This is a genomic window from Enterobacter sp. PL_is379 (genome assembly GCF_055817355.1).
Genome location: NZ_JBVPGT010000033.1, coordinates 518,337 through 573,170 on the forward strand (window position 1 = coordinate 518,337; position 54,834 = coordinate 573,170).

Sequence of the window (54,834 nt, forward strand, 5' to 3'; positions counted from 1 at the left end):
TGTCCGCAGGCACCGGCCAGCGCTCCCCGGTGGAGGCCAGCTTGACCGTAAAGATCTCGCCCGCGACGTCGCCTGTGGCAGGGGATGCGGGCTGAAACGCCTCGCTGTGAAGATGGGCGTCATCCCATCCCTTTGCCGTGGCGACCTCACGCACTTTTTCCATGAACCCCGCAGGTCCGCAGACCCAGGCTCGCAAACCCGCTTCAGGCATGGGGAGATGCTCTGCCAGCGCTGTGCGCGGGCTGATAGTATGAATGATGCACTCACCGCACTGCGAAAGTTCGCGCGCAAACGCCGCGCTTTCGCGCTTCCTGACGTAATAGTGCAGCGAAAACGACATGCCGGCGGCCTTCAGCTGCAGGGCCATCGCATACAGCGGCGTAATGCCAATCCCCGCCGCCAGCAATAAAACCCGTTCTGCCTGAACCAGCGGAAACAGATTGCGTGGGGCTGAAATTAGCAGCTTCTGCCCCGGACGCAGCGTCTCGTGAACGTAGCGCGATCCGCCGCGCGAGGCGGTTTCCCGCCCCACGCAGATCAGATAGCCCTCTTCCTCACAGGCCCCGGTCAGGGAATACTGGCGCACCACGCCGCAGGGCAGGTGGACATCAATGTGCGCGCCGGGCTGCCACGGCGGCAGCGCTTCGCCGTCTTCAGCCACCAGCCTGACGGCGAGGCTTTTGTCGCCCTCACGCCACAGCCCGTCAACAATTACGCTCAGCATAGCGGCCTCCGTCATACCAGGAAAAACTCGCCAAAGCCCATCTTCTTCAGTCCCCGACGGTAGGCAATCGAGCTTTTATCTGCGGGGATATGCGCTTCCAGGGTCAGGTCCAGCGGCAGGCTTTCCGGGCGCTGGGTTTCCACCATCAGACGGTCCTCTTCAAAAATCCGCAGATTGAAGGCATGCACGTCCTCCACCGGAATATGCAGGTCAAAATTGCGGGCGATAGGGGCGAACATGCGGGTCACGCGCGATGACACGGGCGACGCGGCGTTCATAATGACCAGTCTCGATTCACCCGGAAAATGAATCGTCAGGGTGGCGGTGAACGGCAGGTGCATCTCAAAATGGCGCAACCACTGGAACCCTTCCGGAGCCTGCACGGGGGAACTGGCGGGATAGTTGCTCACGGAGCTCCAGTAATCCGCCACGAAGCCAAACGGCGTCTCCTGCGGCTGATAGTGGGGCACCAGCGGGTTATTGGGGTCCGCAAAGGTATCGGTGTGGATCCAGGCGAAGTGCGCCACGTCCAGAAACCCCTCTACCTGACGTCCGGCAAAGCCGTTGACCTCAAACGCCGGGCAGTTAATCTGCTGAAATCCGGCGTCATCCCAGTGCGGCATGGTGGGCAGCGGCGCGGGGTTTTCCGGATCAAACGCCAGGCAGGTCCAGATGAGCCCGAACCGCTCCTCCACGGCGTAGTTAATCAGGTTAAGCTTCGCCGGAACGGGCTGGTCGGGGCTGGAGGGAATGCGGTTGCAGCGCCCGTCCTCCCCAAAGCGTAAGCCATGGTAGGGGCAGACGATCCCGTGCTCGTCGTGATAGCCGAGCGTCAGCGGCACGCCGCGGTGCGGACAGACGTCACGGGCGACCACGACCTGGTCGTTTATGCGGTAAATCACCAGCTGTTCATCCAGCAACGTCGCCTTGAACGGCGCCGGGCCGACGTCGCAGGCGCGCGCGACCGGATGCCAACATTTCGCCAGGCGCAGCCAGTCCTCGGGCTCAAACGTGCAGTGGGCGGGTGGAGTCGGTTCTCTTTTCATCGTTGTCCCTCTTACGTTCAGCCTAACGGGCCGCCCTGAATGGTCTCGCACAGACCGTTGATGATGCGCTCTCCGGTCTCCTCTCGAAGCTCCTGATACCAGGCCTGCGTCAACGCCATGTCTTTGCCGTGGGTGACGTCGCAGCGCTTACGCGCCTTCAGCACCAGGTCGCGCACCCGGTCGCAGCGCAGCGCCTCGTACTGCCGCAGCGCCAGCGTGATGCTGTGGTTTTCACGCAGGCATTCCCCCAGCACTACCGCATCTTCCATGGCCGCACAGCCGCCCTGGCCGATATCCGGCGTGGTGCTGTGAGCGGCATCGCCGAGCAGCGCGACGTTGCCGCGCACCAGGCTGTCGAATGGCTCGATGTCGTGGATCTCAATGCGATTGGTGGTGTCAGGATCCAGCGCCGCGATAAGCGTCTGCACAGGCGGCGCCCAGCCGCGGAAGTAGCCCGTGAGATCGGCGCGCAGGCTGGTGCGATCCTCCGCCAGGCCCGCAGGGAGCGGCACGTCAAAAAAGAAGTAAAAGCGTCCGCCGGAGACGGGCATCAGCGACACGCGCTTGCCTTCGCCAACGAAGGTGGTCCACTGGTGCGCCGGGGCGATCTCTTCGTCAATCTTCACCAGTCCGTTCCAGTTCACATAGCCCGCGTAGCGGCGCTCGGGGGTATACCCCAGCACGTACGGGCGAACCGCCGAGTGGCTGCCGTCGGCGGCAATCAGGAAATCGCCGGATGCCGTGGTGCCGTCGGTGAAGGTCACGCTTACGCCCGAGTCGTCTTCATTTACGCGTTCGACGCGCTTGCCGAACTGCACTTTGTCGCGCCCCCAGAAGTCCAGCATTTCGCGCTGAAGCTCAGCGCGCGAGACGGGGCAGGGACGCCCGCCGGTACGCTCAACCAGCGGAGCAAGGCTAAAGCGGGTCAGGGTATCGCCGCGCCGGTAATCCTTATAGGCCATAAAACGCATCGGTCCGCCGTAGGTCTCGATGATGTCGCCCATGCCGAGGTGCTGCATGCATTTCACGCCGTTAGGCCAGATGGAGATGGCCGCCCCGACGGGCCTGATCTCCTTTACGGCTTCAAACACGGTACAGTCGATGCCCGCTTTCTTCAGCGCGACGGCGGCGCTCAGGCCGCCAATACCCGCGCCAATAACGATTGCTCTCATGCTTCTCTCCTTTTGCAGGGTGTAAAGACGTTCAGCAATTTGCGTACCAGGCTGCAGAGTGGCGAAAACGGCGTTGTGAGTGAGAGGTTTGCACTGCTAAGGTGCGCAAACGCGGTGAGCGTGCCTTTTTTTGAATCAAAAATTTCCTGGTCAGCCATCCGGAATCGACTGTTTCACATCTGCCTCAAGAGTGGCGTGGTTTGTGCAATAAGCCGGAGGAGGATAATCAAGGAGAACCTATGATCGCACTGCACGACTTCAATCAGCTTCCTGAGAAAGACGCTCTTACGCTGCTTCAGCCCTGCGTGGCGATGCCCGGCTGGGCCGACGCGTTGGTTGACGGGCGGCCTTATTCGAGCCGGGAAGCCTTGTTCATTGCGGCGCAGGCCCTGACGCAACGCTGGGACGAAGCGGCATTAACGCAAGCATTGAGCGCCCATCCGCGCATCGGGGAAAAGCCCGCGGGCGCGCAGGCGGAGGCGGCGCTGTCGCGCCAGGAGCAGGGAGCGGTGAACGATCGCGATGCCGCCCTTGCGCAGGCGCTGCGTGAAGGCAATGCCCGCTACGAGGCCCGCTTTGGGCGCGTCTTTCTGATCCGCGCGAAGGGCCGCAGCGGCGAGGAGATATTACAGGCCCTGCACGCGCGGCTGGAGAACAGCGACGCGCAGGAAATCCGTGCCGCGCTGGAACAGCTGCGGGAAATTACGCTGCTACGGCTGGAAGGAGTCATTAGCGAATGAGCACACTCAGCACCCATATTCTTGATATTTCGGCGGGCAAACCCGCAGAGGGCGTAACGGTTCATCTGCAACAGGGCGGGAAGACGCTGGCCACGGGGGTGACCAACGCCCAGGGGCGCATCGCCGCGTTCGTTCCCTCTCTGCCCGCGGGCCGTTACCAACTGGTGGCGGAGATCGGCGCGTGGTTTCGCGAAACCGGTCGCGACACGCTCTACCCCTGTGCGCAAATTGATTTTGTGACGGGAGAAACGGCAGACGAGCATTTCCATCTGCCGTTTGTGATTGCGCCCGGCGGGTGGTCAACCTACCGGGGCAGTTGACCACACCCGCTCGCCGTTGACCCAGGTCTCACTGATGTTGCGCTCGTCGCCCAGGGTCATCAGCACAAAGAGCTGCTCGTAGATATCCTGGCAGCGGCGATTGCGCAGGCGCTGCAGCGGCGTTACGTCGGGGTCGATAACCACGAAATCCGCCTCTTTGCCGGGCGCGAAGTTGCCAATCTTATCGTCCAGCCGGAGGGCGTGCGCGCCGCCCAGCGTGGCGTGATAAAACGCCTCGCTGGCGCGCAGGCGGTAGCTCTGAAGCTGGCCCACCTTGTAGGCTTCCCCCAGCGTGCGCAGCATGCTGAAGGTCGTGCCCGCCCCGACGTCGGTGCCGATGCCCATCCGCACCCTGTGCTGCCAGCAGGCGGGCAGGCGAAACAGCCCGCTGCCGAGAAACAGGTTAGAGGTGGGGCAAAACGCCACCGCCGAGCCGGTGTCATACAGGCACTGCCACTCGCTGTGGTGAAGATGAATCGCGTGGGCAAACACGCTGCGCTCGCCGGTCAGGCCGTAGTGGTGATACACGTCCAGATAGCGCTCGTGCTCCGGCCAGAGGTCGCTTACCCAGGCCACTTCGTTGGGGTTTTCGCTCAGGTGGGTCTGCAGCCAGGTATCCGGAAACTCCTCTCTGAGCAGGCTGACCGCCGCAAGCAGCTCGGGGGATGAGGTCGGGGCAAAGCGCGGCGTAATGGCGTAGCCCAGGCGTCCACGGTGATGCCAGCGCTGGATCAGCGCCCGCGTCTGTCGGTAGCTCTGCTTCGCGTCTTCGCTCAGGTAGTCCGGCGTGTGTCTGTCCATCATCACCTTTCCGGCGATAAGGCGCATGTTCAGGCGCAGGGCCTCGGTAAACAGCGCCTCGACCGATTCCGGATGCAGCGTGCAAAACACCAGCGCGGTGGTGGTGCCGTTGCTCACCAGCTGCTGTATGAAAAATTCGGCGATCTCTTTCGCGTAGGCCTCATCGGAAAACTGGCTCTCCACCGGGAAGGTGTAGGTGGTCAGCCACTCCAGCAGCTGTTCGCCGAAGGCGCCGATCATCTCCGTTTGCGGGTAATGGACGTGGGTATCGACAAAACCGGGCAGCAGCAGCCTGCCGCGCAGGTCGGTATAGCCTTTGTGCGGGTCAAGATACTGCTCGCCCTCATGCCACGGCATCTGTGCCAGAATTTTTCCGTTCTGGATAAACAGCAGGCCGTCCTCAAGGTAGCGCGCGTGTTGGGCAATGGCGTCTGCGCTGTCGCAGACCCGGGCAATATCAAAAAAAGCACCGCGTATCGCAGTCTGGTATTCCATCATGGTTCCTGCCTTCGTGTTTGCGTAGCGGGGGTAAGAAGGCTCAGCAAGAACGGTGCCAGAATGAACGGGCCGCAGATACGCTGCGGCCGGAGGGAGGGGTTACTCTTTTTGCGTCGCCACGCGGGAACCGAACGACGTCGCGCCTGCCGTCTCGCGCTCTTCCCGCGCCAGCCAGCGGTAGGTCACGCCGCCGAGGAAGACGCCGATAAACCAGCTGAAGTTTGCCACCTCATGCAGGGCCGGGATAAAGCTGATGATCAGGCCCACGGCAACGGACGGGATCAGCGCCCCAATGGCTTTCGGGTTAAAGCCGTTGCGGTACCAGTATTTGCCCTTTGGCGTGTCGTCGAACAGATCGTCGACCGACACCTTGCCGCGCTTAATCAGATAGAAATCGGCGATCAGGATGCCGAACAGCGGGCCGATAAACGCCCCGAGCACGTCCAGGGTGTAGTGGATAAGCTCCGGCGAGTTGAACAGGTTCCACGGGGTGAGCAGGATCGAGCCGACGGCGGCAATCATGCCTCCGGTGCGGAAGCTGATTTTCTGCGGCGAGCAGTTAGAGAAATCAAATGCCGGCGAGACGAAGTTCGCCACGATGTTGATCCCGATGGTGGCGGTGATCATCGTCAGCAGGCCAATCGCCACGGCCAGATCGTTGCCCACGCGGCTGACGGTCTCAATCGGGTCGGTGATCATGCGGCCAAACAGCGACTGGGTGCCGGAGACAATCACCACGGTGACGATGGAGAACAGCAGGAAGTTAAACGGCAGCCCCCAGCGGTTGCCGCGGCGGATCTCACCCATGCTTTTGCCGTAGCGGGAGAAATCGCCAAAGTTGAGCAGCGGGCCGGAGAAGTAGGAGACCACCAGCGCCGTGGCGGTGATCATCTGCCAGGTCTGCTCGCCCGCGCTCAGGGATTTGCTGGCGAGGGTGAAGGAAATGCCGTCAAAGCCGGTCTTGTATACAATCCAGCCGGCGAGGGCCAGCATCACCACATAGACCGCCGGACCGGCGATATCAATAAAGCGCTTGATGGCGCTCATGCCGTGCCAGAAGACCATCGCCTGCAGGACCCACATAATGGCAAAGCAGATCCAGCCCAGATGCGACAGGCCCAGAAACGCGCCGGTAGTGAGCGAAGAGAGAGACGGCCAGAACTTCAGCGCCACCAGCATCAGCGCGTTGGCGGCGAGATAGGTCTGAATGCCGTACCACGCAAAGGCGATAAGCCCGCGGATCACCGCTGGAATATTGGCCCCGAAGACGCCAAACGCCTGACGGCTGATCACCGCATAGGGCACGCCCGCCATCTGGCTCGGTTTGGCCACCAGGTTGGCGCACAGCTGCACGATGCAAATCCCCACCAGCAGGCAGAGCAGCACCTGCCAGCTTGCCAGCCCGAGCGTAAAGAAGCTCGCGGCGACAACATAACCCCCCATGCTGTGAACGTCCGACATCCAGAACGAAAAGATGTTGTACCAGCTCCAGTTCTGGTCACGCGTCGGTGCCAGATCCTCATTGCAAAGACGTGGGCTGTAAACCGCACCGGAATCAGCGGCCGTACCCTGCTGCGCGTTTTGACTGTTTGGCATGAAACCTGCTCCTGTGAATGAAAACCCGTTGAGTGGGAGTGCAAACGGTGTTGCAGGATTCAGGCCAAAATAATAAATCTTGTATGCAAAATTTTATTTTTATGTATACGATTCGATAACGGAAAGTAAAATTCGGAGTGGTAAATGAACAACATAAACGCCCTGCAGACCGCGCCAGACCTGCATGACAAAGACGAATCCATCTTTCAGGCGCTGATGACCGCAATTGTCGAACATCAACTGCTGCCGGGGAGCAAACTGCCGGAAGAGGCGCTGGCCGAGGTCTTTGGCGTGAGCCGCACGGGCATACGCAAGGTGCTTCAACGACTCGCCGCTGTGCAAATGGTCACCCTGACGCCCAAGCGTGGTGCACACGTTGCCAGCCCGACGGTGGAAGAGGCGAGGCACATCTTCCGCACCCGCGCCCTGCTGGAGGTCGCCAACCTGCCGGACGTGCTGGCGCACTGCCAGCCGCCGCATCTTGTCGCGCTGGAGACCATTATTCGCCAGGAGCAGCAGGCGCACGAGGCCTATGACGGCCCGGCGGCGATTCGCCACTCCGCCAATTTCCACATTCAGCTGCAGGCCATCTCCGGCAACCAGGTGCTCACTGAGATGGTTACCGGCCTGAGCCAGCGCTCGTCGCTGGTGATTGCCACCTGGGGAGCGCCGTGGCGTCAGGGCTGCCGCTGCAACGATCACGAGCAGCTGGTGGATCTGCTGCGCCAGAAGGCGCTTGAGCCGCTCAGCGATGCCTTAATGCACCATTTTGAACATATCGTCGCCAGCCTCTGCTTCGAGCGGGCGGGCGAGTGCCTGCCTGATTTTGCCCGGCTGTTTGCCGGCCACAAGGAGTCGTAATGTCTGTCTGTATACAAGTGATCAACCCCAACACCAGCCTCGCCATGACGGAAACCATCGGCGCGGCGGCCCGCGCGGTGGCGGCACCCGGGACGGAGATCCTCGCGGTCTGCCCGAGCGCGGGCGTGCCGTCTATAGAAGGCCACTTTGATGAGGCCATCGCCGCCGTCGGTGTCCTGGAGCAGATCAAAAAAGGCAGGGAGCAGGGCGTGGACGGTCACGTGATCGCCTGCTTTGGCGATCCGGGCCTGCTGGCGGCGCGCGAGCTGGCGCAGGGGCCGGTTATCGGCATCGCCGAAGCCGCTATGCATATGGCGACGCTGGTCGCGACGCGCTTTTCGGTGGTCACCACGCTGCCGCGCACGCTGATTATTGCCCGTCATCTGCTGCACCAGTATGGCTTTCAGGATCATTGCGCGGCGCTGCACGCCATCGACCTTCCGGTGCTGGCGCTGGAAGACGGCAGCGGTCTGGCGCAGGAAAAAGTGCGCGCGCGCTGTATACAGACGCTGAAAGAGGACGGCTGCGGCGCCATCGTGCTGGGCTGCGGCGGCATGGCGACGCTGGCGCAGGAGCTGACCCGCGAGCTGCGCGTGCCGGTGATCGACGGCGTCAGCGCGGCGGTGAAGATGGTGGAATCGCTGGTGGCGCTGGGGCTGTCGACCAGCAAGCACGGGGATCTGGCGTTCCCGGAGAACAAAGCGTTAAGCGGGCATTTTCAGGCACTGAATCCATTTTAATTTTTGGGGGTGGCAATGGGGCTTTTCGAACAGGATTATCCGCGGGATCTGCGCGGCTACGCGGGCAACCCGCCGCACGCGCGGTGGCCGAATCAGGCGCGCATCGCCGTGCAGTTTGTGCTCAATTACGAAGAAGGGGCGGAAAACCACGTTCTGCACGGCGATGCCGGTTCCGAGCAGTTCCTGTCGGACATCATCGGCGCGGCCAGCTACCCGGACAGACACATGTCGATGGACTCCCTCTACGAATACGGCAGCCGCGCCGGGTTCTGGCGGATCCACAATGAATTTCAGAAACGCGGCCTGCCGCTGACGGTCTTCGGCGTGGCGATGGCGCTGGCGCGTCACCCGGAGATCGTCGAGGCAATCAAGGCGGCGGATTACGACGTGGTCAGCCACGGCTGGCGCTGGATCCACTATCAGCACATGGATATCCAACAGGAGCGCGAACACCTGCACAAAGCGGTGCAGGTGCTGACCGACCTGTTCGGCAAGCCGCCGACGGGCTGGTACACCGGGCGCGACAGTCCCAACACCCGCCAGCTGGTGGTGGAGCACGGCGGCTTCGACTACGACAGCGACTACTACGGCGACGATTTGCCCTTCTGGACGGAAGTGGCCTGCGGCGACGGCGCCCGCAAACCGCACCTGATTGTGCCCTATACGCTGGATGCGAACGACATGCGCTTCGCCACCGCGCAGGGGTTTAACACCGCCGAGCAGTTTTATACGTATCTGAAGGACAGTTTTGACGTGCTGTACGAAGAGGGGGAAAGCGCGCCGAAGATGATGTCCATCGGCATGCACTGCCGCCTGCTGGGGCGACCGGGGCGTTTTCGCGCGCTGCAGCGGTTCCTGGATTATGTGCAGCAGCACGAGCGGGTGTGGGTCTGTACCCGCCAGCAGATTGCCGACCACTGGCGGGAGGTGCATCCGTTTCAGAAGTAAGTGTGCGATGTTTTGCCGGGTGGCGGCTGCGCCTTACCCGGCCTACGACATCAAACTCACCTGCGCCGCCACGATGCGCCATCCGTAGGCAAACCGTACCCACGTCTGCTGCTGGCGGCCAATGCGTTCCGTGCTCTCCCGTGTAAACTCGGTGCTGCACACGGCATAATCCTCTCCGAAGGTGGTGATGACGGTGTGGCGCAGCGTCCGCTGCAGCCCGGCGGCGGGGCGCGCCGCACGAAAGGCGCGGATTTCATCAATCCCGTACAGGTTTTCACCCGCCCCCAGCCGCACCGTGTTTTTGTCGTGCCAGAACAGCTCGTCCAGCACCGCAACGTTGTTGCTCACCAGCGCGTCCTCATAGCGGTAAAACGCGGCCGTCACCTCGGCAACCACCCACGGGAGGTTAATATCATCGTGATTCATCATGCTGCTATCTCCGCCGGACGGGCATCGGTGATGCCGCTCTCCTCCAGAACCCGCGCGACGCGCAGGCAGGCCTGCTCGTTAAACGGCGCGGCAATCAGCTGCAGGCCGATAGGCGCACCCTGCGCGGTACGCAGCGGAACGGTGGTCACGGGCAGGCCCAAAAATGATATCGGCTGAGTCAGCATCCCCATGCTGGCGCGAATGGGAAGTGGCTGACCGTTAATCTCCATGGTCTGCTCGCCCGCCAGCGTGGCGCTGCGCGGGGTGGCCGGGGCGATCAGCACGTCGGCCTGCGCGAACAGGGTTTTAAACGCCTGCCGGGCGTGCGCGCGGAACCGCTGGGCCTGAATATACCAGGCGGAGGGGATCATCGCCCCGGCCAGCAGGCGTTCGCGGGAGTGCGGCTCAAAGCGCTCGGGCTCGCGGCGAAGCGCGGGCAGGTACTGGTTTCCCCCTTCCGAGGCGCTGATGATAAACGCCGCAGAGCGCGCCAGCTCGGCGTCCGGGAACTGCAGCTCCTCCTGCACATCGAGCGCCTTCGCCACCCGCGCCACGGCGTCTCTGGCGTCCGTGTCGCACCAGGTGGTGAAGTAGCCGCCGAGCACCGCGCAGCGCAGGCCGTCAAGCCCGCGATCGAGCAGGGGGCGCGTCTGCTCGCGGGAGCTCTCTGCCTGAGAACCGTCGCTGCTGTCCCGCCCCTGCAGCGCGTCGTACACGGACGCCAGGTCGCACACGCGGCGGGCAAAGGGGCCGATATGATCCAGGCTTGCGACGAACGGATGGCTGCCGGATCGCGACAGGCGGCCAAAGGTGGGCTTCAGGCCATAGATGCCGCACAGGGAGGCCGGAACGCGAATTGAGCCGTTGGTGTCGGTGCCGAGCGAGAAGTGCACCAGCCCGGCGGCCACGGCGGCGGCTGAGCCGCCGGACGAACCGCCCGCAATCCGCGCCAGGTCGTGCGGGTTACGCGTCGTGCCGTAGTGGCTGTTTTCGGTGGTAAAGCCGTAGGCGTAGGCGTCCATATTGACCATCCCGGTCAGCAGCCCGCCCGCGCTGCGCAGCTGGCGCACCGCGAAGCTGTCAGCGGCGGCGGCAGGACGCTGGCTGAACAGCTCGGCCCCGGCGAGGGTGGTATGGCCGGCAACGTCGAACAGGTTTTTCACCGCATAAGGCACGCCCGCCAGCGGCGGCAGGGGACGCTTTTCCCGTCGCAGGGTATCTATATTGTTGGCTTCGGCGAGCATGCGTGCTTCCGTCACGGCGGTCCAGGCATTGATCTGTGGGTTCACGCGCGCAATCGCCTCCAGCGTCTGGCGGGCAATCTCACGAGCGCTCAGCTCTCCCGCGTTCAGCGCATGCTGGATCGCGCCGATACTCATCTCGTGTAGCCTCATGCTTTATACACTCCTGCGATCTCCAGACGGTCGTCGAGCGGCAGCGCCATCAGCGGAGCGGCCATGCTGGCAATGCGGCTGAACTGCAGCTGCAGCTCGGCGCGGCGGGCGTCGTCCAGCTCAACGCCGAGCACGGTTTCCATTTGCGCCAGATAGGCCTGCCAGTCGGGTTGGTGTGTCGTCATTTTTTTCTCCTCAGAATCCGGCTGTCGCGCCGTTGCTGCGCGGGTCAAATGCCCCTTCGAACAGCCCGTTGGGGTGGCGAACAATGGCGCCCGCGTGGCCCATGGCTTCACTAAAGTCAGGAAAAAGCTCCACCTCGTGACCGAGGGCCTGCAGGCGCGCGACCGTCTCGGGTGAAAAACGCCCTTCAAGCTTTAAGGTATCCGAGGTTTGTCCCCAGGTACGTCCCAGCAGCCAGCGCGGGCGGGTGATGCTCTCCTGCAGGGGGACGCCCTGAACAACGTAGCGGGTAAAGAGCGCGGCCTGGGTTTGCGGCTGCCCGTCGCCGCCCATCGATCCGTAGACCATCACGCGACCGTCCTTCAGACGCGCCGCCGCCGGGTTCAGGGTGTGGAACGGCTGTTTGCCCGGCGCGAGGGCCAGAAGATGAGCCGGATCGAGGCTGAACGATGCGCCCCGGTTCTGCCAGACGATGCCTGTATCGGGCAGCACCACGCCGCTGCCGAACTCGTGATAGATACTCTGGATAAACGACACGGCGAGCCCGCTTTTATCCATTACCCCCATCCACACCGTATCGCCGGGGCCTTTGCCGGCTCCCCACGGCGCGGCGCGGCCGTCGTCAACCCTGTCGGCAAGCGCCTGCAGAGCGGCGGGATCCAGCAGACCCTGAATATCGGTTTTCAGCGCGCGCGGGTCGGTGATGTGGGCATCGCGCAGGCCAAAGGCCAGCTTGGTGGCTTCAACGATGCGGTGAAGGGTTTCGGCGTCGTCGGCTTCCGCCATGTTCAGGCGGTCGGTAATGCCGAGTATCGCCAGCGAGACCAGCCCCTGCGTCGGCGGGGCGTGGTTAAAGATCTCCCCCTGCTGATGCTGCAGCTTCAGCGGCGCGGTGCGTCGGGCGGCGTGAGCGTTGAGATCGGCCAGCGTCACGGGGAGATCCAGCGTCTCCATGCCGTGCGCCAGGACTTCCGCCAGCGGGCCACGATAAAAGCTGTCCAGACCGTCTTCCGCCAGGCGCGTCAGGGTCGTGGCCATGGCGGGCTGATAAAAACGGCTCCCGACCTGCGGCGGCTTGCCGTCCACCAGCCAGGTTTCCGCGAAGCCGGGAACGTCCTTCAGCTCGTCGAATTTACTGGCCGTGGCATGGGCCTGAGAGGCTGTGACCGGCGTGCCGTTTTGCGCATAGTCAATGGCGTCGGCCAGCAGGCGAGCCAGCGGCAGCGCCCTGTCGGTCATCTCGCGTGAGACCTTCAGCGCCTCGTCCCAGCCGCTCACCGTGCCAGCGACGGTTAGCGCCGCACGGGGGCCGCGATGGGGGATCTGCGTGAGCCCGTCGTAGGCGGCCAGCGTCGCGCGCGATCCCGCCGCGCCGCTGGCATCGATGGCGACAGGTTCGCCTTCCGGGGGCACAATAAGCCAGAAGCCATCGCCGCCCAGCCCGTTCATGTGCGGATAAACCACGGCAATGGTGGCCGCCGCGGCGACCATTGCCTCTATCGCGCTGCCGCCTTCGCGCAGCACGGCCAGCGCGCTCTGGCTGGCGAGGTGGTGGGGCGCAACCGCCATACCGTGTGTGGAGACATTACTTTGCATGAGGAGTCCTCGTAACCCTGAAGGTCACAAGGTGCTGCAAAAGCTGTTCCAGTTCTGAAAGAAAAGTTTCAGTAAACTGGCACGTATAATGAAAGGTAGAATGAAAGGCAAAATGTGATGAAACAAAAGTTACAGAGGCGCTATGGAACAACTGGATGAACGTCTGAAAGCACAGTACCCGTCGCTGTCGCCGCAGGAGCAGCGGGTGGCGGACTTTATTTTCGACCATTTTGACGATCTCATTAGCTACAACAGCGCCGAGCTGGCGCAGCTGAGCGGGGTGTCGAAAGCCACGGTGAGCCGTCTGTTTAAGCGTCTGGGCTATGAGAAATATAAGGATATGCGCGACGAGCTGCGCACCCTGCGCCAGAGCGGGATGCCGCTCACCGATAACCGCGATGCGGTGCAGGGCAATACGCTGCTGGCCCGTCACTATAAGCAGGAGATGGCGAACCTGACCCAGTGGGTCAATGCCCTCGACGCGCAGCAGTTTGCCGACGCCATGGCCTGCATGGTTAAGGCGCGGCGCATCGTCATTATCGGCATGCGTAACGCCTATCCGGCGGCGCTGCACCTGCGCCAGCAGCTGCTGCAGGCGCGCGGTCAGGTGCTGGTCCTGCCGCAGCCGGGGCAGAGCCTGGGCGAGGAGCTGGTGGATTTAACGCCGGACGATCTGGTGGTGGTGATGGCCTTCCGCCGTCGCCCGCGCATTATCCGCCCGCTGATGCAGCAGCTTCAGAGTAGCGGTATTCCGGTGCTGCTGATGTGCGAGCCGCAGGCGCACAGCCTGTTCCCGCTGGCGAGCTGGCAGCTCTGCGCCCCGCTGGACAGCGTCTCGGCCTATGACAGCTATTCCTCGGTCAACAGCCTGATCAACCTGCTGGCGAATGCCTTCCTGCATGAAATTCTCGATAAAGGCCGTCCGCGCATTCACGAAATTGCCTCCCTCTACCAGCAGCTGGACGAACTCGAACAGCGATAATGGGGCATCAGGCTGGTGCTTTGCATTGAAATGGTGCAGGTGACGGGGCGGAGAAACGCACGTTTTTTCGACCCGCCCGCGTTTTATCAGGCTTCTCAACAATATTCCCCGCTTCGCCTTATCTGGCACATTAGTTGCAAAATCACACTCAAAGAATCTTTTGTTTCATGTTAACGTTACGGGGAAGCACCATGAAAAAATTGTTGATTGCACTGGCCGGGGCCGCATGCCTCTTCACACAGCTGCCGGCAAAGGCTGACCAGCTTCAGGATATCGAGAAGCGCGGCACCATTCGCATTGCCGTGCCGCAGGACTTCCCGCCGTTTGGCTCGGTGGGGACCGATCTGCAGCCGCAGGGCTACGACATCGACATGGCGCGCTACCTGGCTAAACAGATGAAGCTCAAGCTGCAGCTGGTGCCGGTGACCAGCGCCAACCGCGTGCCGTACCTGCAAACCGACAAGGTGGACCTGGTCATTTCCAGCCTCGGTAAAAACCCGGAGCGCGAGAAGGTAATCGACTTCAGCCGCGCCTATGCCCCGTTCTTCCTCGGCGTGTTTGGTCCGAAAGGGGCTGAACTGAAGGATGCCGCCGCGCTCAGCGGAAAAACCATCGGCGTGACGCGCGGGGCGGTGGAGGACATGGTGCTGACCGGCCTGGCGCCGAAAGACGCGGACGTGAAGCGCTACGAAGACAACAACACCACGCTCTCCGCCTACCTCTCCGGACAGGTGCAGTACGTGGCAACCGGCAACCTCGTGGTGGCGGCCATTTCGCGCCAGAACGCGGCGAAAGCCCCGGTGCCGAGCTTTATGCTGAAAGACTCGCCGTGCTTTATTGGCCTGAAGAAGAACGAACCGGCCCTGAAGGCAAAAGTGGATGCGCTGATTGAGCAGGGCATCAAGGACGGCACGCTGAACGGCCTGTCTGAGCAATGGCTGAAGGCTCCGCTGCCGGCAAACCTTGGCGCCTGAGCCGATGACTGAGCAACTTGATTTTTCAGCCCTCTGGCCGCACTGGCCGGAGCTGCTGGCCGGGCTGTGGGTCACCGTTCAACTGACGGTGATGGCCACCGTCGGCGGGCTGGCAACGGGGATTGTCGGGGCGGCGATCCGCAGCGGACGCACGACCTGGTTCAGCCGGATCTGGGGCGCGTACGTGGAAATCATCCGCAACACGCCGTTTGTGGTGCAGCTGTTTTTCATCGTCTTCGGCCTGCCGAATCTGGGGCTGAAGATGACGGCGGGGGAAGCGGCGCTGCTGGCCATGGTGGTGAACCTGGGCGCCTACAGCACCGAGATTATTCGCGCGGGCATTCAGGTCACGCCGAAAGGGCAATGGGAGGCCGGTCGCGTGCTGGGGCTGACCCGCCTGCAGACCTTTATTCGCGTGGTGCTGCCGCCCGCGCTGCAGCGCATTTACCCGGCGCTGGTGAGCCAGTGCATCATCGTGATGCTCGGCTCGTCGGTGGTATCGCAGGTCTCCTATGAAGAGCTGACCTTCGCCGCCAACCTGATCCAGTCCAGAACGTTTTTAAGCTTTGAGGTTTATCTGGTGACCACCGGGATTTACTTAGCGCTGTCGATTACCCTGCGCCAGCTGATGATGGCGGCGGGACGCAAATGGCTGGGGGTGCAGGCATGATGACCACCTTTACCGACTGGGACATTATTCGCAATCTGCTGCTGGCCGGGCGCTGGACGGTACTGCTGTCGCTGGTGGCGTTTGTCGGCGGGGCGGCGGTGACGCTGCCGCTCCTGCTGCTGCGCCTGACGGGCGGGCGCACGGTGAAGCGCATTATCCGCGGCTATATTGAGCTGTTTCAGGGCACGCCGCTGCTGATGCAGCTGTTCCTGGCCTTCTTCGGCGTGGCGCTGTTCGGCATCGACGTCTCGCCGTGGACCGCCGCGTCGCTGGCGCTGACGTTCTACACCAGCGCGTTTCTGCTCGACATCTGGTTTGGCAGTATTCGCGCCCTGCCGAAAGGGCAGTGGGAAGCGTCGCGCTGTCTGGGGCTGACCTTCGGCCAGACCCTGTTTCGCGTGGTCGCCCCGCAGGCGCTGCGCATCGGCATCGCCCCGACGGTCGGCTTTGCCGTGCAGGTGATCAAGGGCACCGCGCTGGCGTCGATTATCGGCTTTATCGAGCTGACCAAGGCCGGGACTATGCTGACCAACGTAACCTATCAGCCGTTTAAGGTCTTTGCGCTGGTGGCGCTCGGCTACTTTATTCTGTGCTATCCGCTGTCGCGCTACAGCCGCTATCTGGAGACGAAATTCAATGCCTCTCATCACCATTAATCAGGTGCAGAAGTACTACGGCGATAACCACGTGCTCAAGGGCGTCGATCTGGATATCGACATGGGCCAGGTGATTTCCATTATCGGGCGCAGCGGATCGGGCAAAAGCACGCTGCTGCGCTGCATCAACGGACTGGAAGGCTATCAGGACGGCAGCATCAAGCTGGGCGGCATGACCATTACCGATCGGGATTCCCAGGCGCGTGAAATCAGCCGCTCGGTCGGGATGGTGTTCCAGAGCTTCAACCTGTTCCCGCACATGACGGCGCTGGAGAACGTGATGCTGGCCCCACGTCGGGTGCTGAAGAAAAGCGCCGCTGAATGCCGCGAGCTGGCGCAGCGCATGCTGGAAAAAGTCGGCCTCGGCGATCGTCTGGATTACTACCCGTCGAGCCTCTCCGGCGGCCAGCAGCAGCGCGTGGCGATTGCCCGGGCGCTGGCCATGTCGCCGAAAGTTTTACTCTGTGACGAGATCACCTCCGCGCTTGACCCGGAGCTGGTGGGCGAAGTGCTCAAAGTGCTGGAGCAACTGGCGGCCGAGGGGATGACGCTGATACTTGTTACCCATGAAATGAATTTTGCCCGCGAAGTGGGCGACCGCGTGGTGTTTATGCACCAGGGGAAAGTCTGGGAGCAGGGCGACAGCAAAACGCTGTTCGCCAACCCGCAGACCACGGAACTGAAGCAGTTCATCTCCTCCGTGCGCGGCCTCAACTGATAAGGACTGAACAATGGATATCGCACGCTTTCCGCAAATCAACCCGCCCCAGCGCCTGCTGATGGGGCCGGGCCCGATCAACGCCGACCCGCGCGTGCTGCGCGCCATGTCGAGCCAGCTGATCGGCCAGTACGATCCGGCCATGACCCACTATATGAACGAGGTGATGGCGCTCTACCGCGGGGTGTTCCGCACCGAAAACCGCTGGACGATGCTGGTGGACGGCACCTCCCGCGCGGGAATTGAGGCTATTCTGGTCTCCGCCATTCGCCCGGGAGATAAGGTGCTGGTGCCGGTCTTTGGCCGCTTTGGCCACTTGCTGTGCGAAATTGCCCGCCGCTGCCGCGCGGAGGTGCATACCATCGAGGTGCCGTGGGGCGAGGTGTTTACCCCGGACCAGGTCGAGGATGCGGTTAAGCGTATTCGTCCGCGCCTGCTGCTGACCGTGCAGGGCGACACCTCCACCACCATGCTGCAACCGCTCGCGGAGCTGGGCGCGATCTGCCGCCGCTACGACGTACTGTTTTATACCGACGCCACCGCGTCGCTCGGCGGTAACGCGCTGGAGACCGACGTCTGGGGGCTGGACGCCGTCTCGGCCGGGATGCAGAAATGCCTCGGCGGCCCGTCGGGCACGTCGCCGATCACGCTGAGCGCGCGGATGGAAGAGGCGATCCGCCGCCGCAAGTGCGTGGAAGAGGGCATTCGCACCGACGCCCACCGCGACGGCGACGAGGAGATGATCTACTCCAACTACTTCGATCTCGGCATGGTGATGGACTACTGGGGGCCGGAACGCCTGAACCACCACACCGAAGCCACGACCGCGCTGTTTGGTGCCCGCGAATGCGCGCGGCTGATCCTGCAGGAAGGGCTGGATAACGGCATCGCCCGCCACAGGCTGCACGGCGATGCGCTGCTGAAGGGCATTCAGGCGATGGGGCTGGAGACCTTCGGCGACCTGAAGCACAAGATGAACAACGTGCTGGGCGTGGTCATTCCGCAGGGGATCAACGGCGACCAGGTGCGTAAGCTGATGCTGGAGGATTTTGGGATTGAAATCGGCACCTCGTTTGGCCCGCTGCACGGTAAAGTGTGGCGCATTGGCACCATGGGCTATAACGCGCGCAAGGACTGCGTGATGACCACCCTGAGCGCGCTGGAGTCGGTGCTGAACTACCTCAAATTCACCACCACGCAGGGGGCCGCCATGCAGGCCGCGTGGGACCACTATAGCCGCGAGACGCCGCAATGAGCCCGGCGGCAGAGCGGGTGATGGCGCGCGCCGACGCGCTGGCCGCCATCAGCGAAACCCCGGATGCGCTGACACGGGTCTATCTCTCCACGCAGCATCTGCAGGCCAACCAGCTGGTCGGGGAGTGGATGCGCCAGGCGGGCATGACCGTCTGGCAGGACAGCGTGGGCAACATTTGCGGACGCTATGAAGGTGCGCAGGAAGGGGCGCAGGCGGTGCTGCTCGGCTCGCATCTGGATACCGTGCGCAACGCCGGGCGCTACGACGGCATGCTCGGGGTGCTTACCGCCATCGAAGTGGTGGATAGCCTGCACCAGCAGGGTGTGCATCTGGCGCAGGCCATAGAAATTGTCGGCTTTGGCGACGAAGAGGGAACCCGTTTTGGGATCACCCTGTTAGGCAGCCGGGGTATTACGGGCTCCTGGCCGCAGGGCTGGCTGGAGACGTGCGATGCTCAGGGCATCAGCGTGGCGCAGGCGATGGTGCAGGCGGGGCTCGATCCTGCCCGCGTGGCGCTCGCGGCACGTCATCAGGCCGATTTCAGCGCCTGTCTGGAACTGCACATCGAACAGGGGCCGTGTCTGGAGCAGGAAGGGCTGGCGCTGGGCGTGGTGGAAGCCATTAACGGCGCGCGCCGCCTCAGCTGCCGCTTCACCGGCGAGGCCGGACACGCGGGTACCGTGCCGATGAGTCACCGTAAGGATGCCCTGGCCGCCGCCGCCGAATGGATGGTGCTGATCGAAAACATCACCCGACAGCAGGGCGGCAACCGGGTGGCGACGGTCGGTGAGCTGCGCTGCCTGCCCGGCGCGGTCAACGTGATCCCGGGCGAGGTTGCGCTCTCGCTGGATATTCGCGGCCCGCAGGATGCCCCGCTTGACGCGCTGCTCGCTGAACTGCTGGCGCAGGCGCAGGCGATTGCCGCGCGTCGCGGGTTGAGCTTCAGCGCCGAGGAGTTTTACCGTATCGCCGCCACGCCGTGCGATGCGCGTTTGCAGGATCTGCTGGGGCAGGCCGTTGAATCGGTGCAGGGGTGCTCGTTATCCCTGCCCAGCGGCGCCGGGCATGACACCATCGCGCTGGCGGAGCGCTGGCCGGTCGGGATGCTGTTTGTACGCTGCAGGGGGGGCGTCAGCCACCATCCGGCGGAATCGGTGATGGCTGAGGATGTTGCCCTGGCGATTGAGGCGTTTGGGCGGGCGGTGAGAAAGCTGGCTGACGGTGGCGCGCGTTAAGCCACCGAACGCACCGCATCTTCGATATCCGCGCTCACCCGGACATCCTGCTCGTCAAAGACCATGCAGTGGCGATCGTCGAAGGCCACGTCTATCTTCTGCCAGGGCGCGAACTTCACGTCGCCCGGCAGCAAGATCTTCACGTTGTCATGGCCGTAGCATTGTCCAAACAGGTAAGTATTGTTCCCCAGCCGCTCCACTACTTCACAGCTAAATTCCAGCCGCGTGCCGCGGTGAAGGTCAGTGGTTAAATGTTCCGGACGGATGCCCAGCGTAACCTGGCTGCCCGGCTGCAGCGGTGTGGTGGTTATCGCGAGCGTGAGCGACTTCTGCTGCGACAACCTGACGGTGAGCTTGCCCGGCTGCCAGGCCTCAACGGTCGCCGGCAGAAAGTTCATCTTCGGAGAGCCGATAAACCCGGCGACAAACTTATTCGCCGGTTTGTAATAGAGCTCCATCGGCGCGCCCATCTGCTCCACTTTGCCGTAGTTCATCACCACAATTTTATCGGCCAGCGTCATGGCCTCAATCTGATCGTGGGTGACATACACCATGGTGGTTTTCAGCTCCTGGTGCAGGCGAGCGAGGTGCAGGCGCATCTCCACGCGCAGTTCGGCATCCAGGTTGGAAAGCGGCTCATCGAACATAAAGACGCGCGGGTTACGCACGATAGCGCGGCCAATCGCGACGCGCTGGCGCTGGCCGCCGGAGAGCTGTTTGGGTTTGCGGTCCAGCAGGTGGGAGAGCTGCAGCGTTTTGGCGACCATCTCGACCTGATGGCGGATCTGATCTTTCGGCACTTTATTCACCTTCAGCCCGTAGCCCATGTTTTCGGCCACCGTCATGTGCGGATAGAGCGCGTAGGACTGAAAGACCATCGCCACCCCCCGGTGGGAAGGGGCGATGTCGTTCATCACCTCGTTACCGATCAGCACTTCACCCTCGCTTATCTCCTCCAGCCCGGCAATCATGCGCAGCATCGTGGATTTGCCACAGCCGGAAGGCCCGACGAATACGGCAAACTCACCGTCCTCTATATCAAGATTAACGTTGTGGAGCGTGACGGTGTCGCCAAAGCGCTTGGTGACATTCCTCAATTGTATGTTCGACATCAGTGTTCCCCAGGTAAACCGCCGGGTATGTTTTACGTATAACAATCACGTTCAACGTGGCCGGACGGTGCAATTTGTCTGCCTTGACTATAACTTCCAGCATTCATGCGCCCTATACAGATATTCCATTAATGTTATGACGATCACACAACTTGCAGTTTTATGTAGAGTTATCATGATGTGAAGGGTAGCGTATAGCCAACCAAAGGCATTTGATGTCATACGTACAGCGCCAGTTTTAACAGGATGTATAGCGGGGTTTGTAGGGCGTCAGATGCAATAACAACCATAAAATTGTTATACCTTCACATGAGGTTGATAATGAAAAAGAACATACTCGCTGCTCTGATCCTCTCTACGCTCGCGGTTCAGGCTCACGCTACCGCGCAGCTTAACGTCTGGGAAGACATCAAGAAGTCGTCCGGTATTAAAGATGCGGTCGCGGACTTTGAAAAACAGTACGACGTTAAGGTCAACGTGCAGGAAACCCCTTACGCACAGCAGCTGGAAAAACTGCGCCTGGACGGCCCGGCAGGCATTGGCCCGGACGTGCTGGTCATTCCTAACGATCAGCTGGGCGGCGCCGTCGTACAAGGGTTATTGACCCCCCTGAATCTGGACAATAAGCAGACCGAACAGTACACCCCGGCCTCGATTAACGCCTTCAAAATGGATAACGCCCTCTACGGCGTGCCGAAAGCGGTTGAGACGCTGGTGCTGATCTACAACAAAGATCTCATCGACAAGCCGCTCAACTCGCTGCAGGACTGGTATGACTTTTCTAAACAGCAGCGCGCAAAAAACCAGTACGGTCTGCTCGCCAAGTTCGATCAGATTTACTACAGCTGGGGCGCGATCTCCCCGATGGGAGGCTACATCTTCGGTCAAAACGATAAAGGCGGCTATAACGCCAGCGACGTCGGCCTGAACAAGCCGGGCGCGGTAGAAGCCGTGACGTACCTGAAAAAATTCTACGCTGACGAGATTTTCCCTGCCGGGATAGTCGGCGACAACGGCCTGAACGCAATCGACTCCCTGTTTACCGAAAAGAAAGCGGCAGCCGTCATCAACGGCCCGTGGGCGTTCCAGCCTTATGAAGCGGCAGGCATCAACTACGGCGTGGCGCCGCTGCCCACGCTGCCGGACGGCAAGCCAATGAGCTCCTTCCTCGGCGTGAAAGGCTACGTCGTTTCCACCTGGAGCAAGGACAAAGCGCTGGCGCAGAAATTTATCGAATTCATCAACAAGCCGCAGTACGTGAAAACCCGCTACGTGGCCACGCGGGAGATCCCGCCGCTGACCGCAATGATCGACGATCCGGTAATCAAGAACGACGAGAAGGCGAGCGCCGTTGCGGTGCAGGCCGCGCGAGCCACCGCCATGCCGGGTATCCCTGAAATGGGCGAAGTCTGGGGGCCGGCCAACGCCGCGCTGGAGCTGAGCCTGACCGGCAAACAGGATCCCAAAGCCGCGCTGGACGGCGCAGAGAAACAGGTCCAGATGCAAATCGAAGCCATGCAGGCCAGCAACCAGTAATTTTCTGACGTCGCAGAACGGGAGGCCACTCTCCCGTTTTATTGAAAGGAGTTGTCTGTGAGTATCATCCCGGAAAATTTTGCCAGACCGCACGGGGCCGGGCGTCACGCCTGGACCGGCCTGCTGCTGGCGGTCATCCCCGGCTTCGGCCAGTTCTATCACCGCCAGTGGCTGAAGGGCGTTATCTTCCTGGTGCTGCTGGCCAGTTTTATCGGCGTTTTTGCCGATTTCCTGCGCGAAGGGCTTTGGGGGCTGGTGACGCTGGGGGAGGAAGTGCCGCGGGATAACTCCATCTTCCTGCTGGCAGAAGGGATCATTAGCGTACTGATCGCCGCCTTTGGCGTGATGGTGTATTACCTGTCGATGCGCGATGCCTGGGTTAACGGTCGAAAACGTGATGAAGGGCTGGGGCTAAACAGCGTGCGTAAGCAGTATCAGATGCTGCTAAGCGACGGCTTTCCGTATCTGATGATCACGCCGGGCTTTATTCTGCTGGTGTTTGTGGTGGTTTTCCCGATCCTGTTCGGTTTTGCCATCGCCTTTACTAACTACAATCTTTACCACACGCCGCCGGCTAAGCTGGTGGATTGGGTTGGGTTTAAGAACTTCGTCAATATTTTCACGCTCTCCATCTGGCGCTCAACCTTCTTCGACGTCCTGCAGTGGACGGTGGTTTGGACGCTGCTCGCCACCACGCTGCAATGTACCGTGGGCGTGCTGCTGGCTATCCTGGTGAACCAGAAAGACCTGCGCTTTAAGCCGCTTATCCGCACCATTTTCATTCTGCCGTGGGCGGTGCCGGGTTTTGTCACCATTCTGGTGTTTGCCGGAATGTTCAATGACTCTTTCGGTGTGATAAACAACGCCATTCTGGCCTTCTTCGGCATTGCGCCGAAAGCCTGGATGACCGATCCGTTCTGGACCAAAACGGCGCTGATCCTGATGCAGACCTGGCTCGGCTTCCCGTTTGTTTTTGCTATGACCACCGGCGTGCTGCAGGCGATCCCTGACGATCTGTACGAAGCCGCCACCATGGACGGGGCCAGCAGTGCGACCAAGCTGCGCACCATCACGCTGCCGCTGGTGCTTTATTCCATTGCGCCAATACTGATTACCCAATACACCTTCAACTTCAATAACTTCAACATCATCTACCTGTTCAATAACGGCGGACCAGCGGTGGTGGGGTCCAATGCGGGTGGGACAGATATCCTGGTGTCGTGGATCTACAAGCTCACCATGTCGTCGTCGCAGTACGCGATTGCGGCGACCATCACTATCCTGCTGTCGATCTTTGTCGTCGGTCTGGCGCTGTGGCAGTTCCGCGCCACCAAATCTTTCAAAAACGACGACATGGCGTAAGGGACGTAACAATGGCTCAATCACAAAGTATTAAACGTGAGAAGTGGGTACGCCTCTCGCTCTCCTGGCTGGTTATCGTGCTGGTGTCGACGATTATCATCTACCCGCTGGTGTGGACGGTCGGCGCGTCGTTTAACGCGGGTAATAGCCTGCTCAGCTCCTCAATTATTCCTGAGAACTTTTCGGTGCAGCACTATGCCGACCTGTTTAACGGCCAGGTGAACTACATGACCTGGTACTGGAACTCGATGAAAATCAGCTTCCTGACCATGGTACTGACCCTCATCAGCGTCAGCTTTACCGCCTATGCCTTTTCGCGCTTTCGCTTTAAGGGACGCCAGAACGGGCTGATGCTGTTCCTGCTCCTGCAGATGATCCCCCAGTTCTCGGCGCTGATTGCCATTTTCGTGCTGTCGCAGCTTTTGGGCCTCATCAACAGCCATCTGGCGCTGGTGCTGATCTACGTGGGCGGCATGATCCCGATGAATACCTACCTGATGAAAGGTTACCTCGACGCCATCCCGAAAGATCTGGATGAATCCGCGCGCATGGACGGGGCCAGTAATTTCCGGATTTTCATCGAAATTATCATGCCGCTTTCGAAGCCGATTGTGGCGGTGGTGGCGCTGTTCTCCTTCACCGGGCCGCTGGGGGATTTCATCCTCTCCAGCACGATTCTGCGCACCCCGGACAAATACACCTTACCCATCGGGCTCTATAACCTGGTGGCGCAAAAAATGGGTGCCAGCTACACCACCTACGCGGCAGGCGCGGTGTTGATTGCGGTGCCGGTAGCGATCCTCTATCTGGCATTACAAAAATACTTCGTCTCCGGCCTGACCTCCGGGAGTACCAAAGGATAATCATGAAAAGACTCAAACCTGCTTTACTTGCCGTTTGCCTCTCCTGCGGCCTTGCCGCGAGCGCGTTTGCGGCGGACGGGGTGAAAACGCGTCCTTTTAACGCCATGCCCGCGGACTTTATCAAGGGCGCGGATATTTCGACGCTGCTGGAAGCGGAACAGCACGGCGCCAAATTTTATAACAACAGCGGCCAGCAGCAGGACGCGATTGCGATCCTGAAGGCTAACGGGGTGAACACCGTGCGCCTGCGCCTGTGGGTTGACCCGCAGGATGCCGACGGCAACACCTACGGCGGCGGCAGTAATAATCTCGAAAACACCCTCGCGCTGGCGAAGCGCGTAAAGGCGCAGGGCCTCAAGCTGCTGCTCGATTTCCACTACAGCGACTTCTGGACCGATCCGGGCAAACAGTTTAAGCCAAAAGCCTGGGAGAAGATGGGCTACCCGCAGCTGAAAACGGCAATTCATGACTACACCCGCGACACGATTGCCCGCTTTAAGAAAGAGGGCGTATTGCCGGACATGGTGCAGATAGGAAACGAAATTAACGGCGGCATGCTGTGGCCGGAAGGGAAAAGCTGGGGGCAGGGCGGCGGCGAATTCGACCGCCTGGCCGGGCTGCTCAACGCCGCGATTGGTGGACTGAAGGAGAACCTGACCGACGGCGAGCAGGTGAAAATCATGCTGCATCTGGCTGAAGGCACCAAAAATGACACCTTCCGCTGGTGGTTTGATGAAATCACGAAGCGCGGCGTGCCGTTCGATATCATCGGCCTGTCGATGTACACCTACTGGAACGGCCCGATTAGCGCGCTGAAGACCAACATGGATGACATCAGCAGGCGCTATAACAAAGACGTGATTGTGGTGGAAGCGGCCTATGGCTATACGCTGGAGAACTGCGATAACGCCGAGAACAGCTTCCAGGCTAAAGAGGAAAAGGACGGCGGCTATCCCGGCACCGTTCAGGGTCAGTACGACTATATTCACGATTTAATGCAGTCCGTGATTGATGTGCCTGACCGTCGCGGCAAGGGCATCTTTTACTGGGAACCGACCTGGATTGCCGTTCCGGGCACCACGTGGGCCACCAAAACCGGCATGAAATATATCCATGACGAGTGGAAAGAGGGTAATGCCCGTGAGAATCAGGCGTTATTTGATTGCCAGGGCAAAGTGCTGCCGTCAATCACGGTATTTAACTAGTTTTTATCTTCATTCAGGACGTTTTAAATATGAATAAATTTGCGCCTTTAAGTCCAAAGGTCGCGGCGTTATTGCATGGCGCCGACTATAACCCGGAGCAATGGGAGAATTACCCCGGTATTATTGAAAAAGATATCGCCATGATGCAGCAGGCGAAATGTAATGTCATGTCGGTGGGGATATTTAGCTGGGCGAAACTGGAGCCTCAGGAAGGGGAATATGATTTTGCCTGGCTGGACAGCATTATTGAAAAACTCTATGCGGCGGGCATTCATATATTTCTCGCTACGCCGAGCGGCGCGCGTCCGGCATGGATGTCGCAAAAATATCCTGAAGTGCTGCGCGTCGGACGCAACCGCGTCCCCGCGCTGCACGGCGGGCGTCACAACCACTGCATGTCGTCTCCGGTTTACCGCGAAAAGACGATGAAAATTAACAGCCTGCTGGCGGCGCGTTATTCGCATCATCCGGCGGTGCTGGGCTGGCATATCTCCAATGAGTACGGCGGCGAATGCCACTGTAGCCTGTGCCAGGAACGCTTCCGCGACTGGCTAAAGGCGCGCTACAAAACCCTCGACGCGCTGAACCATGCGTGGTGGAGCACCTTCTGGAGCCATACCTACACCGACTGGTCGCAAATTGAGTCCCCCGCGCCGCAGGGGGAAGTGTCGATTCACGGCCTGAATCTCGACTGGCGCCGCTTCAATACCGCGCAGGTCACCGATTTTTGCCAGCATGAAGTGGCGCCGCTGAAGGCCGCCAATGCCGACCTGCCGGTAACGACCAACTTTATGGAGTATTTCTACGATTATGACTACTGGCAGCTGGCGAAAGCGATCGACTTCATCTCCTGGGACAGCTACCCGATGTGGCACAGGGAGAAAGACGAAACGCAGCTGGCCTGCTATACCGCCATGTACCACGACATGATGCGCAGCCTGAAGGGCGGTAAACCCTTTGTGCTGATGGAGTCCACGCCGAGCACCACCAACTGGCAGCCGACCAGCAAGCTGAAAAAGCCGGGGATGCATATTCTCTCCTCTGTTCAGGCGGTGGCGCACGGGGCGGATTCGGTGCAGTACTTCCAGTGGCGTAAGAGCCGCGGGTCGGTGGAGAAATTCCACGGTGCGATTATCGATCACGTGGGGCATCTTGATACCCGCGTCGGGCGCGAAGTGACGCGTCTGGGGGAGATGCTGGCCCGTCTGCCTGAGGTGGTGGGGTGCCGCACCGACGCGCGCGTGGCCATTATCTTTGACCAGCAAAACCGCTGGGCGCTGGACGATGCCGAAGGCCCGCGCAACATGGGGCTGGAGTACGAAAAAACCGTCAACGAACACTATCGTCCGTTCTGGGAAAAGGGCATCGCGGTCGACGTCATCGACGCTGACGGCGATCTGAGCCGCTACGCGCTGGTGATTGCCCCCATGCTCTACATGGTGCGCGAAGGTTTCGCCGAGCGGGCGGAAGCCTTTGTGGCCGCGGGCGGGCATCTGGTGACGACCTACTGGAGCGGGGTAGTGGATGAGACCGATCTCTGCCACCTCGGCGGTTTCCCGGGCCCGCTGCGCAAGCTCCTCGGCATCTGGGCGGAAGAGATTGACTGCCTGGGCGAGGGGGAGCGAAACCTGGTTCAGGGGCTGGTGGGCAATGCGGCGGGCCTGCAGGGGCCGTATCAGGTCAGGCATCTGTGCGAGCTGATCCATACTGAATCCGCGCAGGCGCTGGCGACCTACCGGGATGATTTCTACGCCGGTCGCCCTGCGGTGACGGTCAACCGCTTTGGCAAAGGCAAGGCGTGGCACGTGGCGTCGCGTAACGATCTGCCGTTCCAGCGCGATTTCTTTGCCGGGATTATCGACGAGCTGGCGCTGCCGCGCGCGGTCGAGGGGGATTTCCCGCCGGGCGTGGTCACGACGGCGCGCACGGATGGCGAAACCGCCTGGGTGTTTGTGCAGAACTACACGGCCCAGCAGCAGCTCATCACGCTGCCGCAGGGGTATACCGACTGCATGACCGATGCCGCCGCTGCGGGCGATATCGTGCTGCTTCCCTGGGACTGTCGGGTGCTCAGGCGTAAAGCGTAAGAACCGCCCGGCGGCGCTGCGCTTGCACGGGCCTACAAAACCCGTAGGCCGGGTAAGCGCAGCGCCACCCGGCAACAAGGCACAAAACGCCTGCTCCCCGAGCAGGCATTTTTTTATCTGCATACAGAGAGGCGTATTATGGACAGTCAAATTACTCAGCGTTTAATTCCGGCATTTGGCGGCGACGATAATATCGAGCACGTCGAAGCCTGTATTACCCGCCTGCGCGTGACGGTAAAAGATTTAAATAAGGTCGATTCCCAGGCGATACAGAATGAGGGGGCGCTGGGGGTGATTATTATCGGCCAGCAGGTGCACGCTATATTCGGCAGGCAGTCTGATACATTACGGAAATTATTAGACGAACATTTTAATCAGTAAATATAAAAAAGGGATAGCCAAAGTAATGGCTATCCCAAAGCAGTAAAATAGACTGCAGGTTGCTGGAGATACGATAACGATTAACGCAAATTATAAATTACGACTTACCACCAGGCCTCGACCTGCACACCGAAGTTCCAGGTATTATTCGCGGTGCCATCTTCGAAGGATTGCCCTTTTTCGGAGTCATTCAGGTAAGAGGCAAAGACGCGCAGCTCAGGACGCGACATAAAATCAGGTCCGTCTGCCAGCCCCAGCGCGAGGGTGTACTTCTCGCCGCTCTGCTTGTACTTAGTGCCGTCGGTATAAGTATCTTCCTGGTAGAATCCGCCCACTTCGCCAATCAGACGCACGTACTCGGTGAACTGATACTGCGCGCGCCCCACCAGCGATACCAGGCGTGATTTGTCCGTGTACTGCGTGGTGTCGTCTGCCGAGCCCCATGTCAGAACGTGGTTAAAGGAGAACTTGTCGGTAATCGGAATTAAGCCGGTGTTAATCACGCGGTAGCCGGTGGCGTCGTTCACGTAGTTCCACATGTCGTACCAGCCCCCACCCTGTGACACCATGTTCTGGGCCAGACCTTTATTGGCGTACTGCAGCACCAGCTTGTTATAGCCGCCAAACATATCCTGGCTGATCTCACCGGTGACCATTACGCCGTTATCGGCCTCGTACAGTCCGCCGTACTCTTTCTGCTTGTTGGTCGGGTTTGGCATGGCGTAATCAATACCCACTTCCGTCCACGCGCCCGCCCACGGCTTCCAGCCCGCATAGCGAAGGTCGATGTAGTTGATGTTAACGTCGCTGTCGCCATCCACGCGGTAGTCCACGTCGTTGGCATCGCCGCGGATCCACGCAACGGAGACTGCGCCCGGGCCAAGCGTGTAGTTCTCGATACCCGCACCGGAGCCGGAAATATTCCAGTATTTGGTATCAATGATGTGCAGGTCATGGCGCTGGTAGTAGCGCTTACCGCCCCAAATCACCGCATTGGGATCCCCGGGGATCAGCCCCTTGATCTGCAGGTTAAGCTGGCGCAGGCCGAACTGGGCATCGTCATCTAAGGTGGTTTCATTGTCGTTGGAGCCGTCTGAGACCATGCTCACCATGCTGTCGAGATAGAAACTGACGTCGTTCTTTTTGTATACCTCGGAGCCCAGCTCCAGCTCGCCGTAGGTATCGGCCTCGTTCCCGAGACGGCCAATTTTGTTTTTTTGCCACTCCTCCATCCCACCATCCCGTGAGACGCCCACGCCGGAGCGAAGATATCCATGAAAATCAATCGGTACTGAAGACGCTGCAAACAGCGAAGGCGATGCCAGCGCGGCAGCCAACGCAACAGATACAGAGCGGATCGTCGTGTTCATTGTAACCCTCTTATTGTTTTGTAATACGTTCACAAATCCGCTGTCATAAAATGCCTAAACCCGTTAACTGGCAATTGCACGATCCGAAATGTGTGATTAACTGCAAATAAAATAGACAATTTTGTTACGAGTAATGAGATCGGACACAAATTATGGCATTGTGAGCGTCATACTTTTTGATGGTGTTATGCCCACAGCGAGAGGGTGGTAAGCGTTTTTTTTCAGCACCCCTGTTACAATCAGCGCATAACAACATAAGGAACCGGACCATGAAGTCGAAAAGCGCAACGTTAGAGGACGTGGCACGCCATGCGGGCGTCTCCTATCAGACCGTGTCCAGGGTACTGAATAAATCTGCCAATGTATCCGACGCCACGCGCATCAAGGTGGAGAAATCCATAGAGTTATTGCGGTATGTACCCAACCGACTGGCTCAGCAGCTGGTGGGCAAGCAGAGCCAGACCGTTGGGCTGGTGACCATTTCGCTGGCGCTGCACGCGCCTTCGCAGGTTGCGGCGGCGGTGAAACGCTATGCCAATGTGGAAGGCTACCAGGTACTGATCTCAATGATTGATGAGAACGTCAACCACAGCATCCAGGACTCCATCAACGAGCTGAAATCCCAGCTGGTGAGCAAAGTGATCATCAACGTGCCGCTGGAGGCTGAAGCGGCGCAGAAAATCGCCGCCGACAACGACGACATTGTCTGCCTGTTCCTCGACGTTGACCCGTACAGTTCCGTGTTTAACGTTTCGTTTAATCCGGCGGACGGCACCCGCGCCAGCGTCAAATATCTTTACGAGCTGGGGCATCGCGACATTGCCCTGCTGGCGGGGCCGGCGTCTTCCGTGTCGGCGCAGCTGAGGCTGAAAAGCTGGATCGAGACCCTGAAGGGCTACGGTCTGGAGCCAGCATCGGTCATTCGCGGCAACTGGGATGCGCAAAGCGGTTATTCGGGAGCGTTGCAAATGCTGCGGGAAACGGCGCAGTTTACCGCCGTGCTGGTGGCGAACGACCAGATGGCGCTCGGCGTGCTGAGCGCGTTCCATCAGCAGCAGATTTCAATTCCGGGCGAGAAGTCGGTGATTGGCTACGATGACACCTATGAAAGCTCATTCTTCTACCCGGCGCTGACGACGGTATCGCTGGATTTAGATCTGCAGGGTAAAGAGGCGGTGCGCCGCATTCTCGACAGCGGTGAAGAGAATGCCCAGCGCATGTCCTCAATTTTACCTGCCCGTCTGGTGGTGCGTCAGTCCACCGGGCCGAAAGGGGAGAAGGGAAAAAACCTCCAGGCGCTGGCCCAGCAGCTGCGCGAGATTGCGCATCAACTGGGTGATGTGTAGCACAGTGAGCACCTCAATCGCAGGAAAGAGGTGCTCGCAGGGTTACTCCAGCCCCAGCGTGTACTGGGCAATTTTGAAGTAGATAATCAGCCCGGTACCGTCGATAAGCGTCGCGATAAACGGCGCGGAGACGACCGCCGGGTCAATGCCGCAGCGCTTGAGCACCATTGGAATGACGGACGACACAATCGCACTCCAGAGCGTAATGCACACCAGCGTCAGGCTGACGATAAGCGTGATTTCCAGCCCAATCCCCATCATCCAGGCGCGGATGCATCCGGCCAGACCCAGCGTGGCGGCAATCATCAGCGAGGTGGTCATCTCTTTACGCAGCACGCGGCCAACGTCGCGCAGACGCACTTCCCCCAGCGCCATGGCGCGCACCAGGGTGGAGGTGATCTGCGTCCCGCTGTTGCCGCCCGTGCCGATCAGCAGCGGAATAAAAAACGCCAGCGCGATGGCGGACTCCAGCGCCTCTTCAAAATGCTGGATCACCGAGCTGGTGTAGGCCTCCGCGACAAACAGCAGCAGCAGCCAGACGGAGCGTTTTTTCCACAGGCTATACGGGCTGGTGTCCAGATAGGGCTTCTCCAGCGGCAGCGTCGCCCCCTGAAGCTGAGCATCTTCGGTGACGTCATCTTCCAGCAGATGGGCGATTTCGCGCTCGGTCAGACAGCCGACGAGCTTGCCGTGGGTGACCACGGGCACCACGTCCGCGCCGCCGTGCGCCAGCAGCCCGGCAACGTCGGCACGTTCATCCTCCGGTTTGACCTGCAAAAACTGCGAAATCATCAGCGATTTCACCGGCTGTACCGTATCGGCGGTCTGCAGCAATTTACGCACGGCAATCATGCCCGCCAGGCGGCCATTGTCTTCAATAAAAATATGAGACGGAATATCGTCGTCTTTTAATTTTTCGAAGAATTGCTCGCGCGCCAGCGCCACGCATAATGAAATATCGAGGACAATAAAATCGGTATTCATATATTGCGCGATCGCGCTGTCATTGAATGCCAGGTTTTGGTTGTGAATAGCGTAAGACATAGTGAATTCCCTTTGAATAATAAAATCTCTCAGGGGCGAGCAAGACAGGGCATGTCGAAGAGGAGATCCCCACGTCCTGGGTTCAGCACTGTACACCGTATCCCGTGAGGGAAGTTATACTGACAAAGCCTTGATTCGACAGTGCCTGTTTTACCCTGTGTCGATTCTCTCGAACCTACCAGAGCGATAACGTGTATTTGTACAGGAGCCTCGCCATAACGAGATCGTTGTAAAGCGAGGGAAATAATACGCTTATTTGATATTGCCGCTCGGGAAATTAAATAATGTTTAAGAACGGTTTAGGAGAATCTTATTTAATAAAGCGTTGATGGTTTATTTAAGGTCATTCATTTCTAATGGAGGATTATATAATCAACGGAGGAGAAGCAAATGGCGTGGTTTGATAATCTGCTGAATCATTTTGCGCTGTATCCGGCACATCTGTTCGCGCTGTTATTTATGATGGCGCTGGGCAAGTCGACGGTGCTGATCTCCTCCGTGCTGCCGCCCGCCTCGGTGATGCTGCTGGCGGGCATGACCGTCAGCCAGGCGAGCATGCATCCTGCGCTGGCGTGGCTGGCCGTGGTGATGGGGGCAACGGCGGGTTCGGTGCTGAACTACCATATCGGCCAGATGATGGGGCACACCCGGCTGGTCACGCGTTTTACCTCAAAGCATGCCGACAAGTTCTTGCGGGTACAGCATCAGCTGCAAAAGAACGGTGTCATCGTGCTCTTTACGTCGCGATTTCTGGCGGTGTTGCGTTACATCGTCCCGCTGGCGGCGGGGATGCTCAGGCTGAATGCAGCAAAGGTCTACGCCGTCAGCCTGATTTCCGCCTGCGTATGGGCGGCGCTGTATGTCGGCATCGTCACCGGCATCAGCGCCTTTTGAGTTACAAACTCCCCATGCCGCCGTCCACCAGCAGCTCCGTTCCTACCGTGTAGCTCGACTCGTCGGACGCCAGATAGAGCGCGGCTTTTGCCAGCTCCGTCGTCGAGCCCATTCTGCCGAGCGGCACCAGCTTGATGATCTCTGCCATCATTGCGTTAAGCGCCTCTTCGCTTAAGCCCGTTTTGGTAAAGGCCGGGGTTTCCACCGGACCGGGGCTCAGGCCGTTAACGCGGATCCCGCGCGGCAGCAGCTCCGCCGACAGCGTACGCGCCAGCGACAGCAGGGCGGCCTTGCTCGCGGCATACACGCTGCTGGTGGGCAGGCCGATGCGCGCGCTCACGGAGCCGCAGAGGATCACCGACGACGGGTTATTCAGCAGCGGCAGCAGCGCCTGAATTAAAAAGAACGGTCCCTTCAGGTTGATGTTCATCAGGCGATCCCACGCATCCTCCTGCCAGGCTTCCAGCGGCGCGTGCGTTACGTCGCCGGCGTTGAGAAACACCGCGTCGAGGCGCGGCCAGCGGGCGGCGAGGGTTTCCGCCAGCGCTTTCTGCGACGCGATATCGCCCGCATCGGTTGGGATCACCCAGGCCTTATCGCCCAGAATGCGCTCTGCTTCGGCGAGGGTGTCCGGGTTGCGTCCGGTCACGGCGACGCGCGCCCCTTCGGCGATAAACGCCTGCGCGGTGGCAAGACCGATGCCGCTGGTGCCGCCGGTAATCAACGTATACTTATCGGTTAAACGACCCATGTTCTTCTCCTGAAATGTCTCTGGAGAAAGCACTATAGAAACGTTAGTATCGAAAGGAAACCAGGTACCAAATGGATAGTAAATAGGCAAGAGGTGTGCTATGGCAGAAATGCTGGAGGAGTGCTGTGAAAAAAAATCTGAGGCGTATACCTGCCCGATGACGCAGTTTGTGAACCTGATTTCCGGCAAATGGGCGATCCCCATTCTCTATCGCCTGATTGTCTTTAATACGCCCGTACGCTTTGGCGACCTGCTGCGGGCGGCTGCCCCCATCACCCAGAAAGAGCTGACGAAGCAGCTGCGCCTGTTTGAACAGCGCGGGCTGGTGACGCGGACGGTCTACCCGGAGATCCCGCCGCGCGTGGAGTATCAGATTACCGGGCTGGGGTTAACCCTGCAGGATGCGCTCTCGCCGCTGGCCGCCTGGATGAGCGAGTACGGCGACCAGCTTCAGCGTTAGGCTACTGTTTTACGTAGCGCGGTGCCGGGATGCCGGTGCGCGCGCTGCTAAACAGCTCAAGGCGCGCCGCTTCGTAGCGCTCCCACAGGCCTGCATCATGCATCGGCGGGATGGTGATCGGTTCACCCTGATCCAGACCCGCCAGCGACGCATCCACCATATCGTCGGTGGTCATTACCGAACCTTCCGGCAGATCGTCCACCGTGACGCCTGAATGGCTCCAGATTTCCGTCGCCGTGGCGGCGGGCAGCACGGCCTGAATGCGCACGCTGCTCTCGGCAAATTCTTCCTGTAACCCACGGGTAAAGCTCAGTACCCACGCCTTAGTGGCGCTGTATAGCGCGCTTCCCGCCCGGACGTGCAGGGCCAGCACGGAGGCGATATTGATCAGCGTGCCGCGATTATTCTGCGCCAGACGGGGCAGGATGGCGTAGGTCAAACGCATCAGCGCCGTGGTGTTCAGGGTGTTAATGGCCTGATGCTGCGCTACCTCGCCCGCGAGGAACGGTGCCATCTGCGCGGTGCCCGCGTTGTTGATGAGCGTATCAATGGCGGTATTGCTGCGCAGCTCCTCTTCCACGGCGCTGATCCCGGCTTCATCGGTAAGATCGGCCACCAGAATATCGACGGCCACGCCATAGCGTGCGCGCAGGTCGGCGGCGAGGGTTTTCAGGCGATCCTCGCGGCGAGCGACCAGCACCAGGTTGGCACCGCGCGCGGCAAGACGATCGGCATAAACGGCGCCAATCCCGGAGGAGGCACCCGTGATCAGGGCGGTGGTGATTTGCGTAGTCATCGTGTGTTACCTCAAAGCAAAGTGGGTTATTTGGTTTCAAGATGAAACTGAATTAACTCTCTGCTATTTGGTTTTATAATGCAACCATATTGGCGATCATTTTGTGCTTTTGCCGTCGGGAACGGTCAGGAGGGGAGTTTAGCCACGATCTCTTCAGGCGTCAGTTCGCGCCCATCGTCGGCGATAAGCGCCAGTTTGCGCAGGGGTTTGCGCTGTTCGGAATCGACCAGCACGGTGCCGCATTCGTTTTCAGCAAACAAAAATTCATTCCCCCACTGGGACAGGGCAACCAGCACGGTTTGCAGGGCGCGCCCCTTTTCGGTCAGGACATACTCCTGCCAGGCGCTGCCGTCGGAGGCGGGCTGAAGCCGGAGAATGCCTTCGTCTAACAGCAGCTTGAGCCGCGTGGTCAGCATGTTTTTCGCAATACCGAGGCTTTTCTGAAACTCGCCGAAGCGTTTAATCCCGCGGAGCGCGTCGCGGACGATCAGCAGCGACCACCAGTCGCCGATGATATCCAGCGAACGGGCGACGGGGCAGGTGCTCTCTTCGAGGCGGGTACGTTTCACGGTCAATTCTCCGGTAGGGTGTGGTTTTATTATAAAACTAATCTGCGCGCGTCGTAAGCAGGTTAATCATCAGTTTGAGAAATGCTTCCCGGAAAATTGTCACCAATCTGTCACACTGAGCGCGACATTTTAAAACGAGTGAGGAATTAGGGATGAGAAAAGCACTACTCGCGCTGGCAGTCGCCGGTTCCATTTCAGCAACGTTTGGCGTGCAGGCGCAAGAGACGCCGGAAGGGTATCAGCTGGAGCAAGTTTTAATCATGAGTCGCCATAACCTGCGCGCGCCGCTCGCCAACAACGGCAGCGTGCTGGAGCAGTCCACGCCGAAGCAGTGGCCGGAGTGGGAGGTCCCGGGCGGTCAGCTCACCACTAAAGGCGGCGTGCTGGAAGTGTATATGGGCCATTACATGCGCGAGTGGCTGGCGCAGCAGGGGATGGTGAAGACGGGAGAATGTCCAGCGGCGGATAGCGTTTACGCTTATGCCAACAGCCTGCAGCGTACCGTCGCGACCGCACAGTTCTTTATCACCGGCGCGTTCCCGGGCTGCGACGTTCCTGTGCACCATCAGGAAAAAATGGGCACCATGGATCCGACCTTCAATCCGGTGATTACCGACAACTCACCTGAATTCCGCGAAAAAGCGCTGAAGGCGATGGAGGCCGAGCGGCAGAAAATGCAGCTCGCAGACAGCTACAAGCTGCTGGAGCAGATGACAAACTACGCCGATTCGCCGTCGTGCAAGGAGAAAAAAGTCTGCTCGCTGGCGGATGCGAAAGATACCTTCAGCGCCGACTATGAAAAAGAGCCTGGCGTATCCGGGCCGCTGAAGGTGGGTAACTCGCTGGTGGATGCGTTCACGCTGCAGTATTACGAAGGCTTCCCGGCCGACCAGGTGGCCTGGGGCGAAATCAAGACCGACCAGCAGTGGCGCGTGCTGTCGAAGCTGAAGAACGGCTATCAGGATTCGCTGTTTACCTCCACCGAGGTGGCACAAAACGTGGCGAAGCCGCTGGTGAAATATATCGATAAAACCCTGGTCACCGACCAGGCGAAAGCGCCGAAAATCACCCTGCTGGTGGGGCATGATTCGAACATTGCTTCCCTGCTCACCGCCCTGGATTTCAAACCCTATCAGCTGCACGACCAGCAGGAGCGCACCCCGATTGGCGGCAAAATTGTCTTCCAGCGCTGGCACGACAAAAATGCCAACCAGGAGCTGATGAAAATTGAGTATGTCTACCAGAGCTCAGAGCAGCTGCGTAACGCCAGCGTGCTGTCGCTGCAGTCTCCGGCGCAGCGCGTGACGCTGGAGCTGAAGGGCTGCCCGGTAGATGCGAACGGCTTCTGTCCTGTCGATAAATTCAATGCGGTGATGAATAACGCGGCGAAATAAAAGAGAACCCCCCGCGTGATGGCGGGGGGAAACGCTTAGACGTTTTTACGTTCGATGGTTTGCTCGCCCCAGAAGAGCGAGTCTTTGTCCGTTTTTTCGAAGGCGCGCACCAGCACCTCATCGTTACCTTCCTCCCAAATTTGCTCGGCCAGCTTTTCATCGTACTTCGCGACTTCAAAGATAGCTTCGGCAATCTCCGGAGAGGTGTTGCGTAAACTTGCCCATTCGCCCACGTGGTGAGCTTTGGATTCTTGAGTTGGCATGCTTGTCCTCCTGTTGGGTGTTAGCCGTTCAGTTTTTTGGCCAGACCCGCGACATATTCACCCTGATAGCGGGCAATAGACAGTTCTTCATTGCTTGGCTGACGTGAGCCATCCCCACCGGCAATGGTGGTTGCGCCGTACGGCGTACCGCCGCGCACCTGGGAAACGTCAAACAGCTCCTGTGCGCCGTAGCCAATCGGCACAATCACCATCCCGTGATGAGCAAGGGTAGTCCAGGTTGAGGTAATCGTCTGCTCCTGGCCGCCGCCGGTCCCGGTAGAGCTGAATACACTCGCGAGTTTGCCGTAAAGCGCCCCGGATGCCCAAAGTCCGCCGGTTTGATCGAGGAAGGTGCGCATCTGGCCCGACATATTGCCGAAGCGGGTCGGGGTGCCGAAGATAATGGCATCATAATCCGCCAGCTCCTGCGGGGTGGCGACCGGGGCGTTTTGTGTTTTACCCCCGGCTTTCAGGAAGGCTTCCGCCTGCATGGTTTCCGGTACGCGTTTGACCACAACCTCAACGCCATCAACCCTGTTTGCACCTTCTGCTACCGCGTGAGCCATGGTTTCAATGTGTCCATACATGGAATAATAGAGCACCAGAACTTTTGCCATTTTGCATCACTCCTCGTTGGTTTTTCTGACAGCGGATCGCTGCGTTCTTTTAAAGATATGTCATCACAGCCAGACTGCAAAAATGAACGCCATTTATTTGATTTATAACAACATGCGTAGAAAAATGACTTTGTAGCAAAATGATACAACTTTCCCGGTGCGGATTTTTAAAATGATAAGAAAGGTTTATGCATTCCCGTCGCGTCATCTCACCCGAAAGGCTGAGTTCATGTTGCAGAATATTACCTGCGGCTTGCCGGATAGCGGCATTCCACTAAGCTTAGTTTCACGCGGCACAGATAAAGGCACTGTCCTTGTGTTGCGAGGTGAAAGAATCCTCTTTTACTGAATGCAATATGATGTCTAATGTTTCACATTCTGGAGGTTAGAGATGGCAAACCATCGTGGTGGTTCAGGTAATTTCGCAGAAGACCGTGAAAGAGCATCAGAAGCAGGCCGTAAAGGTGGCCAGCATAGCGGGGGCAACTTCAAGAATGACCCGCAACGCGCATCTGAAGCTGGCAAGAAAGGGGGTAAAAACAGCCACGGCAGCAGCAGTAAGTAACACGCCGGGTTGAACCCCTGCCGCCGGGATCTCCCGGCGGTTTTTTATTTCTGCAACATTGAACTGTAACCAAAGGCAACGCACACTACAGAATTGTTCTCACTTGCTGGTGCCGCATGTCTGTCTCACGCTTTAAATTCTCCGTAAAACCGCAGGAAGCCATCCTCATTCTCATCACCATGTTCTGGGGCGGGACGTTTCTGGCCGTTCAGTACGCGGTGACCCTCAGCGATCCGTTCTTCTTCGTTGGCCTGCGCTTTGCGACGGCGGCGCTTGCCGTAGGGCTGATTTCGCTTAACACGCTGCGGGGTCTGACGCTCAAAGAGCTGAAGGCCGGCGTGGCCATTGGTGTCGCGATAGCGATGGGCTACAGCCTGCAGACGTGGGGATTGCAGACCATCTCCAGCAGCAAATCCGCGTTTATCACCGCGATGTACGTGCCGCTGGTGCCGCTATTGCAGTGGCTGTGCCTGGGGCGGCTGCCCGGTCTGATGTCCTGTATTGGCATCGTGCTGGCGTTTATCGGTCTGATTTTGCTGGCCGGGCCGGAAAACAACCTCCTGGCGCTGGGGCCGGGCGAGATCATCACCCTCGTCGGGGCGGTTGCGATTGCGGCGGAAATTATCCTGATCAGCGCCTGGGCGGGCAAGGTGGACGTCAAGCGGGTGACGGTGGTGCAGCTCGCCACGGCCTCGCTGGTGGCCTTTGCGACGATGGTTCCGGCAGGGGAGTCCGTGCCGCCGATGTCCACTGGGCTGATTGTGGTCGCACTGGGTCTGGGTATCTTCAGCGCAATTATTCAGGTCACCATGAACTGGGCGCAGCGCAGCGTATCGCCAACCCGCGCGACGGTGATTTATACCGGTGAACCTGTCTGGGCGGGCATTTTCGGGCGACTGGCCGGGGAACGTCTGCCGCTGCTGGCCCTGGTGGGCGCGGCATTTATTGTCGCCGGGGTGCTGGTGAGCGAGTTGAAGCTCAGAAAACGTCGGAGCCAGGTGAGCGATATGACAGCTGAAGAAGGTTTAGATTGAAAAAATAGACGGGTTTATCTACGATGTGTACGGATAATTACCGTACACGATGAAGTAAATCATGCCAGCACTTAAAAAACAGCGTATCGATCTTCGCTTAACGGACGAAGACAAAACAATGATTGAAGAAGCGGCGGCGATGACGAACCAAACGATCACCCAGTTTATGGTGAACAGTGCGTCAGAGCGCGCTGCGGAGGTCATCGAACAGCATCGGCGTCTCGTCTTAAACGAAGCATCATGGAATGCGGTGATGGATGCCATCGACAATCCGCCAGAGCCAAATGAACGCCTGAAGCGAGCGGCAAAACGTCTTCGAAACATGGAGTGAAGCGTCGTGGACAATCTCACGGTCGAAATGTTTTCAGAGGGAAAAGATTATGATTTCAGGGATTTCGATTGTGGTGAACCCTCGCTAAATGTCTTCCTCACAGAACATCTGGTGCGTCAGCACAATGGGCGTATTTTACGAGGCTATCTGCTTAAAGAGCGCGATCGTCCGCGAGTCCTGGGCTATTACACGTTGTCTGGGAGCTGTTTTGAAAAAGCGATGCTGCCTTCTAAGACTCAGCAGCGTCGGATCCCTTATAGCAACGTACCGAGCGTAACGCTGGGACGTCTGGCGATACATAAAGACCTGCAGGGACAGGAGTGGGGAACGACGCTCGTCACGCATGCCATGCGGGTTGTCTATCTGGCATCGCAGGCGGTGGGCGTACACGGAATATTTGTTGATGCACTCAATGACCGGGCAAAACGATTTTATCTGAAGCAGGGTTTTATTCCGCTGACGGGTGAAAACAGCCATTCTCTTTTCTTTCCTACAAAATCTATCGAACGACTGTTTGAGCAGGCGTGATTTCCTGACATTAGGGTGTTCTTACGGAACGTAAAGGTCGGGTAAGGCATAGCCTTCACCCGACATTGAGATTTCACGAATCCTGACGCACCACCTCGCCCTGCGGCGCAGCAGCCATCCGGCGGCTCAGCAGGGCGTTAAGCAGGATCGCGCCGAAGGTCGCCGTGCCAATCCCGCCGATCGTAAAGCCGCCCAGCGTCAGGGCAAAATCGCCCGCGCCCAGCACCAGCGTGACCGCCACCATAATCAGGTTGCCGTTCTGGCTGAGATCGACCCGATGCTGCACCCAGATGCGCGCGCCGGCCACGGCGATCAGCCCAAACACCACGATTGAGGCCCCGCCGATCACCGGTGACGGAATGGTGTGGATCAGCGCGCCGAACTTCGGTGAGAAGCCGAGCAGCATCGCCATCACCGCCGCCGCCACGAAGACCAGCGTCGAGTAGACTTTGGTCACCGCCATTACGCCGATGTTTTCGGCATAGGTGGTGACGCCGCTGCCGCCCACGGAACCAGAGAGCATGGTTGCCAGCCCGTCGCCGACGAACGCGCGGCCCATGTATGGATCCATGCTGCGCCCGGTCATTCCCGCGACCGCCTTCAGGTGACCCAAGTTCTCTGCCACCAGGATCACCGCCACCGGTGCGATAAGCATCATCGCTTGGGTGTTAAAGGTGGGCGAGGTCACTTTCGGCAGGCCGAACCAGGCGGCCTGATGCAGCAGGGTAAAATCCACCGGCTTGCCGAGACCAAAAACGTTCGCCAGCAGGGCATACACCAGACAGGCAACAATCAGCCCGACCAGAATCAGCAGCCGCTGGATCATGCCTCGCGTGAACACCGCCACCAGGCCGATACACAGCACGGTGATCACCGCCATCCAGCTTTCAAACGGTGAGGCGGAGACGCTCCTGACCGCAATCGGGGCGAGGTTCAGGCCAATCGCCATCACCACGGCGCCCGTTACGACCGGGGGCATCATGCGCTCGATCCAGCGCGTGCCGATCTTCATCACCACCAGACCAATCAGGGTATACACCAGACCGCAGGCGATGATGCCGCCGAGGGCCACGCTCAGGTTGGGGTTGATCCCCTGGCCGTTAAACCCGGTGGTGGCAATAACCACGCCGACAAAGGCGGCGCTGGATCCCAGATAGCTGGGCACGCGCCCGCCGGTGACAAAAAAGAACAGCAGGGTGCCGATACCCGACATCAGAATAGAGAGGTTGGGATCGAGCCCCATCAGCATCGGCATCAGCACCGTAGCGCCAAACATCGCAACCGCGTGCTGGACGCCCATCACCATCGTCTGCCCGAGCGGGAGGCGTTCATCCGGCGCGACCACGCCTGCTTCTGTGGAGGTCGATTTCAACTGCCAGTGGGGAAATCCGAACATGGTCTGTCTCCTTAAAGCGGGTTAACAGGCGGGGCGCATAAGCGCGTGGTAGCCGCGGTCAAACCACACCAGCCCTTGCGGCGCGGGGTGGCGAATAATCGAAACAATGTCGCAAAACAGAATGTCATGGGTACCGACGCTCACCACCTGGCTGATGCGGCAGTCAAACGAGGCCAGCGCATCCTCCAGGCGCGGGCAGCCGGTGTCGCCCGTCTGCCAGCGGGCGGCGGCGAAGCGTTCTTCCATCGGCGTTTTGCCGCCAAACAGGTTTGAGAGCGGCTCCTGCCCGGCGCTCAGGGTATTCACGCACAGCGTGCGGTTTTCGCTGAACGTCGGCCAGACGGACGCGCCGCGGTTCAGGCACACCAGCAGGGTGGGAGGGGAATCCGTGACGCTGCACACCGCGCTGGCGGTGAAGCCTGCCATCCCCGCGGGACCGTCGGTGGTGATGATATTCACCGCCGCGCCGACGCAGGCCATGGCGTCGCGAAAGGTTTGTTTATCCGGTGTCGTCATCATCGCTCCTTACGCCAGCCCGCAGGCATCGTCGAAGGTCAGGCGCGGCAGGCGGCCGTAAAGTTTGCCCGGGTCGCCGTAGCCAATGTTGATCAGCAGATTGCTTTTAAGCGTCGTGCCGGTGAAAAAGGCCTCGTCGACCCTTTGTCGGTCAAAGCCCGACATCGGGCCGGTATCCAGCCCCAGAGCGCGACAGGCGAAAATCAGGTAGCCGGCCTGCAGCGAGCTGTTGCGAAAAGCCGTCTCTTCCGCCAGCGCGGGGCTTGCGGTAAACCAGCTTCTGGCATCGCCGTGCGGGAACAGTTCAGGCAGGCGCTCGTAGAATTCACTGTCCCAGGCGACAATCGCCGTGATCGGAGCGGTGAGCGTTTTCTCCAGGTTGCCGCTGGAGAGCGCCGGGCGCAGCTTCTCTTTTCCCTCCGCGCTTCGCACAAACACAATGCGCGCCGGGGAGCAGTTGGCGGAGGTTGGCCCCCATTTCATCAGGTCGTAGATTTCGCGCAGCGTCTCGTCGCTGACGGCAATATCCTGCCAGCCGTTATGGGTGCGGGCGCCGGTGAACAGCGTTTCCAGCGCGGTGGGATTAATGGCTTCGCTCATTACAGCTCCTTATAAAGCGTGTTCATGACTGTGCAGCAGGCTGGCCAGCCCGTTCAGCAGCAGGGTGTTAAAGGTGTCCGGCTCGGTGACGTTGCAGGCATGTCCGCCCTGGCGCATCACCGCGCTGTGGCTGTGCGGGATCGCTGCCTGCAGCTCAGACGAGCAGACAGAGGGCACCAGCATGTCGTCGGCGGAACAGATGATCTGGACCGGGCAGCGGATGCGTGCGGCGTGGCGGCTGAAGTCGGCCTTTTTCAGGGCGCTGAGCCGGTGCAGCAGGTTGGCTTTGCCCTGGAAATGTGCCAGCGCCAGGGCCTCTTCGGCCTCCAGGCGGGGGGCGCGGGCGGCCATCCAGTCTGCCGGGTAGAGAAACAGCGGCTGCGCCTCAACCCACGCCTGCGGGCCGCCGTAATGCAGCAGGCGCTCGCGGATCTGAAAGCAGCGGCGGGTGTGGGCGTTGAGGGTCAGCCAGCCGTTGACGCACACCAGCGCGGTGAGGGCGTCGGGCCTGTCGAGGGCCAGCTGCAGGCCGACCAGCCCCCCCAGCGCGTGGCCGACGATGCTGTAGCGCGCGATCCCGGCCTCAGCCAGCGCCTGGGCCAGTTCGTCCGCCATCTGTGCCAGGCTGTACCCTTCCGGCAGGGCGTCGGGGTTATTGCCCGTTCCGCGCTGGTCATAGCACACCACCTGATACTCCGGTTCCAGCGCGGCCAGCTGGGGCAGCCAGTAGCTGCCGCTGCCGCCGAGACCGGCTATAAGGACCACCACGGGCGCACCCTCATACGGGGGCGGTGAGACGGAGAGTTTCATGGCCGCCTCACTTCACAATGTGCGCAACGGTGGCGATTTCCACCAGCGCGTCCGGCTTCACCAGCCCGCACTGAATGCAGAAACGGGCCGGCTTATCGCCGGGGAAGAACTCCGCGTAGATTTCGTTAATCGCGGCGTAGTTTTTCCAGTCGGTGATAAAGATGCTGTTGAAGGTCACATCCTCCATCGTGCCACCCGCCGTTTCGATCACGGTTTTGATCGTCTCCAGCACGTGGCGGGTTTGCGCCTTTGGGTCGTTGATAAACACCACGTTGTTGTCTTTATCAAACGGCAGCGTGCCGGAGACATACACCACGCCGTCGGCGAGGGTGCCGGGAACAAACGGGGCGATAGGCGTGCTGGTGCCCGGCGGGATAATTACGGATTTCGGCATCGTGTGTCTCCTCAGGCGATACGGGCGAGCGGAGGATTCAGGGCATCGCAAAACTCGGCGACGCTGCTGACCCAGCCAAAAAAGGTTTCGATATTGAACAGGGCCGCCTTCTGGGCAAATTCCGGCCCGGCCTGATGAGTCGCGTCTTCCAGCACCACGCCGAAATACTCGAGGAAAAAGCCGTCGCGCAGGGTCGACTCCACGCAGACGTTGGTGGCAATGCCGGTGAAGACCAGGTGGCGAATGCCCCGGCTGCGCAGCAGGCTGTCGAGCGGCGTGTTGAAAAAGCCGCTGTAGCGCGGTTTGGGCAGGACGATATCACCCGCCTGCGGGACCAGCTCATCCACCAGCTGATAATCCCAGCCGCCCTTCGCCAGCAGTTTGCCCTGCAGCTCGGGCCGTTTACGCATGGTTTTCAGGGCGTTCGACTTGTGGAAGTTGGGCGAGCCGGGGCCGCCTGCCTCAACGTACTGGTCGTCCCAGCCGTTCTGGAACCAGATAATGAGCATCCCCGCGGCGCGCGCGGCGGCGACGGCGGTTTTAATGTTCTCAATCACCGGCCGGGTGGCGGAGACGTCGAACCCCGCCAGATCCAGATAGCCGCCCTGGCTGGCGTAGGCGTTTTGCATGTCCACCACGATAAGCGCGCTCTGCTGCGGCGCAAAGGTGATGGCTTCCGGGCGTGCGTTAAGGGTCGTCATTACGCCACCTCCTTCGTGACGGCAGGGATGTGGGCGCGGCACTGCATCAGCGGCTGGATGCGCTCGCCGAAGGTTTCCACGCCGGTGAGGAAATCATCGAAGGTCAGCAGGACGCCTTCCGCACCGGGAACGGCCGCCACTTCATCGAGCATTCTGGCAACGCTGGCGTACGAGCCGACCAGGGTGCCCATGTTGATATTGACGGCGGAGGTCGGGTCGGCCATCTGACGAACGTTGGTGTCCGCGCCGGAGCGGGTATCCTTCTGGCTCTGCTCGGTGAGCCAGCTCAGGGCTTCCTCGTCGGCGCCGTCCTTATAGCGCTCCCATTTCGCGCGCGCCGCGTCGTCGGTTTCGTCGGCAATCACCATAAACAGCACGTAGGAGCCCACGTCGCGCCCGGTTTTGTCGGCGGCTTCTTTCATGCGCGCGGCGGTCGGGGCGAAGGCGGCAGGCGTGTTCACACCTTTACCGAAGCAGAAGTTAAAGTCGGCGTATTTCGCCGAGAATTCCATTCCCGCGTCGCTCTGCCCTGCGCAAATCACCTTCATCGGCACCGACGGCTGCGGGCTGACGCGGCAGTCGTTCATGGTGAAGAAGTCACCCTTGAAATCGCTTTTGCCGGTACCCCACAGATCGCGCAGGACCTGCACGTACTCGGTCAGGTAGTCGTAGCGACGCGAGAAGTAATCGTCCCCCGGCCAGAGCCCCATCTGCTCGTACTCCGGTTTTTGCCAGCCCGTGACCAGGTTGACGCCAAAGCGCCCGCCGGAGATGGAGTCGATGGTGGAGGCCATGCGCGCCACGATCGCCGGGGGCAGGGTGAGGGTGGCAGCGGTGGCGTAGATCTGGATCCGCGAGGTGACCGCGGCCAGCCCGGCCATCAGGGTGAAGGACTCCAGGTTGTGGTCCCAGAATTCGGTTTTGCCGCCGAAGCCGCGCAGCTTGATCATCGAAAGCGCAAAGTCGAAATGGTAGTGCTCCGCTTTCTGCACGATGGCTTTATTCAGCTCAAAGGTCGGCATGTATTGCGGTGCAGTGGTCGAGATAAGCCAGCCGTTGTTGCCGATGGGTACAAATACGCCAATTTTCATCACGAACCTCTCTTCATTACGTCGCAGGTGTAACGGTGTTTTTGCAAAGGCAGTGCCAGTTTTGAAAATGGCTTTGTTATTAATGTGTTAATCAGAAGTTGGTGGTTTGATTCGATTAAATGTGGACTAACTGGTCAAAAACATTGCACAGAAAACAGGCATTCATGCGCGATCGGAGTGCAGGATGTCGTGGCGAGACGGGGGTTTTGCTATGCTGAGGGCAACGCAGAATAAGGAGAGCGGGAATGACACAAGGCGCAGTGAAAACACCAGGTAAACGTTCGCAGGCGGTGAGCGCTAAGAAACAGGCGATCCTCAGCGCGGCGCTGGAGACCTTTTCGCAGTTTGGTATTCACGGCACGCGCCTGGAGCAGGTGGCGGAGCAGTCCGGGGTATCCAAAACCAATCTGCTCTACTACTACCCGTCGAAAGAGGCGCTCTATGTCGCGGTGATGCAGCAGATCCTCGATATCTGGCTGGCGCCGCTGAAAGCGTTCCGCGAAGAGCTGGCCCCGCTGGTGGCGATCAGGGAGTACATTCGCCTGAAGCTGGAGGTGTCACGCGATTACCCGCAGGCTTCACGGCTGTTTTGTCTTGAGATGCTGCAGGGGGCGCCGCTGTTGCAGGCGGAATTAACCGGAGATTTAAAACAGCTGGTGGACGATAAGTCGGCCATTATCGCCGGATGGGTGGCCAGCGGAAAACTGGCTCCGGTCGATCCGCATCATCTGATCTTTATGATTTGGGCCTCCACCCAGCATTACGCTGACTTTGCGGCCCAGGTCGAGGCGGTGACTGGAAAAACGCTCCAGGACGAAGCGTTTTTCCACAGCACCCTGGAAAACGTGCAGCGGATGATTATCGAAGGGATCCGCCTGCGTTAGTTCCCCGGTGGGAGAGGGCAGCTTAAGTCGCCCTCTTCGCACTGCATCAGCGAGGCCAGAAACGCTTCGCGCTCCACGGTTTTTTCCGCCAGGCACTGGTTAACAATCATTGGCTGGACGCTCCCGCCTTCCGTCCCCGAACCGATAAACGCACAGTCCGCGTCGCGCAGGGCAATCCACGCCTGCTGCGCTTTTTTCAGCAGATCGCGCTGGGGGGCAGCCGCACGCTTGATGGCGGCCTGATAGGTCTGGTTGAGCTTTTTATCGGCAGCCTGGTACTGCTGCGCGCTACAGGTATTCAGCTCAAGCTGGGTGGTCGCTTTGTCGCACTCGTCGGCCAGCGCGCTGGCGCTCAGCAGCAGCGCTGCGCCTGCGAGAAATACTCTTTTCATCATCCCCTCCGTGTAAAAAAGCCGGATGCGCTGCGCTTATCCGGCCTACGGTTGTTTTGTAGCCCCGGTAAGCGTAGCGCCACCGGGGAAAGTTTACACGATTAACCGATGGTCATCAGGCTGGCGTTACCGCCTGCCGCCGCGGTATTGACGCTGAGAGAGCGTTCTACATACAGGCGTTCCAGCAGCAGGTTGGTTTCCCCACGGGCGAAGCCCTGTACCGAAACAATCGGCCCGCTGCGGGCCGCCACCTGCTCGCAGAGCTCGCGCAGCTGGTCGGAATCACCGTGATAAATCACGGCATCAAACGGCTGCGTCAGCAGCGCATCGGCTTTCGCGAAGTGAATGCGGGCCGAGACCGCTTTCGGCAGCTGTTTGGTGAGATCGCGATGCAGCGCATCGTCCGGCCACAGCACTTCACACCCGGTTGCCATCGCGGCAGCCAGCTGCACCAGCGCGTCCTGCTCGTTATCGGCCACGCACAGTACGCGCTCGCGCGGCATCAGCGTCCAGGTGTTGCGCTCGCCGGTCGGCCCCGGCAGCAGACGCTGCGTACCGGCCTGTGCCAGCTCGCCGTACTGCTGCGCCACGGCACGCAGTTCAGGACGTTTCTCCGCCCAGGCGATCAGGGCCTCCAGCGGCTGCGTCAGCACGGTTTTCAGCTGTGCATCCACCGGATACTCCGCATCCTGACGTGCCAGGGTGACGCCCAGCGCGTTCTCCGGACGGTTCGCCAGCAGACGGTACAGGTAGAGTGGACCGCCCGCTTTCGGACCGGTGCCGGAAAGGCCTTCACCGCCGAACGGCTGCACGCCCACGACCGCGCCAACCATGTTGCGGTTAACGTACAGGTTGCCCACTTTGGCGCTGCCGGTCACCTGAGCAATGGTCTCGTCGATACGGGTATGAACGCCGAGCGTCAGGCCATAGCCGGAGGCGTTGATCTGCTCAACCAGCTCGTTGAGGTTGTTACGGTTGTAGCGCACCACGTGCAGTACCGGACCGAAGACCTCTTTTTTCAGCTCGTCGAAGCTCGCCAGCTCGATAAGCGTAGGCGGCACAAAGGTGCCGGTACGCCACTCGCGGGTATCTTCGCTGTTTTCACGCACCGCCTGGAACACCGGACGGCCTTTCGCGCGCATGGTCTGAATGTGGTTTTCGATGTTGGCTTTGGCTTCCGCGTCGATCACCGGCCCGATGTCGGTGGTGAGACGGCCCGGGTTGCCCATGCGGCATTCGGCCATCGCGCCGCGCAGCATCTTCAGCGTGTGGTCCGCTACGTCGTCCTGCAGGCACAGCACGCGCAGGGCGGAGCAGCGCTGACCTGCGCTGTCGAAGGCGGAGGCCAGCACGTCGACCACTACCTGCTCGGTGAGCGCGGAGGAGTCAACGATCATGGCGTTCATGCCGCCGGTTTCCGCGATGAGCGGAGTAGGACGACCCTGCGCATCCAGACGGGTGGCAATGTTGCGCTGCAGCAGCGAGGCCACTTCGGTCGAACCGGTAAACATCACGCCGCGCACGCGGTTATCAGAGGTCAGTTTGGCGCCCACGGTTTCACCGCGGCCCGGCAGCAGCTGGACCACGCCCGCCGGCACGCCGGCTTCGAGAAGAATGTTGATGCCCTGCGCAGCAATCAGCGGGGTCTGCTCTGCCGGTTTTGCCAGCACGCTGTTGCCTGCGGCAAGCGCGGCGGCAATCTGGCCGGTGAAGATCGCCAGCGGGAAGTTCCACGGGCTGATACAGACGACCGGGCCGAGCGGACGGTGGGTTTCGTTGTCGAAATCATCGCGCACCTGACCGGCGTAGTAGTGCAGGAAGTCGACCGCCTCGCGCACTTCGGCGATAGCGTTGCTGAAGGTTTTACCCGCTTCGCGCACCAGAATACCAATGAGCGACTGCATCTGATCTTCCATCAGCACCGCCGCGCGCTCCAGAATGGCGGCACGCTCCTGTGGCGGCGTGGCGAACCAGATAGGGGCGTTGTTCACCGCGCTGTCAAGCGCCTGATCCACTTCCGCTTCGGTGGCTTCACGCACGTAGCCGACGATATCTTTTGGCTCTGCCGGGTTGATAACAGGCTGCATGTCGCCGTCAGCAGCGGGCTGCTCCAGCATCGGTTTGGCCTGCCACTTCTGCAATGCGCTGTTGAGCAGGGCAGAGGAGAGGGATGCCAGACGGTGTTCGTTGGCGAGATCCAGGCCCGCCGAGTTAACGCGACCTTTGCCGTACAGCTCGCGCGGCAGGGCAATCTTCGGATGCGGCAGGCCAATCTGGCCTTCCTGGGCCGCCATCTTCTCTACGGCCTGCACCGGGTCGGCCACCAGCTCGTCCAGCGGCAGGGTGGTATCAGCGATGCGGTTAACGAAGGAGGTGTTCGCGCCGTTTTCCAGCAGGCGACGCACCAGGTATGCCAGCAGGGTTTCGTGAGTACCCACCGGAGCATAGATACGGCACGGGCGGTTCAGCTTGCCGTCCGCCACTTTACCGGTCACCTGCTCATACAGCGGTTCACCCATGCCGTGCAGGCACTGGAATTCGTACTGGCCCGGGTAGTAGTTCTGCCCGGCCAGGCTGTAGATTGCCGCCAGGGTGTGGGCGTTGTGGGTGGCGAACTGCGGATAGATCAGGTTCGGCACGCCGAGCAGCTTTTTCGCGCAGGCGAGGTAAGAGACGTCGGTATAGACCTTGCGGGTATAGACCGGATAGCCTTCCAGCCCTTCCATCTGGGCGCGTTTGATTTCGCTGTCCCAGTAGGCCCCTTTCACCAGACGGATCATCAGGCGACGGCGGCTGCGGCTGGCCAGGTCAATCAGGTAATCAATGACGAACGGGCAGCGCTTCTGGTAGGCCTGGATAACGAAGCCGATGCCGTTCCAGCCCGCCAGCTCCGGCTCGAAGCACAGTTTTTCCAGCAGGTCGAGGGAGATCTCCAGACGGTCGGCCTCTTCGGCGTCGATGTTGATGCCGATGTCATACTGGCGCGCCAGCAGGGTCAGGGACTTCAGGCGCGGGTAGAGCTCTTCCATCACCCGGTCGTACTGCGCGCGGCTGTAGCGCGGGTGCAGGGCGGAAAGCTTAATCGAGATGCCCGGGCCTTCATAAATACCGCGACCGTTGGACGCTTTACCGATGGCGTGGATCGCCTGCTGGTAAGAGACCATATAGGCCTGCGCGTCGGCGGCGGTCAGGGCCGCTTCGCCGAGCATGTCGTACGAGTAGCGGAAACCTTTATCTTCCAGCTTGCGGGCGTTCGCCAGCGCTTCGGCAATGGTTTCCCCGGTGACGAACTGCTCGCCCATCAGGCGCATTGCCATGTCCACGCCTTTGCGGATCAGCGGCTCGCCGCTCTTGCCGATGATGCGGTTCAGGGAGCGTGACAGGTTGGCTTCGTTATGGGTCGAGACCAGCTTGCCGGTAAACAGCAGGCCCCAGGTCGCCGCGTTAACGAACAGCGACGGGCTGCGGCCAATGTGGGAATGCCAGTTACCGTTGCTGATCTTGTCGCGGATCAGCGCGTCGCGGGTGGCTTTATCCGGAATACGCAGCAGCGCTTCCGCCAGGCACATCAGCGCCACGCCTTCCTGTGAGGAGAGGGAAAATTCCTGCAGCAGACCCTGAACCATCCCGGCGCGGCCGGTGGCGGTCTTCTGGTTACGCAGTTTGTCAGCCAGCTGGTACGCCAGGCTGTGCGCCTGGGCGGCAACGGCTTCCGGCAGGCGAGCCTGCTCCAGCAGCATCGGCACGGCGTCGGTTTCGGCGCGTCGGTACGCGCCGGTGATGGCGGCACGGCTGACGGACTGCGGCAGGATCTGCTCGGCAAATTCAAGGAACGGCTGATGGCTCTCGTCGCCCGCGGCTGGCGCTTCCTCGCTTTCGTTCGCTGCACCGGCCAGCAGGGCAGGCAGCTCCGGTAGCCCCTCGTCGCTCTCGAGTCTTTCGAGGTAGTTAAAAATCGCCTGCTTAATTAACCAGTGCGGCGTGCGGTCAATGCGGGTTGCTGCGGTCTTAATCCGTTCGCGGGTTGCGTCATCCAGCTTAACCCCCATGGTGGTCATACCCATGCCAAAGCTCCTGTTGTGCTTTCATCGTGTTTGGTCGTTAGCGTGAAATATCCACCATGTTGCAACTTTGTGCAACCGTGTTAAATGTGACCTGGTTTGCAACCCGGAAAATGAATGGATTGTTAACGAATGGTTAGCTGGAAAAACGTGCTGCCTTTGTCCCGGGAAGCCTGTTTTTATGCGGGAGTTAACACTTTTAAAAGGTGCAACCCGTAAAAGCGTGAGCGAGTGCAACCTATAGGAAACTAGTATCAAGCCGGGGATGAAATTGATGTAAATGCAGTGTTAAATCGTTTGTCAGCGGAGGGCGCATACGGCAGGATAGCGCGCCTCACCGAAACACAAGATACCGTCACCACGTTCCGGTGATCATATAACAAGGCAACCCGGACGGTTGTCGCTCGACACTTTTGGAGAATTTGAATGGCTATTAGCACACCGATGCTGGTGACATTTCTCGTTTATATATTTGGCATGATCCTGATAGGGTTTTTGGCGTGGCGTTCAACGAAAAACTTTGACGACTACATTCTGGGCGGACGCAGTTTAGGCCCGATGGTGACCGCGCTTTCTGCGGGCGCTTCCGACATGAGCGGCTGGCTGCTGATGGGTCTGCCGGGCGCGATTTTCATCTCCGGTATCTCTGAAAGCTGGATCGCCATCGGTCTGACCGTCGGCGCGTGGATCAACTGGAAGCTGGTGGCAGGCCGTCTGCGCGTGCACACCGAGGCCAACAACAACGCCCTGACGCTGCCGGACTATTTCACCGGACGCTTTGAAGATAACAGCCGCGTGCTGCGTATTATCTCGGCGGTGGTGATCCTGGTGTTCTTCACCATCTACTGTGCCTCCGGCATCGTGGCCGGTGCGCGCCTGTTCGAAAGCACCTTCGGCATGAGCTACGAAACCGCCCTGTGGGCCGGTGCGGCGGCGACCATCCTCTATACCTTCGTGGGCGGCTTCCTGGCCGTCAGCTGGACCGACACCGTGCAGGCGAGCCTGATGATCTTCGCGCTGATCCTGACCCCGGTGATTGTGATTTTCACCGTTGGCGGCTTTGGCGATTCGCTGGAAGTGATCAAGCAGAAGAGCATCGAAAACGTCGACATGCTGAAAGGGCTCAACTTCGTCGCTATCGTCTCCCTGATGGGCTGGGGTCTGGGCTACTTCGGTCAGCCGCACATCCTGGCGCGCTTTATGGCGGCGGATTCTCACCACACCATCGTTCATGCGCGCCGCATCAGTATGACGTGGATGATTCTGTGTCTGGCGGGCGCGTGTGCGGTCGGCTTCTTCGGTATTGCCTACTTCAGCAATAACCCGGCGCAGGCGGGCGCGGTAAACCAGAACGCCGAGCGCGTGTTTATCGAGCTGGCGCAGATTCTGTTTAACCCGTGGATTGCCGGTATTCTGCTCTCCGCGATCCTGGCGGCGGTGATGTCCACCCTGAGCTGCCAGCTGCTGGTCTGCTCCAGTGCGATCACCGAAGACCTCTACAAAGCCTTCCTGCGTAAAAACGCGAGCCAGAAAGAGCTGGTGTGGGTAGGGCGCTTTATGGTGCTGGTGGTGGCGCTGATTGCCATCGCGCTGGCGGCCAACCCGGAAAACCGCGTGCTGGGTCTCGTGAGCTACGCATGGGCGGGCTTTGGTGCGGCGTTTGGTCCGGTAGTCCTGTTCTCCGTCATGTGGTCCCGTATGACCCGTAACGGCGCGCTGGCGGGGATGATTATCGGTGCGGTGACCGTTATCGTCTGGAAACAGTTCGCCTGGCTGGGCCTGTACGAAATCATCCCGGGCTTCATCTTCGGCAGCATCGGTATCGTGGTCTTCAGCCTGCTGGGTAAAGCACCGTCTGCCTCCATGCAGAAACGCTTTGCGGAAGCAGACGCGCACTACCACTCCGCACCGCCGTCTAAGCTGCAGCCGGAATAATTTTCCCTTCACCCTAACCCTCTCCCCAAAGGGGAGAGGGAATAAACCTCTCTTGCTAAATTCTGCAATTTACGTTGATATCGCTGTGCTTATAACAATGAGGATAGCGAAGCATGACAATCAAAACAGGGTTAATGGCGGCAGCATTATTGATGCTGGCGGGCTGTAACGCGCCATCGCAACATGCGGCGGTAGAAACCTGCAAAGCGGATAACCAGATGCAGCAAACCACGCTCTATTTCGGCTTAAACCGTCCTGCCGGGGCGCAGATCACCAGCAGCGAATGGCAGCAGTTTGTTGACCAGGACGTGACGCCGCGTTTCCGCGATGGCTTAACGGTATTTGATGCCCGCGGACAGTGGCTGGGGAACGACGGAAAAGTGGCGCGTGAACCGAGCAAGGCGTTGATGCTGATCCACGGAAAAGATGCGCAGAGCGAGAAGAACATCGAAGCGTTGCGCGGGATTTATAAATCACGCTTCGCGCAGGAGTCAGTGATGCGTGTCGACCAGCCGGTGTGCGTGCAGTTTTAATGAAAACGGCGGGATAACCCGCCGTTGTTTTATCGTAGGCCCGCGCAAGCGAAGCGCCACCCGGCACAAAACTTACAGCACCAACCCCGCAAAGCTCGCTGACAGCAGGCTCACCAGGGTCGCGCCGTACACCAGACGCAGACCAAACCGCGATACCACGTTACCCTGCTGCTCGTTCAGGCCCTTAATCGCCCCGGCCACGATGCCGATGGAGGCGAAGTTCGCGAACGACACCAGGAAGACGGATAAAATGCCCAGCCCGCGCGGGGACATCTGGTGCGCTATTTTTTGCAGCTCAATCATCGCCACAAATTCATTCGCCACCAGCTTGGTTGCCATAATGCTGCCCGCGTTTAAGGCATCGCTCAGAGGAATCCCTACCAGCCATGCCAGGGGATAAAATACATAGCCGAGGATTTGCTGGAAGCTCATGCCAAATACGCTGGAGAAGAGGGCGTTAACGGCACTAATAAGCGCGATAAAACCAATCAGCATCGCCAGAATAATCATCGCCACTTTAAAACCGGCCAGAATATACTCGCCAAGCATCTCGAAGAAGCTCTGCGATTCATGCAGTTTTTCCAGTTTGATATCCGGCTCCGCTTCCGGGCGCGTCGGGTTGATGACCGTGAGAATAATAAAGGTGCTGAACATGTTCAGAATCAGCGCCGCGACGACAAATTTAGCGTCGAGCATGGTCATATACGCCCCGACAATCGACAGGGAGACCGTCGACATCGCCGTGGCTGCCATGGTGAAGAGTCGACGAGAGGAGAGATCGCCCAGCACGCCTTTGTAGGCAATGAAGTTTTCCGACTGGCCGAGGATCAGCGAACTCACCGCGTTAAAGGATTCCAGCTTGCCCATACCGTTCAGTTTTGACAGCAGCGTACCGATTACCCGAATAAAAATCGGCAGGATCCGCCAGTGCTGAAGAATACCAATCAGCGCGGAAATGAAAATAATCGGGCAAAGTACGCCGAGGAAAATGAACGCCAGCCCTTTTTCTCCCATGCCGCCAAAGACGAAATTGGTGCCTTCACCGGCAAATTTGAGCAGCGACTCAAAAAATCCTGAGACGTATTTAATCAGGAATAACCCGCTTTCGGCGTGAAGGAAAAAGAACGCCAGGGCAATTTCTATGACAATCAGCTGTAAAACAAAACGAATGCGAATTTTTCGGCGGTCGAAACTCACCAGCCAGGCAAGCGCGAGAATAATGACCAGCGCCAGCAGGAAATGGACAATTTTAAACATAATTTAATTTCACCAGGTGTTTGAGGCGGTTATTTAGCCACAGCCCTGAATCAGCGTAAATGGGCATTTTCGTTATAACTTATAAACTTAACGATAACGCCTGAAACTATTATCAGGCTGGGCGTTTACAACTCGTTATCAAAACACCGCACATTTCGCTTGTGTTTCTTTCTGCCGTAATGATAATCACTATCACAAGAATTTACCTTTCTTTGCAT

55 protein-coding genes, 1 pseudogene and 1 riboswitch (1 of these 57 cut by a window edge) are annotated in these 54,834 nt (G+C 59.7%); of the genes and pseudogenes, 29 read left to right on the top strand and 27 right to left on the bottom strand.

The window, feature by feature from the left end; translation table 11 throughout:
* The 3 genes in view from AC0TOY_RS23770 to hpxO are tightly spaced (at most 17 nt apart) and all read right to left on the bottom strand, a layout consistent with a single transcriptional unit that may run on beyond the window.
* A protein-coding gene (locus AC0TOY_RS23770) for a PDR/VanB family oxidoreductase (protein ID WP_473722670.1) crosses the window boundary here: on the bottom strand, positions 1-724 show its 5' portion. 212 nt of this gene lie to the left of the window's left edge; the window shows 724 of its 936 coding nt (coding positions 1-724); it begins with the start codon at positions 722-724; the stop codon falls past the left edge of the window.
* An 11-nt stretch (positions 725-735) separates the two neighbouring features.
* Positions 736-1,770 (bottom strand): molybdenum cofactor-independent xanthine hydroxylase subunit HpxD, encoded by a 1,035-nt coding sequence (gene hpxD / locus AC0TOY_RS23775; protein ID WP_024908239.1) that lies wholly within the window; start codon positions 1,768-1,770, stop codon positions 736-738.
* A 17-nt stretch (positions 1,771-1,787) separates the two neighbouring features.
* The gene (gene hpxO, locus AC0TOY_RS23780; protein WP_248273036.1) at positions 1,788-2,942 is read right to left on the bottom strand and encodes an FAD-dependent urate hydroxylase HpxO; all 1,155 of its coding nucleotides are present in this window, start codon (positions 2,940-2,942) and stop codon (positions 1,788-1,790) included.
* A 239-nt stretch (positions 2,943-3,181) separates the two neighbouring features.
* Here hpxO and uraD point away from each other — a divergent pair, with 239 nt between their 5' ends.
* Both uraD and uraH read left to right on the top strand, forming a co-directional pair.
* Positions 3,182-3,682: a 2-oxo-4-hydroxy-4-carboxy-5-ureidoimidazoline decarboxylase gene (gene uraD, locus AC0TOY_RS23785; RefSeq protein WP_061715589.1), complete on the top strand. Its 501-nt coding sequence runs from the start codon at positions 3,182-3,184 to the stop codon at positions 3,680-3,682.
* Positions 3,679-4,002 carry a hydroxyisourate hydrolase gene (gene uraH, locus AC0TOY_RS23790; RefSeq protein WP_061715588.1) on the top strand — a complete coding sequence of 108 codons (324 nt, stop codon included), beginning with the start codon at positions 3,679-3,681 and terminating at the stop codon, positions 4,000-4,002. The genes uraD and uraH overlap by 4 nt, the downstream gene beginning before the upstream one ends.
* Here the strand turns inward: uraH and guaD are convergent.
* Both guaD and AC0TOY_RS23800 read right to left on the bottom strand, forming a co-directional pair.
* Positions 3,982-5,301 carry a guanine deaminase gene (gene guaD, locus AC0TOY_RS23795; protein ID WP_473722671.1) on the bottom strand — a complete coding sequence of 440 codons (1,320 nt, stop codon included), beginning with the start codon at positions 5,299-5,301 and terminating at the stop codon, positions 3,982-3,984. The two genes, uraH and guaD, sit on opposite strands and share 21 nt — an antisense overlap.
* A gap of 99 nt (positions 5,302-5,400) precedes the next feature.
* Positions 5,401-6,897 (bottom strand): NCS1 family nucleobase:cation symporter-1, encoded by a 1,497-nt coding sequence (locus AC0TOY_RS23800; RefSeq protein WP_070533571.1) that lies wholly within the window; start codon positions 6,895-6,897, stop codon positions 5,401-5,403.
* A gap of 144 nt (positions 6,898-7,041) precedes the next feature.
* Between AC0TOY_RS23800 and AC0TOY_RS23805 the strand changes: the two genes are divergently transcribed.
* The 3 genes and pseudogenes from AC0TOY_RS23805 to puuE all read left to right on the top strand — a co-directional run bounded on the left by AC0TOY_RS23805 (position 7,042) and on the right by puuE (position 9,446).
* On the top strand, positions 7,042-7,758 hold the full coding sequence (locus AC0TOY_RS23805) for a GntR family transcriptional regulator (RefSeq protein ID WP_049122131.1): 717 nt from the start codon (positions 7,042-7,044) through the stop codon (positions 7,756-7,758).
* Positions 7,758-8,626, top strand: a pseudogene (locus tag AC0TOY_RS23810) (aspartate/glutamate racemase family protein); the annotation flags it as partial. The gene AC0TOY_RS23805 and the pseudogene AC0TOY_RS23810, both read left to right, overlap by 1 nt.
* The gene (gene puuE / locus AC0TOY_RS23815) at positions 8,514-9,446 is read left to right on the top strand and encodes an allantoinase PuuE (RefSeq protein ID WP_048989878.1); all 933 of its coding nucleotides are present in this window, start codon (positions 8,514-8,516) and stop codon (positions 9,444-9,446) included. The pseudogene AC0TOY_RS23810 and the gene puuE, both read left to right, overlap by 113 nt.
* Positions 9,447-9,488: 42 nt before the next feature.
* Here the strand turns inward: puuE and hpxZ are convergent, their stop codons facing one another.
* The 4 genes from hpxZ to hpxW are packed head-to-tail and all read right to left on the bottom strand — an operon-like array spanning position 9,489 to position 13,048.
* Positions 9,489-9,875 carry an oxalurate catabolism protein HpxZ gene (gene hpxZ, locus AC0TOY_RS23820; protein WP_032649007.1) on the bottom strand — a complete coding sequence of 129 codons (387 nt, stop codon included), beginning with the start codon at positions 9,873-9,875 and terminating at the stop codon, positions 9,489-9,491.
* On the bottom strand, positions 9,872-11,269 hold the full coding sequence (locus AC0TOY_RS23825) for an AtzE family amidohydrolase (protein ID WP_417927197.1): 1,398 nt from the start codon (positions 11,267-11,269) through the stop codon (positions 9,872-9,874). The genes hpxZ and AC0TOY_RS23825 overlap by 4 nt, the downstream gene beginning before the upstream one ends.
* Positions 11,266-11,454, bottom strand: coding sequence for an oxalurate catabolism protein HpxX (hpxX, locus tag AC0TOY_RS23830; protein ID WP_024909607.1), 189 nt, complete (start codon positions 11,452-11,454; stop codon positions 11,266-11,268). Before hpxX ends, AC0TOY_RS23825 begins: the two co-directional genes overlap by 4 nt.
* 10 nt (positions 11,455-11,464) lie before the next feature.
* Positions 11,465-13,048, bottom strand: a complete 1,584-nt coding sequence (gene hpxW, locus AC0TOY_RS23835; RefSeq protein WP_473722672.1) for an oxamate amidohydrolase — start codon at positions 13,046-13,048, stop codon at positions 11,465-11,467.
* A gap of 142 nt (positions 13,049-13,190) precedes the next feature.
* Here hpxW and hpxU point away from each other — a divergent pair, with 142 nt between their 5' ends.
* From hpxU to hpxK, 7 genes are all read left to right on the top strand, one after another.
* Positions 13,191-14,030, top strand: coding sequence for a MurR/RpiR family transcriptional regulator (gene hpxU / locus AC0TOY_RS23840; protein WP_248163873.1), 840 nt, complete (start codon positions 13,191-13,193; stop codon positions 14,028-14,030).
* A 191-nt stretch (positions 14,031-14,221) separates the two neighbouring features.
* Positions 14,222-15,004: a transporter substrate-binding domain-containing protein gene (locus AC0TOY_RS23845; RefSeq protein WP_008499846.1), complete on the top strand. Its 783-nt coding sequence runs from the start codon at positions 14,222-14,224 to the stop codon at positions 15,002-15,004.
* Positions 15,005-15,008: 4 nt separating this feature from the next.
* Positions 15,009-15,674: an amino acid ABC transporter permease gene (locus AC0TOY_RS23850; RefSeq protein WP_061715578.1), complete on the top strand. Its 666-nt coding sequence runs from the start codon at positions 15,009-15,011 to the stop codon at positions 15,672-15,674.
* Entirely contained in the window at positions 15,674-16,330 is a 657-nt protein-coding gene (locus AC0TOY_RS23855; RefSeq protein ID WP_213328423.1) for an amino acid ABC transporter permease, read from the top strand. The genes AC0TOY_RS23850 and AC0TOY_RS23855 overlap by 1 nt, the downstream gene beginning before the upstream one ends.
* On the top strand, positions 16,311-17,048 hold the full coding sequence (locus AC0TOY_RS23860) for an amino acid ABC transporter ATP-binding protein (RefSeq protein WP_008499843.1): 738 nt from the start codon (positions 16,311-16,313) through the stop codon (positions 17,046-17,048). The genes AC0TOY_RS23855 and AC0TOY_RS23860 overlap by 20 nt, the downstream gene beginning before the upstream one ends.
* Before the next feature lie 13 nt (positions 17,049-17,061).
* Entirely contained in the window at positions 17,062-18,303 is a 1,242-nt protein-coding gene (locus AC0TOY_RS23865; protein WP_473722673.1) for a pyridoxal-phosphate-dependent aminotransferase family protein, read from the top strand.
* Positions 18,300-19,538, top strand: a complete 1,239-nt coding sequence (gene hpxK, locus AC0TOY_RS23870; RefSeq protein ID WP_473722674.1) for an allantoate amidohydrolase — start codon at positions 18,300-18,302, stop codon at positions 19,536-19,538. Before AC0TOY_RS23865 ends, hpxK begins: the two co-directional genes overlap by 4 nt.
* On the opposite strand, the gene AC0TOY_RS23875 is transcribed toward hpxK, so the two are convergent.
* Positions 19,535-20,650 (bottom strand): ABC transporter ATP-binding protein, encoded by a 1,116-nt coding sequence (locus tag AC0TOY_RS23875; protein ID WP_473722675.1) that lies wholly within the window; start codon positions 20,648-20,650, stop codon positions 19,535-19,537. The two genes, hpxK and AC0TOY_RS23875, sit on opposite strands and share 4 nt — an antisense overlap.
* Before the next feature lie 321 nt (positions 20,651-20,971).
* Here AC0TOY_RS23875 and AC0TOY_RS23880 point away from each other — a divergent pair, with 321 nt between their 5' ends.
* From AC0TOY_RS23880 to AC0TOY_RS23905, 6 genes are all read left to right on the top strand, one after another.
* Positions 20,972-22,186: an extracellular solute-binding protein gene (locus AC0TOY_RS23880; protein WP_024909614.1), complete on the top strand. Its 1,215-nt coding sequence runs from the start codon at positions 20,972-20,974 to the stop codon at positions 22,184-22,186.
* 57 nt (positions 22,187-22,243) lie between these two features.
* On the top strand, positions 22,244-23,548 hold the full coding sequence (locus AC0TOY_RS23885) for a carbohydrate ABC transporter permease (protein WP_061715575.1): 1,305 nt from the start codon (positions 22,244-22,246) through the stop codon (positions 23,546-23,548).
* Between the two features lie 11 nt (positions 23,549-23,559).
* On the top strand, positions 23,560-24,411 hold the full coding sequence (locus tag AC0TOY_RS23890) for a sugar ABC transporter permease (protein ID WP_042715482.1): 852 nt from the start codon (positions 23,560-23,562) through the stop codon (positions 24,409-24,411).
* Between the two features lie 2 nt (positions 24,412-24,413).
* Entirely contained in the window at positions 24,414-25,616 is a 1,203-nt protein-coding gene (locus AC0TOY_RS23895) for a glycoside hydrolase family 53 protein (protein WP_024909617.1), read from the top strand.
* A gap of 29 nt (positions 25,617-25,645) precedes the next feature.
* Positions 25,646-27,703: a beta-galactosidase gene (locus AC0TOY_RS23900; RefSeq protein WP_473722676.1), complete on the top strand. Its 2,058-nt coding sequence runs from the start codon at positions 25,646-25,648 to the stop codon at positions 27,701-27,703.
* A 138-nt stretch (positions 27,704-27,841) separates the two neighbouring features.
* The gene (locus AC0TOY_RS23905; protein WP_073961589.1) at positions 27,842-28,084 is read left to right on the top strand and encodes a PTS sugar transporter subunit IIB; all 243 of its coding nucleotides are present in this window, start codon (positions 27,842-27,844) and stop codon (positions 28,082-28,084) included.
* 104 nt (positions 28,085-28,188) lie between these two features.
* Here AC0TOY_RS23905 and AC0TOY_RS23910 read toward each other — a convergent pair whose 3' ends face one another.
* Positions 28,189-29,454 carry a maltoporin gene (locus tag AC0TOY_RS23910; RefSeq protein ID WP_061715573.1) on the bottom strand — a complete coding sequence of 422 codons (1,266 nt, stop codon included), beginning with the start codon at positions 29,452-29,454 and terminating at the stop codon, positions 28,189-28,191.
* A 269-nt stretch (positions 29,455-29,723) separates the two neighbouring features.
* Here AC0TOY_RS23910 and AC0TOY_RS23915 point away from each other — a divergent pair, with 269 nt between their 5' ends.
* Positions 29,724-30,800 carry a LacI family DNA-binding transcriptional regulator gene (locus AC0TOY_RS23915; RefSeq protein WP_473722677.1) on the top strand — a complete coding sequence of 359 codons (1,077 nt, stop codon included), beginning with the start codon at positions 29,724-29,726 and terminating at the stop codon, positions 30,798-30,800.
* Between the two features lie 42 nt (positions 30,801-30,842).
* Here the strand turns inward: AC0TOY_RS23915 and AC0TOY_RS23920 are convergent, their stop codons facing one another.
* On the bottom strand, positions 30,843-31,844 hold the full coding sequence (locus AC0TOY_RS23920; RefSeq protein WP_032648991.1) for a magnesium transporter: 1,002 nt from the start codon (positions 31,842-31,844) through the stop codon (positions 30,843-30,845).
* 60 nt (positions 31,845-31,904) lie between these two features.
* Positions 31,905-32,074, bottom strand: a riboswitch (M-box (ykoK) riboswitch).
* A 160-nt stretch (positions 32,075-32,234) separates the two neighbouring features.
* On the opposite strand from AC0TOY_RS23920, the gene AC0TOY_RS23925 reads away from it, so the two are divergent.
* Positions 32,235-32,738 (top strand): DedA family protein, encoded by a 504-nt coding sequence (locus AC0TOY_RS23925; RefSeq protein WP_473722678.1) that lies wholly within the window; start codon positions 32,235-32,237, stop codon positions 32,736-32,738.
* A gap of 1 nt (position 32,739) precedes the next feature.
* On the opposite strand, the gene AC0TOY_RS23930 is transcribed toward AC0TOY_RS23925, so the two are convergent.
* On the bottom strand, positions 32,740-33,489 hold the full coding sequence (locus tag AC0TOY_RS23930; protein WP_024909624.1) for an SDR family oxidoreductase: 750 nt from the start codon (positions 33,487-33,489) through the stop codon (positions 32,740-32,742).
* Positions 33,490-33,589: 100 nt separating this feature from the next.
* On the opposite strand from AC0TOY_RS23930, the gene AC0TOY_RS23935 reads away from it, so the two are divergent.
* Complete coding sequence (locus tag AC0TOY_RS23935; protein WP_024909625.1) at positions 33,590-33,949, top strand: winged helix-turn-helix transcriptional regulator; 360 nt, start codon at positions 33,590-33,592, stop codon at positions 33,947-33,949.
* Between the two features lies 1 nt (position 33,950).
* Here AC0TOY_RS23935 and AC0TOY_RS23940 read toward each other — a convergent pair whose 3' ends face one another.
* Together AC0TOY_RS23940 and AC0TOY_RS23945 are read right to left on the bottom strand one after the other, a co-directional pair.
* Positions 33,951-34,745: an SDR family NAD(P)-dependent oxidoreductase gene (locus tag AC0TOY_RS23940; RefSeq protein WP_061715570.1), complete on the bottom strand. Its 795-nt coding sequence runs from the start codon at positions 34,743-34,745 to the stop codon at positions 33,951-33,953.
* A gap of 125 nt (positions 34,746-34,870) precedes the next feature.
* A complete protein-coding gene (locus tag AC0TOY_RS23945; RefSeq protein ID WP_473722679.1) occupies positions 34,871-35,314 on the bottom strand; it encodes a winged helix-turn-helix transcriptional regulator in 444 nt (147 codons plus the stop codon).
* Between the two features lie 152 nt (positions 35,315-35,466).
* Here AC0TOY_RS23945 and agp point away from each other — a divergent pair, with 152 nt between their 5' ends.
* Positions 35,467-36,708, top strand: coding sequence for a bifunctional glucose-1-phosphatase/inositol phosphatase (gene agp, locus AC0TOY_RS23950; RefSeq protein WP_048989858.1), 1,242 nt, complete (start codon positions 35,467-35,469; stop codon positions 36,706-36,708).
* Between the two features lie 35 nt (positions 36,709-36,743).
* Here the strand turns inward: agp and AC0TOY_RS23955 are convergent, their stop codons facing one another.
* Positions 36,744-36,971, bottom strand: coding sequence for a YccJ family protein (locus AC0TOY_RS23955; protein ID WP_008499832.1), 228 nt, complete (start codon positions 36,969-36,971; stop codon positions 36,744-36,746).
* Between the two features lie 20 nt (positions 36,972-36,991).
* Positions 36,992-37,588, bottom strand: a complete 597-nt coding sequence (wrbA, locus tag AC0TOY_RS23960) for an NAD(P)H:quinone oxidoreductase (protein WP_024909629.1) — start codon at positions 37,586-37,588, stop codon at positions 36,992-36,994.
* A 391-nt stretch (positions 37,589-37,979) separates the two neighbouring features.
* Between wrbA and AC0TOY_RS23965 the strand changes: the two genes are divergently transcribed.
* The 4 genes from AC0TOY_RS23965 to AC0TOY_RS23980 all read left to right on the top strand — a co-directional run bounded on the left by AC0TOY_RS23965 (position 37,980) and on the right by AC0TOY_RS23980 (position 40,046).
* Complete coding sequence (locus AC0TOY_RS23965; protein WP_024909630.1) at positions 37,980-38,153, top strand: con-10 family general stress protein; 174 nt, start codon at positions 37,980-37,982, stop codon at positions 38,151-38,153.
* A gap of 116 nt (positions 38,154-38,269) precedes the next feature.
* Complete coding sequence (locus AC0TOY_RS23970; RefSeq protein WP_407820512.1) at positions 38,270-39,187, top strand: DMT family transporter; 918 nt, start codon at positions 38,270-38,272, stop codon at positions 39,185-39,187.
* Positions 39,188-39,248: 61 nt separating this feature from the next.
* Positions 39,249-39,518, top strand: coding sequence for a type II toxin-antitoxin system TacA family antitoxin (locus tag AC0TOY_RS23975; RefSeq protein ID WP_008499829.1), 270 nt, complete (start codon positions 39,249-39,251; stop codon positions 39,516-39,518).
* 6 nt (positions 39,519-39,524) lie between these two features.
* The gene (locus AC0TOY_RS23980; protein ID WP_024909632.1) at positions 39,525-40,046 is read left to right on the top strand and encodes a GNAT family N-acetyltransferase; all 522 of its coding nucleotides are present in this window, start codon (positions 39,525-39,527) and stop codon (positions 40,044-40,046) included.
* 73 nt (positions 40,047-40,119) lie between these two features.
* Here the strand turns inward: AC0TOY_RS23980 and rutG are convergent, their stop codons facing one another.
* From rutG to rutA, 7 genes are read right to left on the bottom strand one after another with little or no spacing between them, the layout of a single operon-like run.
* Complete coding sequence (gene rutG / locus AC0TOY_RS23985; RefSeq protein ID WP_463726870.1) at positions 40,120-41,442, bottom strand: pyrimidine utilization transport protein G; 1,323 nt, start codon at positions 41,440-41,442, stop codon at positions 40,120-40,122.
* A 21-nt stretch (positions 41,443-41,463) separates the two neighbouring features.
* The gene (gene rutF, locus AC0TOY_RS23990; protein WP_023327078.1) at positions 41,464-41,958 is read right to left on the bottom strand and encodes an NADH-dependent FMN reductase RutF; all 495 of its coding nucleotides are present in this window, start codon (positions 41,956-41,958) and stop codon (positions 41,464-41,466) included.
* A gap of 9 nt (positions 41,959-41,967) precedes the next feature.
* On the bottom strand, positions 41,968-42,558 hold the full coding sequence (locus AC0TOY_RS23995) for a malonic semialdehyde reductase (RefSeq protein ID WP_370883889.1): 591 nt from the start codon (positions 42,556-42,558) through the stop codon (positions 41,968-41,970).
* A gap of 9 nt (positions 42,559-42,567) precedes the next feature.
* Positions 42,568-43,368 (bottom strand): pyrimidine utilization protein D, encoded by an 801-nt coding sequence (gene rutD / locus AC0TOY_RS24000; RefSeq protein ID WP_267214611.1) that lies wholly within the window; start codon positions 43,366-43,368, stop codon positions 42,568-42,570.
* A gap of 7 nt (positions 43,369-43,375) precedes the next feature.
* Positions 43,376-43,762 (bottom strand): pyrimidine utilization protein C, encoded by a 387-nt coding sequence (rutC, locus tag AC0TOY_RS24005; protein ID WP_248239905.1) that lies wholly within the window; start codon positions 43,760-43,762, stop codon positions 43,376-43,378.
* Between the two features lie 11 nt (positions 43,763-43,773).
* On the bottom strand, positions 43,774-44,463 hold the full coding sequence (gene rutB / locus AC0TOY_RS24010; protein ID WP_048989847.1) for a pyrimidine utilization protein B: 690 nt from the start codon (positions 44,461-44,463) through the stop codon (positions 43,774-43,776).
* Positions 44,463-45,554, bottom strand: coding sequence for a pyrimidine utilization protein A (rutA, locus tag AC0TOY_RS24015; RefSeq protein ID WP_023617762.1), 1,092 nt, complete (start codon positions 45,552-45,554; stop codon positions 44,463-44,465). Before rutA ends, rutB begins: the two co-directional genes overlap by 1 nt.
* Positions 45,555-45,799: 245 nt before the next feature.
* On the opposite strand from rutA, the gene rutR reads away from it, so the two are divergent.
* The gene (rutR, locus tag AC0TOY_RS24020) at positions 45,800-46,438 is read left to right on the top strand and encodes an HTH-type transcriptional regulator RutR (protein ID WP_025912986.1); all 639 of its coding nucleotides are present in this window, start codon (positions 45,800-45,802) and stop codon (positions 46,436-46,438) included.
* On the opposite strand, the gene AC0TOY_RS24025 is transcribed toward rutR, so the two are convergent.
* Positions 46,435-46,830, bottom strand: coding sequence for a lysozyme inhibitor LprI family protein (locus tag AC0TOY_RS24025; protein ID WP_267216721.1), 396 nt, complete (start codon positions 46,828-46,830; stop codon positions 46,435-46,437). The two genes, rutR and AC0TOY_RS24025, sit on opposite strands and share 4 nt — an antisense overlap.
* Positions 46,831-46,931: 101 nt before the next feature.
* Positions 46,932-50,894 carry a trifunctional transcriptional regulator/proline dehydrogenase/L-glutamate gamma-semialdehyde dehydrogenase gene (putA, locus tag AC0TOY_RS24030; RefSeq protein ID WP_473722680.1) on the bottom strand — a complete coding sequence of 1,321 codons (3,963 nt, stop codon included), beginning with the start codon at positions 50,892-50,894 and terminating at the stop codon, positions 46,932-46,934.
* Between the two features lie 423 nt (positions 50,895-51,317).
* Between putA and putP the strand changes: the two genes are divergently transcribed.
* A complete protein-coding gene (gene putP, locus AC0TOY_RS24035; RefSeq protein ID WP_473722681.1) occupies positions 51,318-52,826 on the top strand; it encodes a sodium/proline symporter PutP in 1,509 nt (502 codons plus the stop codon).
* Positions 52,827-52,939: 113 nt separating this feature from the next.
* Positions 52,940-53,359, top strand: coding sequence for a DUF3574 domain-containing protein (locus AC0TOY_RS24040; protein ID WP_157188913.1), 420 nt, complete (start codon positions 52,940-52,942; stop codon positions 53,357-53,359).
* Between the two features lie 72 nt (positions 53,360-53,431).
* Here the strand turns inward: AC0TOY_RS24040 and AC0TOY_RS24045 are convergent, their stop codons facing one another.
* The gene (locus AC0TOY_RS24045; RefSeq protein WP_024908972.1) at positions 53,432-54,616 is read right to left on the bottom strand and encodes a NupC/NupG family nucleoside CNT transporter; all 1,185 of its coding nucleotides are present in this window, start codon (positions 54,614-54,616) and stop codon (positions 53,432-53,434) included.
* Positions 54,617-54,834 lie beyond the last annotated feature (218 nt).

What these genes read in the sequence shown, in the direction of transcription:
- AC0TOY_RS23930 (WP_024909624.1), bottom strand. Translation starts at nt 33,489, where the DNA reads ATGGGTCGTTTAACCGATAAGTATACGTTGATTACCGGCGGCACCAGC.
- AC0TOY_RS23915 (WP_473722677.1), top strand. Translation starts at nt 29,724, where the DNA reads ATGAAGTCGAAAAGCGCAACGTTAGAGGACGTGGCACGCCATGCGGGC.
- AC0TOY_RS23910 (WP_061715573.1), bottom strand. Translation starts at nt 29,454, where the DNA reads ATGAACACGACGATCCGCTCTGTATCTGTTGCGTTGGCTGCCGCGCTG.
- AC0TOY_RS23920 (WP_032648991.1), bottom strand. Translation starts at nt 31,844, where the DNA reads ATGTCTTACGCTATTCACAACCAAAACCTGGCATTCAATGACAGCGCG.
- AC0TOY_RS23850 (WP_061715578.1), top strand. Translation starts at nt 15,009, where the DNA reads ATGACTGAGCAACTTGATTTTTCAGCCCTCTGGCCGCACTGGCCGGAG.
- hpxK (WP_473722674.1), top strand. Translation starts at nt 18,300, where the DNA reads ATGAGCCCGGCGGCAGAGCGGGTGATGGCGCGCGCCGACGCGCTGGCC.
- AC0TOY_RS23825 (WP_417927197.1), bottom strand. Translation starts at nt 11,269, where the DNA reads ATGAGGCTACACGAGATGAGTATCGGCGCGATCCAGCATGCGCTGAAC.
- AC0TOY_RS23995 (WP_370883889.1), bottom strand. Translation starts at nt 42,558, where the DNA reads ATGAGCGAAGCCATTAATCCCACCGCGCTGGAAACGCTGTTCACCGGC.
- wrbA (WP_024909629.1), bottom strand. Translation starts at nt 37,588, where the DNA reads ATGGCAAAAGTTCTGGTGCTCTATTATTCCATGTATGGACACATTGAA.
- AC0TOY_RS23965 (WP_024909630.1), top strand. Translation starts at nt 37,980, where the DNA reads ATGGCAAACCATCGTGGTGGTTCAGGTAATTTCGCAGAAGACCGTGAA.
- AC0TOY_RS23970 (WP_407820512.1), top strand. Translation starts at nt 38,270, where the DNA reads ATGTCTGTCTCACGCTTTAAATTCTCCGTAAAACCGCAGGAAGCCATC.
- hpxZ (WP_032649007.1), bottom strand. Translation starts at nt 9,875, where the DNA reads ATGATGAATCACGATGATATTAACCTCCCGTGGGTGGTTGCCGAGGTG.
- putP (WP_473722681.1), top strand. Translation starts at nt 51,318, where the DNA reads ATGGCTATTAGCACACCGATGCTGGTGACATTTCTCGTTTATATATTT.
- putA (WP_473722680.1), bottom strand. Translation starts at nt 50,894, where the DNA reads ATGGGTATGACCACCATGGGGGTTAAGCTGGATGACGCAACCCGCGAA.
- AC0TOY_RS24025 (WP_267216721.1), bottom strand. Translation starts at nt 46,830, where the DNA reads ATGAAAAGAGTATTTCTCGCAGGCGCAGCGCTGCTGCTGAGCGCCAGC.
- rutF (WP_023327078.1), bottom strand. Translation starts at nt 41,958, where the DNA reads ATGACGACACCGGATAAACAAACCTTTCGCGACGCCATGGCCTGCGTC.
- AC0TOY_RS23940 (WP_061715570.1), bottom strand. Translation starts at nt 34,745, where the DNA reads ATGACTACGCAAATCACCACCGCCCTGATCACGGGTGCCTCCTCCGGG.
- hpxX (WP_024909607.1), bottom strand. Translation starts at nt 11,454, where the DNA reads ATGACGACACACCAACCCGACTGGCAGGCCTATCTGGCGCAAATGGAA.
- AC0TOY_RS23875 (WP_473722675.1), bottom strand. Translation starts at nt 20,650, where the DNA reads ATGTCGAACATACAATTGAGGAATGTCACCAAGCGCTTTGGCGACACC.
- hpxW (WP_473722672.1), bottom strand. Translation starts at nt 13,048, where the DNA reads ATGCAAAGTAATGTCTCCACACACGGTATGGCGGTTGCGCCCCACCAC.
- agp (WP_048989858.1), top strand. Translation starts at nt 35,467, where the DNA reads ATGAGAAAAGCACTACTCGCGCTGGCAGTCGCCGGTTCCATTTCAGCA.
- hpxU (WP_248163873.1), top strand. Translation starts at nt 13,191, where the DNA reads ATGGAACAACTGGATGAACGTCTGAAAGCACAGTACCCGTCGCTGTCG.
- uraD (WP_061715589.1), top strand. Translation starts at nt 3,182, where the DNA reads ATGATCGCACTGCACGACTTCAATCAGCTTCCTGAGAAAGACGCTCTT.
- rutR (WP_025912986.1), top strand. Translation starts at nt 45,800, where the DNA reads ATGACACAAGGCGCAGTGAAAACACCAGGTAAACGTTCGCAGGCGGTG.
- AC0TOY_RS23925 (WP_473722678.1), top strand. Translation starts at nt 32,235, where the DNA reads ATGGCGTGGTTTGATAATCTGCTGAATCATTTTGCGCTGTATCCGGCA.
- guaD (WP_473722671.1), bottom strand. Translation starts at nt 5,301, where the DNA reads ATGATGGAATACCAGACTGCGATACGCGGTGCTTTTTTTGATATTGCC.
- AC0TOY_RS23975 (WP_008499829.1), top strand. Translation starts at nt 39,249, where the DNA reads ATGCCAGCACTTAAAAAACAGCGTATCGATCTTCGCTTAACGGACGAA.
- rutB (WP_048989847.1), bottom strand. Translation starts at nt 44,463, where the DNA reads ATGACGACCCTTAACGCACGCCCGGAAGCCATCACCTTTGCGCCGCAG.
- AC0TOY_RS24045 (WP_024908972.1), bottom strand. Translation starts at nt 54,616, where the DNA reads ATGTTTAAAATTGTCCATTTCCTGCTGGCGCTGGTCATTATTCTCGCG.
- uraH (WP_061715588.1), top strand. Translation starts at nt 3,679, where the DNA reads ATGAGCACACTCAGCACCCATATTCTTGATATTTCGGCGGGCAAACCC.
- AC0TOY_RS23845 (WP_008499846.1), top strand. Translation starts at nt 14,222, where the DNA reads ATGAAAAAATTGTTGATTGCACTGGCCGGGGCCGCATGCCTCTTCACA.
- AC0TOY_RS23800 (WP_070533571.1), bottom strand. Translation starts at nt 6,897, where the DNA reads ATGCCAAACAGTCAAAACGCGCAGCAGGGTACGGCCGCTGATTCCGGT.
- AC0TOY_RS24040 (WP_157188913.1), top strand. Translation starts at nt 52,940, where the DNA reads ATGACAATCAAAACAGGGTTAATGGCGGCAGCATTATTGATGCTGGCG.
- rutC (WP_248239905.1), bottom strand. Translation starts at nt 43,762, where the DNA reads ATGCCGAAATCCGTAATTATCCCGCCGGGCACCAGCACGCCTATCGCC.
- rutG (WP_463726870.1), bottom strand. Translation starts at nt 41,442, where the DNA reads ATGTTCGGATTTCCCCACTGGCAGTTGAAATCGACCTCCACAGAAGCA.
- AC0TOY_RS23905 (WP_073961589.1), top strand. Translation starts at nt 27,842, where the DNA reads ATGGACAGTCAAATTACTCAGCGTTTAATTCCGGCATTTGGCGGCGAC.
- AC0TOY_RS23805 (WP_049122131.1), top strand. Translation starts at nt 7,042, where the DNA reads ATGAACAACATAAACGCCCTGCAGACCGCGCCAGACCTGCATGACAAA.
- AC0TOY_RS23880 (WP_024909614.1), top strand. Translation starts at nt 20,972, where the DNA reads ATGAAAAAGAACATACTCGCTGCTCTGATCCTCTCTACGCTCGCGGTT.
- AC0TOY_RS23935 (WP_024909625.1), top strand. Translation starts at nt 33,590, where the DNA reads ATGGCAGAAATGCTGGAGGAGTGCTGTGAAAAAAAATCTGAGGCGTAT.
- hpxO (WP_248273036.1), bottom strand. Translation starts at nt 2,942, where the DNA reads ATGAGAGCAATCGTTATTGGCGCGGGTATTGGCGGCCTGAGCGCCGCC.
- puuE (WP_048989878.1), top strand. Translation starts at nt 8,514, where the DNA reads ATGGGGCTTTTCGAACAGGATTATCCGCGGGATCTGCGCGGCTACGCG.
- hpxD (WP_024908239.1), bottom strand. Translation starts at nt 1,770, where the DNA reads ATGAAAAGAGAACCGACTCCACCCGCCCACTGCACGTTTGAGCCCGAG.
- AC0TOY_RS23895 (WP_024909617.1), top strand. Translation starts at nt 24,414, where the DNA reads ATGAAAAGACTCAAACCTGCTTTACTTGCCGTTTGCCTCTCCTGCGGC.
- AC0TOY_RS23855 (WP_213328423.1), top strand. Translation starts at nt 15,674, where the DNA reads ATGACCACCTTTACCGACTGGGACATTATTCGCAATCTGCTGCTGGCC.
- rutD (WP_267214611.1), bottom strand. Translation starts at nt 43,368, where the DNA reads ATGAAACTCTCCGTCTCACCGCCCCCGTATGAGGGTGCGCCCGTGGTG.
- AC0TOY_RS23955 (WP_008499832.1), bottom strand. Translation starts at nt 36,971, where the DNA reads ATGCCAACTCAAGAATCCAAAGCTCACCACGTGGGCGAATGGGCAAGT.
- AC0TOY_RS23865 (WP_473722673.1), top strand. Translation starts at nt 17,062, where the DNA reads ATGGATATCGCACGCTTTCCGCAAATCAACCCGCCCCAGCGCCTGCTG.
- AC0TOY_RS23860 (WP_008499843.1), top strand. Translation starts at nt 16,311, where the DNA reads ATGCCTCTCATCACCATTAATCAGGTGCAGAAGTACTACGGCGATAAC.
- AC0TOY_RS23900 (WP_473722676.1), top strand. Translation starts at nt 25,646, where the DNA reads ATGAATAAATTTGCGCCTTTAAGTCCAAAGGTCGCGGCGTTATTGCAT.
- rutA (WP_023617762.1), bottom strand. Translation starts at nt 45,554, where the DNA reads ATGAAAATTGGCGTATTTGTACCCATCGGCAACAACGGCTGGCTTATC.
- AC0TOY_RS23890 (WP_042715482.1), top strand. Translation starts at nt 23,560, where the DNA reads ATGGCTCAATCACAAAGTATTAAACGTGAGAAGTGGGTACGCCTCTCG.